The 48,212-nt window shown below is 62.7% G+C and carries 41 protein-coding genes and 4 pseudogenes (1 of these 45 running past the window's edge); 26 read left to right on the top strand and 19 right to left on the bottom strand.

The features are described 5' to 3' along the window. Nucleotides 1–157: 157 nt before the first annotated feature. The 10 genes and pseudogenes from ACX3OZ_RS03545 to ACX3OZ_RS03500 all read right to left on the bottom strand — a co-directional run bounded on the left by ACX3OZ_RS03545 (nt 158) and on the right by ACX3OZ_RS03500 (nt 9,411). Complete coding sequence (locus ACX3OZ_RS03545; RefSeq protein WP_459103826.1) at nt 158–397, bottom strand: phage integrase N-terminal SAM-like domain-containing protein; 240 nt, start codon at nt 395–397, stop codon at nt 158–160. A gap of 265 nt (nt 398–662) precedes the next feature. Beyond that, the gene (locus ACX3OZ_RS03540) at nt 663–815 is read right to left on the bottom strand and encodes a hypothetical protein (RefSeq protein ID WP_459097813.1); all 153 of its coding nucleotides are present in this window, start codon (nt 813–815) and stop codon (nt 663–665) included. Between the two features lie 253 nt (nt 816–1,068). After that, nucleotides 1,069–1,185, bottom strand: a pseudogene (locus ACX3OZ_RS03535) (D,D-dipeptide ABC transporter permease); the annotation flags it as partial. A 191-nt stretch (nt 1,186–1,376) separates the two neighbouring features. Beyond that, nucleotides 1,377–2,531 (bottom strand): iron-containing alcohol dehydrogenase, encoded by a 1,155-nt coding sequence (locus ACX3OZ_RS03530; protein WP_459103825.1) that lies wholly within the window; start codon nt 2,529–2,531, stop codon nt 1,377–1,379. Between the two features lie 140 nt (nt 2,532–2,671). Continuing rightward, a complete protein-coding gene (locus tag ACX3OZ_RS03525; protein ID WP_459097815.1) occupies nt 2,672–4,054 on the bottom strand; it encodes an aldehyde dehydrogenase family protein in 1,383 nt (460 codons plus the stop codon). A gap of 136 nt (nt 4,055–4,190) precedes the next feature. Then, nucleotides 4,191–5,549, bottom strand: coding sequence for a glutamine synthetase family protein (locus tag ACX3OZ_RS03520; RefSeq protein WP_459103824.1), 1,359 nt, complete (start codon nt 5,547–5,549; stop codon nt 4,191–4,193). Between the two features lie 57 nt (nt 5,550–5,606). Next, nucleotides 5,607–6,668, bottom strand: a complete 1,062-nt coding sequence (locus tag ACX3OZ_RS03515; protein WP_459097817.1) for a type 2 periplasmic-binding domain-containing protein — start codon at nt 6,666–6,668, stop codon at nt 5,607–5,609. 122 nt (nt 6,669–6,790) lie between these two features. Beyond that, nucleotides 6,791–8,116, bottom strand: a complete 1,326-nt coding sequence (locus ACX3OZ_RS03510) for a TRAP transporter large permease (RefSeq protein WP_459103823.1) — start codon at nt 8,114–8,116, stop codon at nt 6,791–6,793. Continuing rightward, complete coding sequence (locus ACX3OZ_RS03505; protein WP_459097819.1) at nt 8,113–8,625, bottom strand: TRAP transporter small permease subunit; 513 nt, start codon at nt 8,623–8,625, stop codon at nt 8,113–8,115. The genes ACX3OZ_RS03510 and ACX3OZ_RS03505 overlap by 4 nt, the downstream gene beginning before the upstream one ends. A 39-nt stretch (nt 8,626–8,664) precedes the next feature. Next, on the bottom strand, nt 8,665–9,411 hold the full coding sequence (locus tag ACX3OZ_RS03500; RefSeq protein ID WP_459097820.1) for an N-formylglutamate amidohydrolase: 747 nt from the start codon (nt 9,409–9,411) through the stop codon (nt 8,665–8,667). A gap of 116 nt (nt 9,412–9,527) precedes the next feature. On the opposite strand from ACX3OZ_RS03500, the gene ACX3OZ_RS03495 reads away from it, so the two are divergent. Then, nucleotides 9,528–10,358 (top strand): MurR/RpiR family transcriptional regulator, encoded by an 831-nt coding sequence (locus tag ACX3OZ_RS03495; protein WP_459097821.1) that lies wholly within the window; start codon nt 9,528–9,530, stop codon nt 10,356–10,358. A gap of 142 nt (nt 10,359–10,500) precedes the next feature. After that, a pseudogene (locus ACX3OZ_RS03490) lies at nt 10,501–11,659 on the top strand (IS3 family transposase). A gap of 235 nt (nt 11,660–11,894) precedes the next feature. Here ACX3OZ_RS03490 and ACX3OZ_RS03485 read toward each other — a convergent pair. After that, nucleotides 11,895–12,026, bottom strand: a pseudogene (locus tag ACX3OZ_RS03485) (peptide deformylase); the annotation flags it as partial. A 10-nt stretch (nt 12,027–12,036) separates the two neighbouring features. Here ACX3OZ_RS03485 and ACX3OZ_RS03480 point away from each other — a divergent pair. The 12 genes and pseudogenes from ACX3OZ_RS03480 to ACX3OZ_RS03425 form a co-directional block, all read left to right on the top strand. Next, a pseudogene (locus ACX3OZ_RS03480) lies at nt 12,037–12,171 on the top strand (gfo/Idh/MocA family oxidoreductase); the annotation flags it as partial. Between the two features lie 62 nt (nt 12,172–12,233). Beyond that, a complete protein-coding gene (locus ACX3OZ_RS03475) occupies nt 12,234–13,001 on the top strand; it encodes a FadR/GntR family transcriptional regulator (RefSeq protein ID WP_459103822.1) in 768 nt (255 codons plus the stop codon). Then, complete coding sequence (locus ACX3OZ_RS03470; protein WP_459094826.1) at nt 13,001–13,402, top strand: VOC family protein; 402 nt, start codon at nt 13,001–13,003, stop codon at nt 13,400–13,402. The genes ACX3OZ_RS03475 and ACX3OZ_RS03470 overlap by 1 nt, the downstream gene beginning before the upstream one ends. Before the next feature lie 144 nt (nt 13,403–13,546). Further along, complete coding sequence (locus ACX3OZ_RS03465; protein ID WP_459094827.1) at nt 13,547–14,515, top strand: NAD-dependent epimerase/dehydratase family protein; 969 nt, start codon at nt 13,547–13,549, stop codon at nt 14,513–14,515. Nucleotides 14,516–14,636: 121 nt separating this feature from the next. Further along, complete coding sequence (locus ACX3OZ_RS03460) at nt 14,637–15,245, top strand: helix-turn-helix domain-containing protein (RefSeq protein WP_459094828.1); 609 nt, start codon at nt 14,637–14,639, stop codon at nt 15,243–15,245. Next, nucleotides 15,242–15,736 carry a hypothetical protein gene (locus ACX3OZ_RS03455; protein WP_459094829.1) on the top strand — a complete coding sequence of 165 codons (495 nt, stop codon included), beginning with the start codon at nt 15,242–15,244 and terminating at the stop codon, nt 15,734–15,736. Before ACX3OZ_RS03460 ends, ACX3OZ_RS03455 begins: the two co-directional genes overlap by 4 nt. 86 nt (nt 15,737–15,822) lie before the next feature. Then, nucleotides 15,823–17,388, top strand: a complete 1,566-nt coding sequence (locus tag ACX3OZ_RS03450; RefSeq protein ID WP_459103821.1) for an ABC transporter substrate-binding protein — start codon at nt 15,823–15,825, stop codon at nt 17,386–17,388. A 132-nt stretch (nt 17,389–17,520) separates the two neighbouring features. Further along, on the top strand, nt 17,521–18,555 hold the full coding sequence (locus ACX3OZ_RS03445; RefSeq protein WP_459094831.1) for an ABC transporter permease: 1,035 nt from the start codon (nt 17,521–17,523) through the stop codon (nt 18,553–18,555). 9 nt (nt 18,556–18,564) lie between these two features. Continuing rightward, nucleotides 18,565–19,467 (top strand): ABC transporter permease, encoded by a 903-nt coding sequence (locus ACX3OZ_RS03440; RefSeq protein ID WP_459094832.1) that lies wholly within the window; start codon nt 18,565–18,567, stop codon nt 19,465–19,467. Beyond that, nucleotides 19,464–20,315, top strand: a complete 852-nt coding sequence (locus ACX3OZ_RS03435) for an ABC transporter ATP-binding protein (RefSeq protein WP_459094833.1) — start codon at nt 19,464–19,466, stop codon at nt 20,313–20,315. The genes ACX3OZ_RS03440 and ACX3OZ_RS03435 overlap by 4 nt, the downstream gene beginning before the upstream one ends. After that, a complete protein-coding gene (locus ACX3OZ_RS03430; RefSeq protein ID WP_459094834.1) occupies nt 20,312–21,031 on the top strand; it encodes an ABC transporter ATP-binding protein in 720 nt (239 codons plus the stop codon). Before ACX3OZ_RS03435 ends, ACX3OZ_RS03430 begins: the two co-directional genes overlap by 4 nt. A 120-nt stretch (nt 21,032–21,151) precedes the next feature. Then, entirely contained in the window at nt 21,152–22,024 is an 873-nt protein-coding gene (locus ACX3OZ_RS03425) for an NAD(P)-dependent oxidoreductase (RefSeq protein WP_459094835.1), read from the top strand. Here the strand turns inward: ACX3OZ_RS03425 and ACX3OZ_RS03420 are convergent. The 6 genes from ACX3OZ_RS03420 to ACX3OZ_RS03395 form a co-directional block, all read right to left on the bottom strand. Next, a complete protein-coding gene (locus ACX3OZ_RS03420) occupies nt 22,021–23,751 on the bottom strand; it encodes a methyl-accepting chemotaxis protein (RefSeq protein ID WP_459094836.1) in 1,731 nt (576 codons plus the stop codon). The two genes, ACX3OZ_RS03425 and ACX3OZ_RS03420, sit on opposite strands and share 4 nt — an antisense overlap. Continuing rightward, nucleotides 23,748–24,104, bottom strand: a complete 357-nt coding sequence (locus ACX3OZ_RS03415) for a hypothetical protein (RefSeq protein WP_459094837.1) — start codon at nt 24,102–24,104, stop codon at nt 23,748–23,750. Before ACX3OZ_RS03415 ends, ACX3OZ_RS03420 begins: the two co-directional genes overlap by 4 nt. Before the next feature lie 236 nt (nt 24,105–24,340). Beyond that, nucleotides 24,341–25,510 (bottom strand): N-methyl-L-tryptophan oxidase, encoded by a 1,170-nt coding sequence (gene solA / locus ACX3OZ_RS03410; protein ID WP_459103820.1) that lies wholly within the window; start codon nt 25,508–25,510, stop codon nt 24,341–24,343. Continuing rightward, nucleotides 25,503–26,381, bottom strand: a complete 879-nt coding sequence (locus tag ACX3OZ_RS03405) for a DMT family transporter (RefSeq protein ID WP_459094839.1) — start codon at nt 26,379–26,381, stop codon at nt 25,503–25,505. The genes solA and ACX3OZ_RS03405 overlap by 8 nt, the downstream gene beginning before the upstream one ends. A gap of 1 nt (nt 26,382) precedes the next feature. Continuing rightward, on the bottom strand, nt 26,383–28,746 hold the full coding sequence (locus ACX3OZ_RS03400) for a PIG-L family deacetylase (RefSeq protein ID WP_459094840.1): 2,364 nt from the start codon (nt 28,744–28,746) through the stop codon (nt 26,383–26,385). A 28-nt stretch (nt 28,747–28,774) separates the two neighbouring features. After that, nucleotides 28,775–29,998, bottom strand: coding sequence for an ROK family protein (locus ACX3OZ_RS03395; protein ID WP_459094841.1), 1,224 nt, complete (start codon nt 29,996–29,998; stop codon nt 28,775–28,777). Nucleotides 29,999–30,196: 198 nt separating this feature from the next. Between ACX3OZ_RS03395 and ACX3OZ_RS03390 the strand changes: the two genes are divergently transcribed. The 6 genes from ACX3OZ_RS03390 (at nt 30,197) to ACX3OZ_RS03365 (ending at nt 36,756) form a co-directional block, all read left to right on the top strand. Beyond that, a complete protein-coding gene (locus tag ACX3OZ_RS03390; RefSeq protein WP_459094842.1) occupies nt 30,197–31,438 on the top strand; it encodes an extracellular solute-binding protein in 1,242 nt (413 codons plus the stop codon). Between the two features lie 71 nt (nt 31,439–31,509). Further along, nucleotides 31,510–32,439, top strand: a complete 930-nt coding sequence (locus ACX3OZ_RS03385; protein WP_459094843.1) for a carbohydrate ABC transporter permease — start codon at nt 31,510–31,512, stop codon at nt 32,437–32,439. 5 nt (nt 32,440–32,444) lie between these two features. After that, nucleotides 32,445–33,293, top strand: a complete 849-nt coding sequence (locus ACX3OZ_RS03380) for a carbohydrate ABC transporter permease (protein WP_459095458.1) — start codon at nt 32,445–32,447, stop codon at nt 33,291–33,293. A gap of 3 nt (nt 33,294–33,296) precedes the next feature. Further along, nucleotides 33,297–34,805, top strand: a complete 1,509-nt coding sequence (argH, locus tag ACX3OZ_RS03375; RefSeq protein ID WP_459094844.1) for an argininosuccinate lyase — start codon at nt 33,297–33,299, stop codon at nt 34,803–34,805. Beyond that, nucleotides 34,805–35,872 (top strand): ABC transporter ATP-binding protein, encoded by a 1,068-nt coding sequence (locus ACX3OZ_RS03370; RefSeq protein WP_459094845.1) that lies wholly within the window; start codon nt 34,805–34,807, stop codon nt 35,870–35,872. Before argH ends, ACX3OZ_RS03370 begins: the two co-directional genes overlap by 1 nt. Beyond that, complete coding sequence (locus tag ACX3OZ_RS03365) at nt 35,869–36,756, top strand: carbohydrate kinase family protein (RefSeq protein ID WP_459094846.1); 888 nt, start codon at nt 35,869–35,871, stop codon at nt 36,754–36,756. Before ACX3OZ_RS03370 ends, ACX3OZ_RS03365 begins: the two co-directional genes overlap by 4 nt. A gap of 4 nt (nt 36,757–36,760) precedes the next feature. Here ACX3OZ_RS03365 and ACX3OZ_RS03360 read toward each other — a convergent pair whose 3' ends face one another. Together ACX3OZ_RS03360 and ACX3OZ_RS03355 are read right to left on the bottom strand one after the other, a co-directional pair. After that, a complete protein-coding gene (locus ACX3OZ_RS03360; RefSeq protein ID WP_459094847.1) occupies nt 36,761–37,372 on the bottom strand; it encodes a LysE family translocator in 612 nt (203 codons plus the stop codon). Between the two features lie 113 nt (nt 37,373–37,485). Then, on the bottom strand, nt 37,486–38,427 hold the full coding sequence (locus ACX3OZ_RS03355; protein ID WP_459094848.1) for a nucleoside hydrolase: 942 nt from the start codon (nt 38,425–38,427) through the stop codon (nt 37,486–37,488). A 235-nt stretch (nt 38,428–38,662) separates the two neighbouring features. On the opposite strand from ACX3OZ_RS03355, the gene ACX3OZ_RS03350 reads away from it, so the two are divergent. The 6 genes from ACX3OZ_RS03350 to ACX3OZ_RS03325 all read left to right on the top strand — a co-directional run. Continuing rightward, on the top strand, nt 38,663–40,522 hold the full coding sequence (locus tag ACX3OZ_RS03350) for a monovalent cation:proton antiporter-2 (CPA2) family protein (protein ID WP_459094849.1): 1,860 nt from the start codon (nt 38,663–38,665) through the stop codon (nt 40,520–40,522). Between the two features lie 116 nt (nt 40,523–40,638). Then, nucleotides 40,639–43,116 (top strand): glycogen/starch/alpha-glucan phosphorylase, encoded by a 2,478-nt coding sequence (locus ACX3OZ_RS03345; RefSeq protein ID WP_459103819.1) that lies wholly within the window; start codon nt 40,639–40,641, stop codon nt 43,114–43,116. Between the two features lie 87 nt (nt 43,117–43,203). Continuing rightward, nucleotides 43,204–45,405, top strand: a complete 2,202-nt coding sequence (glgB, locus tag ACX3OZ_RS03340; RefSeq protein ID WP_459103818.1) for a 1,4-alpha-glucan branching protein GlgB — start codon at nt 43,204–43,206, stop codon at nt 45,403–45,405. Between the two features lie 54 nt (nt 45,406–45,459). Then, nucleotides 45,460–46,731, top strand: a complete 1,272-nt coding sequence (gene glgC / locus ACX3OZ_RS03335; RefSeq protein WP_459094852.1) for a glucose-1-phosphate adenylyltransferase — start codon at nt 45,460–45,462, stop codon at nt 46,729–46,731. Next, nucleotides 46,731–48,191, top strand: coding sequence for a glycogen synthase GlgA (gene glgA / locus ACX3OZ_RS03330; RefSeq protein WP_459095459.1), 1,461 nt, complete (start codon nt 46,731–46,733; stop codon nt 48,189–48,191). The genes glgC and glgA overlap by 1 nt, the downstream gene beginning before the upstream one ends. Continuing rightward, a protein-coding gene (locus ACX3OZ_RS03325) for an alpha-D-glucose phosphate-specific phosphoglucomutase (protein ID WP_459094853.1) crosses the window boundary here: on the top strand, nt 48,172–48,212 show its beginning. 1,594 nt of this gene lie beyond the right edge of the window; 41 of the gene's 1,635 nt are visible here — the first part of the coding sequence; the start codon lies at nt 48,172–48,174; its stop codon lies beyond the right edge, outside the window. Before glgA ends, ACX3OZ_RS03325 begins: the two co-directional genes overlap by 20 nt.

Below are 48,212 nucleotides of genomic sequence, written 5' to 3'. Positions count from 1 at the left end.
CGAGATGAATGGCGACAGCTATCGTCTCGCTCAAAGCCGCGCCCGAAAGGCCGGCTGAGACACCTCAAAAATCGCACGCGCACATGAGACCCCCGCTCGGGCTATGCCCTCCCGGCGGTCTCATGCGCGCGCCAAAGGTGGCCTGGTCTTGCTCCGCCTAATGGCCGGATTTTACTCCGCCGTTGACACCAACGCCGCTCTCATGCTGATAGAGCTGGAAACGCCGGATATCTTCGGTTGTGGCATTATCGGGAGCGCGCCCGAGGAAGGCGGCGAAGCGCCGGACATGACGGATGTAGTCCTGCTGGGTATGCCAGCCCAGGCCGCGCATCAGCATATCCTGCTGCATGCGTTGGCGGAGCGGTGAAATCGGAGCGTTGATCGACACTATAGCCATGGCGAGTTCCTCTCGTTGAAAGAAACTCCATGCTCAGATCGCAACCGACCTCCGCTCAAAGGCCCAAAATATCACGCTCCACCATCCCCATGCACCCTCCCGCGTAGCGGGTTCGTGCATGGGGCGCCGACCGACGTCATTAGATTCGCATAATATGCGTTTGGGAACACCGACGGTTCAGCCGGGCATTCCCTTTAAGCTTGATCGAACCAAGGTCGAAACCCAGCTTTCGGCAGTCGTCCTCAGCGCGCCACGGCGGCTAGCCTTACAGGGCTTGGCGCGTCGACTCTTTCATCTTTTGCAGTAAGACTGACAGGGCCTTTACATCAGCAGGGCTCAGCTCGGCCGTCAGATTGCGAATCCACGCTTCGTTGGCAGCGGCCATCTCGATGAATTTGGCCCGACCCAGCGGTGCCATCTGCACGAAGTCCTCGCGCCGATCTTTGGGTTGTGGGACCGGATGATAAACCCATTATCGACCAGCCGCTTGATAACTGAAGTAATGAAGTAATGTTCGCCGGCGACGCCATTAGCCGGTGACAAGCTCCTGCAGATTTAGCCCGTCGGGCATGCGATAGATGTGCGACAGGATGTCGAAGCCGGGGAAACGTTACGTCGAATTCATAGGTGACGCTCAGATTTTCGAACACAAGCGTGGAATGGCCCCCCGTTTATTCATGGCGTGGATCCAGCATATCGCGCAATGCATCTCCGAGCAGGTTGAACGACAGACTGCTGATCAAAATGGCAGCGCCGGGCATCACGGCGCCCCGCCAGCTCTCCAGCATGCGGATTCCGATTCAAACCGGCCGGATATTCCGATTTGAAGTCGGCCATCGTTCCAGAGTGAACCCGGCCAGGACACGTCACGACCGCCGAAGCCTTCTTCCCGTTACACTTCAAATGTGAATCCACACCCGGCTCAGGGCCGAGATGACACCGAGTTTTTGATGCGCGAGCGACGTACGGGTGGGGCCCGCTAAACCCACCCTTCCATCGCCCGATCAAAAATCTCCAGCGCCAGCACTTTGGTCAGTTCGCGGGGATTGCCGCCCGCGGTGGGATCGACAACCGCCATATCGGCAATCAGCTCGCGCTGGCGCCCATCCACCTTGAAATCGGCCAGGGTATGGGGCACCTCGAGCCGCTGGCGCAGGCCAAGAATGGCGTGCAAAAACGCCTCAAAACTCGGTGCCAGACCCAGATAGGCGGCCAGCCGGGCAATGCGGGCTTCGATGGCGGGTTGGTTGACTGCCAGCACATAGGGCATGAACACCGCATTGGTCATACCGTGATGGGTGTCATACAGCGCGCCGACTGGATGGCTGAGCGCGTGGATGGCGCCGAGCCCCTTCTGGAAGGCGGTGGCGCCCATGGCGGCAGCACTCATCATGTGGCCGCGCGCTTCGATATCATTGGGGTCGGCATACACTTTTGGCAGGTTCTCCATGGCGAGGCGGATGCCCTCCACGGCAATGCCATCGGCCATCGGGTGATAGCCCGGCGCGCAATAGGCCTCGAGGCAATGGGCCAGCGCGTCCATGCCGGTGCCGACGGTGATGAAGCGGGGCATGCCCACCGTTAGTTCGGGATCGGCGATGACGATCTTGGGCATCATCAAGGGATGGAAAATCACCTTTTTGGTGTGGGTGTTCTCGTCGGTGATGACGCCGGCGCGGCCCACTTCCGAACCGGTTCCGGCGGTGGTGGGCACGGCGATGATCGGCAAAATGCCATTTGGATCGGCGCGGGTCCACCAATCGCCAATGTCTTCAAAGTCCCACATCGGGCGGGTCTGCCCGGCCATGAAGGCGATGACCTTGCCGACATCGAGCCCGGAGCCGCCGCTAAAGGCGATGACGCCATCATGGCCGCCGTGGCGCAGTACCTTGATGCCGGCTTCGACATTGGCGGAAATCGGGTTGGGTTTAACCTCGGCGAAAACCCCGACCGGCAGGCCAGCGGCCCTGAGCATGGCGAGGGTGTTTTGCGTGACCGGGAGATTGATCAGCCCGGCATCGGTGACCAGCAGCGGGCGCGTAATGCCGGCGGCTTTGAGCGCCTCAGGCAGTTCGGCGATGCGGCCCGGACCGAATTTGATGGTGGTGGGGTAGTTCCAGTTGGCTTTGGTCATAGGGCGGTCTCCAATTGCCCGGACCTCGTGGTTCGAGGGGCGCGGCGCGCCCACCTCACCATGAGGACCTCATTGCGTTCAGTAGCCCTCATGGTGAGGTGCACGCTCTTCGCGAGCCTCGAACCACGAGGGCGTGGCACTCAGGCCTGTTTCAAATGATAGCTCTTCGGCTGGGTCAAATTGGCGTAGCCGATTTCGCTGAGGCCGCCACCTTTGCCGGTGTCCTTCACTCCGGTCCACACCAATGCCGGATCGAGATAATCGCAGCGATTGGCGAACACGGTGCCGGTCTCAATCTGCGCGCCTAGTTTAGCGGCGGTGTCCAGGTCGGCGGTCCACAGCGAGGCGGTGAGGCCATAGGGGCTGTCATTCATCAGCGTGATGGCTTCGGCGTCGTCGGCGACTTTCATGATGCCGACCACCGGGCCAAAACTTTCTTCCCGCATCACGCTCATCTGGTGATTGACGTTGGTCAGCACTTCGGGCGCCAGATAGGGCGAGCCGGGCTGGTCCAGCCCGTGCTTTGTGTTGAGGTGGCGGGTGGCGCCGCCACGCAGGGCTTCATCGGTTTGCTGGCGCACGTGATCGGCAAAGCTGCCGCGCGCCATCGGGCCGACAATAGTGGCGGGGTCGAGCGGATTGCCTAATGTCCAGCCCTTGGCCTGAGCGATGAAGCGCTCGACAAAGCCGTCATAGGCGGAGGCCGCCACATAGATGCGCTCGACACCGCAACAGGATTGGCCGGAGTTGAAAAACGCCCCATCGGCCAGGTTTTCGGCGGCGTAATCGAGATCGGCATCGGCGCGGACATAGGCCGGGTCCTTGCCGCCCAGTTCGAGGCCCAGCGTAGCAAAAGTACCGGCGGCGGCCTGTTCGATGCGACGGCCACCCGCCACCGAGCCGGTGAAATTGATGTGGTCGATCTGCCCCGAGGCGATCAGCTGTTCGGTATCGGAATGGCCGAGCACCAGATTTTGAAACAGCCCGCTCGGCAGGCCGGCCTGTTCGGCGGCGGCGGCGAAGCGTTCGCCGGCCAGCAGGGTCTGGCTGGCGTGCTTGAGGATAATGGCATTGCCCGCCATCAACCCCGGCACGATGGAATTGACCGCGGTGAGGAACGGATAATTCCACGGCGCGATCACCATGACGGTGCCCAGCGGCTCGCGGGTGATATAGCGGGTGAAACCGTCTTTGCCAGGCTTGTCGACGGGGGCCAGCGCGGTGGTGGCCAGCTCGATCATGTAGCGGCTGCGTTCCTCGACGCCCTTTTTCTCGCCGCCAAAGCGGATCGGGCGGCCCATCTGCCAGGCCAGTTCGGGCACGATCTCATCATTCATCAGCAGCAGCGCATCGAGGAAATGGCTGAGGATTTTTTGCCGCTCGGGCAGGGTGGTCTCGTCCCAATTATGGCGCGCGGCCTTGGCGTGGGTAACGGCGCTGTAGATCTCGGTTGCGGTCGCCAGCGACCGCTCGGCATAGACGCTGCCGTCGATGGGGGAGATGATTTTGACCGTCTCGGTCATTTGTTTGGCCTCTTGTTCTTCCGCAATGTCATCCCGGCCTTGAGCCGGGATCCGGCTTGAGATCCCAGGGTGGGCCCCGGCTCAAGGCCGGGGTGACACCGAGTATGTGACGCGTTCTGTGGCAGCAGGGAGACCGTCAGCTCCGCTCAAACCCGCGTTTCAGCTCCCAATCGGTGACCCGGCGATCATATTCGAACTGTTCCCACTCGGCGGTGTGGACATAGTGGTCGACCACCGAAGCGCCGAAAGCATCCTTGAGCATGGTGGACTGGCGCAGCGTATCGATGGCTTCGCGCAGCGTCTTGGGGATTTCGCGGAGTTTTTTGCCGCTATAGGCGTCGCCGACAAAGGCCGGCTCCAGCGGTAGCTGGTCCTCGATGCCTTTGATGCCGGCGGCGAGCAGGGCGGCGATGGCCAGATAGGGATTGATATCGGCGCCGCCAATGCGGCATTCGGTGCGGATGGCCTTGGTGCCTTCGCCGCAGAGGCGGAAGCCGGCGGTGCGGTTATCCGGCGACCAGATCGCCTTGGTGGGAGCAAAAGTGCCAGCCTGGAAGCGCTTGTAGCTATTGATATAGGGTGCCAGGAAATAGGTGATGTCGCGGGCATAGGCGAGCTGGCCGGCCATGAAATGCTGCATCAGCGGGCTCATGCCGCGCTCATGCTTGGCATCGACAAACAGCGGCTTGCCGGATTTGTCGGCCAGCGACATGTGGATGTGGCTGGAGGAACCGGCCAGCGAAAAATCCCATTTGGCCATGAAGGTCACGGCCTTGCCTTGCGCCCAGGCGATTTCCTTGGTGGCGTTTTTCAGCACCACATGGCGGTCGGCCATGGTCAGGGCGTCGGAATATTTGACGTTGATTTCTTCCTGCCCCGGGCCCCATTCGCCCTTGGAGGATTCGACCGGAATGCCGGAAGCCTGCAGCTGCTTGCGCAAAGCGCGCATCACGCCTTCTTCCTTGGTGGTCTGGAAGATGTGGTAATCCTGAATGTAATCGCCCGAGGTCTGCAGGTTGCGAAAACCCTTCTGGCTGATGCTGCGATAGTCCTCGTCGAACAGGTAGAATTCTAGTTCGGTGGCGGCATTGGCGGTGTAGCCGAGCTGGGCCAGGCGCTCGATCTGGGTCTTGAGGATGGCGCGCGGGCTGTGCGGGATCGGGGCGTGGTGGTGATCGCTGAGATCGCACAGCACGATGGCGGTGCCCTCGAGCCAGGCGGCTTTCATCAGCGTCGACAGGTCGGGCTGCATGGCGAAATCGCCATAGCCCTTGCCCCAATTGGCCGCCGTGTAGCCGGGCACCGGCTCCATATCGATATCGTCGGCCAGCAGATAGTCGCAGCCATGGGTTGGGTCAGTGGCGGTTTCGAGGAAATACTCGGCCTGCAAGCGCTTGCCGATCAGCCGTCCCTGCATGTCGGGAAAGGCGACCAGCACGGTGTCGATGCTGCCGGCAGCGACATCTGTGCGCAGGGCGTCGAGAGAGTATGCCATTCAAGTCTCCGGGGCATGGTTGGGTGCCGGCCGCGCAAGCGCGACCGGCAAGATGGGTCAGCTGTAGCGGTAGGGCGCCCCGGCCAGCTTCATGTCGGCATTGTACTTCTTGATGATCTCGACCACCCGGCCACTGCGCTCCGACTGCTTGCCGATCTCGTCCCAGAAGGCGATGGCGTCGGTTTCCACCTGCTTCCATTCCGCGTCGGGAATGGTGGTCAGCTCGAGCTTGCCATTGATGCGGTAATTGGCTTCGCCGGCCCAGTACCAGTGCTGGCGGTAGTAGTGCGAGGTGTCGATCATCATGCGGTAAAGCTGCTGCAGATGCGGCGGCAGCTCGTTCCACTTGGCGGTGTTGACGAAATAAGACCCGGCCCAAGCGCCCGAAAGCGGATTGGTGAGGTAGTATTTCAGCGAATTGGCCCAGCCCACGGTGTGCAGCTCGGTGGTGCCGCACCAGCAGATGCCGTCGAGTTCGCCGGTCTGCAGCGCCGGCTCGACGTCTTCATAGGGCAGCGTGACCGGGATGACGCCGTATTTGGCAAGGAACTGGCCCGCGGTGGGGAAGGTATAGACGCGCAGGCCATTGAGATCGGCCAGCGAGTTGATTGGCTTGGTGGTGCCGAAGTTGCAGGGGTCCCAGGCGCCGGTGGACAGCCAGGTCACGGCCGGGATTTCGGCATAGGCTTCTTCCCAGATTTCCTTGAGGCCACGCCAGTGCCACAGCGCCGGCACGTCGAGCGAATAGCGCGAGGCCAGCGGGAAATAGGCGCCGAACACTTTGACGTCCACCGGCGCGGCGGCGGAGTCGTCATCGCTCTGGGCGGCGTCGATGGTGCCGGTCTGGACGGCGCGGAACAGCTCGCCATGCGGCACCAGTTGGTCGGCGGTATAGAGCTCGATGACCATTTCGCCATTGGCGGCGATGTTGAACCAGTCGATGGCGTTCTTGACCACATGTTCGGCCAGTGCCGGGCCGGCATAGGTCTGCAGGCGCCAGCGGATCGGCGCCGCCTGCGCCTTGACATAGGGCGTTGCCAGCGCCGTGGCGCCCACGGCGCCGGCGGTGGCCAGGCCCGCTCGCTTCAGAAAGTTACGCTTGTTGAGAATATCAGTCATGTCGGCTTCCTCCCTCATGATGCTGGCGCCCGAGCAACCTGCCGGCACGCCTGTTTGAACGCGACGTCGACTAGGCGGTCTGTGCTCCCCTCATTGGCTTTCCTCTCCCAAAATTCTTCTCCTCATCGCCCGGCATAAAGCCCCGGCAGCCACAGCGCGATCTGCGGAAAGATCATCAGCAGGATCACCGTCAGCGTCATGAGCAGCACGAAGGGCAGGATGGAGCGGTAGATATCGGCCAGCGTGATCTCTGGTGGCGCCATGGCGCGCATCAGGAACAGATTGTAGCCGAAGGGCGGGGTGATGTAGGCGATCTGGCAGGTGATGGTGTAAATAATGCCAAACCAGATCAGATCAAATCCAAGCAGCCGCACCAACGGAATATACAGCGGCGCGACGATCACCAGCATGGCGGTGTCATCAAGGAACATGCCCATGATGACGAAGCTGAGCAGCATCATGATCAGGATGCCCCAGGGGTCGAGCCCGAAGGTGTTGAGCAGCAGGTTTTCGATGGCCCGCACCGCGCCCAGCCCGTCATAGACCGACGAGAAGCACAGCGCCCCAAGGATAATCCACAGGAACATGCAGCTGATCATCAGCGTGTGCCGCGTGGTGGATTCCAGCACCTTCCAGTCGAGCTTGCCCGACAGCGCCGCCGCGATGGTGGCCAGCACCGCCCCCATGACCGAGCTTTCGGTGAGGCTGGTGGTGCCGGTGAGGAACAGCGTCATCATGATGGCGAACACCGCCACCGGCATGATGCCCTCGCGCAGCAGCACCAGCTTGTCGCGCAGGGTGATCCCCTCCAGTTCCTCGGGTGAAATCGGCGGTCCCAACTCCGGCTGAATACGGCAGCGGATATAGACATAGACCCCGAAAATGGTGGCCATCATCAGCCCGGGCACGATGCCCGCCAGCCATAATTCGGTGATCGGCGCCCGTGCGATCATGGCGAACAGCACCAGCACCACGCTGGGCGGGATCAGGATGCCCAGGGTCGAACCGCCCTGGATCACCCCGGTGACCATGATCTTGTCATAGCCGCGCTTGAGCAGTTCGGGCAGGGCAATGGTGGCGCCGATGGCCATGCCGGCCACCGACAGCCCGTTGATGCAGGAAATCAGCACCATCAGCCCCATCGTGCCCAGCGCCAGCCCGCCCCGGATCGGGCCGAACCACACATGGAACATGCGATAGAGATTGGAGGCGATGCCACTCTCGCTCATCATGTAGCCCATGAAGACGAAGAACGGCACGGTGATCAGCGGATACCAGTTGAGCACCTGAAACGCCTGGTTGAATGGCATTTCGACCGCGCCATTACCCCAGAGCCACAGGCCGGCGGCCGAGCCGACAAAGCCGATGACGCCGAAGACGCGCTGCCCGGTAAACAGCAGCACCATCATCGTGGCAAACATGAAGAGTGTAATGAGTTCGGGGGTCATGAAATGGGCCTACCCATGGCCTGGGCAATGTCCCTGAACAATTGCGCAATGACCTGAAGGAGCATGAGGAAAATGCCGAGGCTCATGGCGACCTTGACGGGCCAGAGCAGGGGCGACCAGGCGGAATAATTTTTCTGGCCATACTGGATGGCGTATTGCGTGCTCGAAATGCCGCCCCACAGCAGCACCACCAGAAAGAAGATGACGGCCAGCAGCGTGATCGCATCCAGAATGGACCGTCCCCGGAGCGGAAGCCGGTCGTAGAACAGGTCCATGCGGACATGCGCGCCCTGCTGGAAGGCATAGGCGCCACCCAGCAGATAATAGGCCGAGAGCAGGAACTGGGTCATTTCCAGCGCCCAGTTGACCGGGGCGCCGAACACGGTACGCGATATCGTCGACCACAGCATGACCGCAGCCATGACAAAAAATATCACCATGGCGAAACGCCCGGCCAGGCGATTGATGCGATCAACCCATTTGACAAAGAGAACTATCGGCTTGGGCACGATGCGGTTTCCTGTCTCTTGGTCATCGGATTCCTTCAGCTATCCGTGTTGCGCTGGCCACAAGGTCTGTCGCGCGGCCACCAGGCTTCGCTCCAGCCGCGCCACCCAATCGGCGACCCCGGCAGGATCGAGAATTTCGTCATTGCGGATTTCGATCATGGTGGACGGCAGCCCGCGCCCGTCGCCGTGCTTTTCCAGCGTCAGCGTCACCCCGTTAAGGGCGGCATAGGGCTCGTTCCAGCCCACATTGAGGGCCGGGTCATCGGCCTTGAGCGCGTCGGACAGCGCCTTGGTAAAGCCGGTATCGACGCCATGGATCAGCCCGATCGGCCAGGGGCGGGCAACGCCGAGATAGACCGGCGTAAACGAGTGCATGCAGACCAGAATGGTTTCCTGCTCCGCCTGCCGGCGCGCCTCTAGCACCGTTTCGACGGCGTCATGATAGGGGCGGTGAAAATGCTCGATCCGGTATTGCCGCTCGGCAGCGTCGAGTTGCTCATTGGCGGCGATACGGGTGCTTTCGGACAGGGTCCAGATCAAATCGGGCGCATCGAGCTCGCGATTGCAGTCGATGACGATGCGCGACACGGTGGATTGCACCAGCGGTGCATCGAGCCGATCCGCCAGACGCTGGCTGACGGCCAGGGCGCCGGGGTCCCAGGCGATATGGCTCAGCCGCTCGGTCGGGGTAAGACCCAGATCGCCATATTTGGCCGGGATGCGATTGCTGGCGTGATCGCAGACAATGACGAAGGGCGACGCCCCGCGCGCATTGGAAACCAGCACCGTTTTTTCACCGCTGACGTCCACAGAGCCCCTACGCAGGATCAGTTAACTTCTGTATCAGTAGTTCCATACGGAGTGAAACTGTCAATACTGAAATCATAAATTCAGAGGGGCGCATGGAAGGAAAGTCAGTTTCGGGCCGGGTCCACGACGCCATCTACCGCCTGACGGCGGCCGAGAAGCGGGCGGCGCGGGGGCTATTGGGGTCGTATCCGACGCTGGGGCTGGCACCGGTCGCCGAATTTGCCCAACAGGTGGGGGCCAGCGCGGCCACGGTGCTGCGCTTCGTCTCCGAGCTGGGCTACAAATCCTATCCCGATTTCCAGCGCGCGCTGCGTGAGGAGATGGAGGAGCGCTCCAAATCGCCGCTGCAACGCAGTCCCGGTCCTGCGGCGGGCGGGGAGGCGCAGTTTTTCGACCGCTTCATCAGCCAGACCGTGGCCAATCTGCAAGACACGGCGGCGCTGATCCCGGCCTCGGAGTTTGAGGCGGTGTGTGCCCGGCTGGCCGAGAACAAGGGCAATTGCCATGTGGCCGGCGGGCGCTTCACCGATTTTCTGGCGGGCTATCTGGAAGCGCATCTGCGGCTGATCCGGCCCGGCGTGCGCCGGCTCGATGGCCGGCCGGCCAGCCGGGCCGATCAGCTCATCGACATCAAGCCGGGCGACACCGCCATTATTTTCGACGTGCGGCGCTACGATCCGAGCCTGCTGGTGCTGGCCGCCGATCTGGTGGCGCGACGAGCGCAAATTGTGCTGATCACCGATGAATGGATGAGCCCTGTCAGCCGCTTCGCCAAACTGGTTCTGCCCTGCCGCACCGAAATGGGCCGCACCTGGGACGCCAATGGCGCGCTGTTCACGCTGGTGGAAGCGATTGTGGCGCGGACCACGGAGCTGAACTGGACGGTGGCGAGCAAGCGGATGGGCTCGATTGAGCCGAAGTAGGTCCGAGTGGTGGGTGCGGATACCGGCGCGCCGTGGTGCTGTCGCCCCCGGCAAGATGGATATGGCACAGCAACTTGGTCTGCCCCCACAGAAGTGGTCCTTTTTGAAGTATGGGATATTCCCCTTTTGAAAGGATACGCAGATGGCTAGGAAACGTCCGACGGCTGAAGAGATCGTCACCAAACGTCGGCAGGTCGATGTACTGACCTCGCAGGGAAAAACGGTCGCGGAGGCTGTGCGCGCGATAGCCGTGACGGAAGTAACCTATTACCGCTGGCGCAAGGAATATGGTGGGCTCAAGGGCGACCAGGTGAAGCGACTGAAGGAGCTTGAGGCGGAGAACGCCCGGCTGCGCAGGGCCGTATCCGACCTGACGCTGGACAAGATGGTCCTGGCGGAGGCCGCCCGGGGAAACTACTGAGCCCTGCTCGCCGTCGCGCTTGCGTGGATCATGTGGTTGAGCAATTCGGCATCTCGCAACGTCGAGCTTGCCGCGTTCTCGGTCAGTACCGATCCACCCAGCGCAAGGCTCCCAAAACCCGCGACGATGAAGCGGCTCTGACCGCTGACATCATCGAACTAGCTACCCAATATGGCCGCTATGGCTATCGTCGGATCACGGCGATGCTGCATCGCACTGGTTGGATGGTGAACCACAAGCGGGTGGAACGGATCTGGCGACGAGAAGGGCTCAAGGTTCCACAAAAGCAGCCCAAACGCGGGCGGCTCTGGCTCAACGACGGATCCTGCATCCGGCTGCGGCCCGAGTATCCCAATCACGTCTGGTTCTGTGACTTCGTCGAGGGTCGCACCCACAATGGCAGAAAGTTCCGCATGCTCAACATCATCGACGAATACACCAGGGAGTGCCTGGCCATCAGGATCAGCCGCAGGCTCAAGGCGGTCGACGTCATCGACGTGCTCACCGACCTGTTCATCCTGCGGGGAACCCCGGGCCATATTCGCTCAGATAACGGCCCTGAGTTCGTTGCCAAGGCCGTGCGAGACTGGATTGCTGCTGTTGGCGCCAAGACCGCGTAGATCATGCCGGGTAGCCCTGGGAGAATGGCTATTGCGAGAGCTTCAACTCCAAACTCCGCGATGAACTGCTCGATGGAGAAATCTTCTACACCCTCAAGGAGGCCCAGATCGTCATCGAAGGCTGGCGGCATCACTACAACACGGAGCGCTCGCACTCGTCGTTGGGCTATAATCCACCGGCGCCAGAGGCCATCTCATGGCCGCCAACTCCAAGCGGATCAGTGACGCCCCAAGTGGCGCCAAATCCGACTATGCACTAACAATACAACCGGACCGCTCACGTGGGGCAGAGCACGCACCGATGGACACTAACGACCAAGGAAGCGTTTAGTGAGGCTTCAAGACGAGGTCGATGTTCGCCAACATCAAAAATATCCCCAGCCTTGAACGTGTGATCAGCAAGGGTTGCCGCATCAAGCTCGACCATCTCTGAGAGAAGAGCACCCGACATGCCAAAACCTTCCTGGACACAGGTCTGGACTAGCGTCTTCGCTATTAGCCTTGCTTTTGCCTCGCTTCGGATTGTCGACGAATGTTTCGGAAGTAATCCTTTGCGCGTCGCCGCCGCATTTTAGAAACACGATCAAAGAACAAGACGCCGTTGGTATGATCTACTTCGTGCTGGACACAAACGGTAACGCTCGAACTGGTGACCGCTGCCTATCACTCGCAGCGCACCGGGCAGGCGACGCCAATGCCGATCATGCCGGATCATCCGCTGTATCATTCCTGGCTGCCGGAAGCCGATCAGCGGGTCGCCGCCAGCGGCTGAGAGCGGCAACACACGACAGGCGCGCCGCCGCCGATTGGCGGCGGGCGCAAGGGGAGACTGAGATGGACACTGCGGGACACGGATTTCAACTGGCGGGCGAGCAGCGGCTGTACCAGATCGTGGCGCGCCGGATTGCCCGCATGATCGAAGCCAATGCCAAGGACCCGAATTGGCGCATGCCATCGGAGCGCGAATTGGCCGAGCAGCTGGAAGTCAGCCGGCCGGTGGTGCGCGAGGCGGTGATCGCGCTGGAAATGCGCGGCATTGTCGAGGTGCGTGGCCGGACCGGGATGGTGGTGTTGCCCGGCCGGGTCAAGCAGGTCAATTTCGACGGTATCGGCGATGACGCCGGGCCGGGGCCGTTCGAACTGCTTGAAGCCCGCATGGCGGTGGAGGCGAGCGCTGCGGCAATGGCCGCCGAGCGCGCCACTATCTACGACATCATGGTGCTCGAAGAATGCATCGCCCAGATGCAGCAGGAAACCGACGTGATGCTGCTCAATGAAAAGGGCGATCGCGATTTCCACATAACCATCGCCAAGATGACCGGCAATGCGATCATCGTCTCGATCATCGAGGCGTTGTGGGCGCAGCGGGACGAGTCGGTGATGTGGAAAAAACTGCACGAGCATATCCATGCCCCCAGCGTGCGGCCGCTGTGGATCGGGGACCATCAAGCGGTGGTCGCGGCGCTCCGCATGCGCAATCCGGACGCGGCCTATAAGGCCATGTCCCGTCATATCCGCAATGTCAGCAAGGAACTGCTGGAAGCCGACGAACGCGGACGGCTGACGCCCGATCCGGCGCTGGCCGACAAGGGAAAACTGTAATGCTCAAATCTTTCGAACATGTCGGCATGACGGTCAGTAATATGGACCGGACCATCGCGTTTTACTGCGACCTGCTCGGCCTCAAGCTGCATCTGCGCAAGCTCACTGGCGGCGGCTCGACGCTGGCGTTTCTCGATGCCGGCGGCGGCATGCTGGAGATCATCGCGCCGGTGAACGGCGCCGCGCCGGCAGAGGATGTGCCCGACGGAAGGGCAGGGCTGCGCCATCTGACATTCCTGTTTGAAAGCGTCGATACCATTTTCGCCAAGCTGGAAGCGGCAGGCGTTGAACTGGTGGAGCGTCCACGCAAGGCGTTCAACACCGAAGTGCTCCACAAGGTCGCCTTCCTGCGTGATCCCGACGGCATCATGATCGAACTGGCCGAACGGAACCCGGGCTAGATTCTGATGCCTGGCGAGCGGTTGGGGGTGCCAAGCGACGCCATGGGCTGGCTCCGGGCCGCGCGCTAGACTAAAAGCTGGGCTGGAATCGGCCCGGCCAAATGGCTCGGGTCCGGTCAGGATTGGCGTGGAACGGAGCCCGGGATGACGATCGCAATCATTGGCGGTACTGGATTTTTGGGCAAGGCCGTGGCGCGGCGGCTGCTGGCGCATGGGCAGGACGTGTTGGCTATCGCCCGCGGAATCGAGCCGGTGGCCTTGCCGCACGGTGTCCGCTTCGAGGTCGCCGACCGCATGGACACGCCGGCACTGATCCGCCTGCTCAAGGCGCATCAGGTCAGCGCCGTCATCGATATTTTTACCCTCAGCCTGCGCAACACCCAGTCGGTGCTCGATGCCATGGCTGCGATTGGCGGGCGTTACGTGCTGGTCAGCTCCACCGACGTCTATGCCAATTATGGTGGCTTGCTGAAAAAAGACAGCCCGCCGATCCGGCTGGAACCGGCCACTGAGGATTCGCCGCTGCGCACGCTGCGCTATCCCTATCGCGGCAATTCGCGCCGACCCAAGGGGGTCGAAGACGATCTGTTCGAGGATTACGACAAGCTCCCGATCGAGGAAGCGGCGCGGGCGGATAGGCGTTTCGAAAGCGCCATCATGCGCCTGCCGATGATTTTTGGGCCGGAAGACAAGCAGCACCGCTTTGCCTGGGCGATCCGCAATGCGGCGGCGGGCAAGCCCTTCGCCATTGATGAGCGGGCGGCGGGTTGGCTGAATTCCTATGGCTATATCGATGATATGGCCGAGGCGCTGGCGCTGGCCGCTACCCATCCCGCCGCCGCCGGGCGCACCTATAATGCGGCGCAGCCGCAGGATCGTACGGTGACGCAGTGGGCGCACACCATTCTCGATGTGATGGGGATCGCGACCGAGGTGATTGCCGTGCCGCCCGCCGAAAATGGCATCATGGCCGACCGGGCCGAGGCGTCCAATCTGGCCTATCCGCTGACACTGGATAGCAGTCGCATCCGCGCCGAGCTGGGTTTTGTCGAAACCATTTCCGAGCGTGAGGCGCTGGAACAGACCATCGCCTGGGAGTTGGCGCAGAACTGACGCGGCGCGGGCCTGCGGCGGAAAACCGCTGCACAGCAGGTCCGATCCGGCGCCGGACAGTTGACAACGGCAGGCCGTAATTTAGTGTGGCTAAAATTATGCGGCCGCGCTGGGGTGCGTTTTGTCAGAGCTGATTGCCAAAGATGATCGTCGCGACACGGCGGGGGTAGCTGTCGTCGACACGACGCTGGGCCAGCGGCTGCGCACGCGCCGCAAGGCTATTGGCAAGACGCTGCAGCAGGTGGCGACCGAGTCGTCGCTGACGGTGGGCTTCATCTCCCAGATCGAGCGCGGCATCTCGACGCCGTCACTGGCGTCGCTGTATAATGTGGCCAAGGCGCTGGAAACCTCGGTCGATCACTTCGTCTCCCGCAAGCCGGCGCGGACCCATAGCGTGGTCAGCCATTCCGGCCAGCGCCAGACCTATCAGGTTGGCGGTACCGCCCGGTTCTACGAGTTTCTGGAACGTGGCTTTCCCGACGCCAAGCTCAATGCGTGCCTTGCCCATGTGCCGCCCGGTCACGTCTCCGAAGTCATGAGCCATGAGGGCGAGGAGTTCGTCTATCTGGTCAGCGGCACGATGCGCTACGAGGTCGATGGCACCGCCTATCTGCTCGGGCCCGGCGACACCCTGCATTTCGACTCCCGCAAGCCGCACCGCGGCGACAATATCGGCACCGACACCGCCATCGAATTATGGGTTGGCACCATGCGAGTATTTCCCGAATGATCGGACTGAATTCCACTCTGGCCGCAAGGCTGAATCAGGCGCTGGCGGCCGGGCCGCAGCCGACGATTGCGCTGCTCTGCGAGCTGTTCAAAGCCATTCCCGGCGTGCGCACCGTCACCTGGCTGGCGACGGCGCCCGACCGCTCGGTCACCCATCGCATCGGCACCTCCGATCCGGTCGGCTTTCCGATTGGCGGCTTCGATCCGATTGATGACAGCGCCTGGAACCTGCGCATTTTCGGCGAAAAGCTGCCGGTGGTGGGCGATAATCCGGCGCAGATGGCGCAGTTCATTCCCGAGACCGACCAACTGGTCGCCATGGGTTATGGCGCAACGCTGTGCCAGCCCATCATCATCGCCGATGACGTGCGTGGCCTCGTCTGTCTGCTCGGCGATGCCGGGATTTTGACGCCTGATGCACTCGCCGAAGTCGACGCCCTTCTACCCATCGCCGCGCTGGTCTTCAGCTTTGAGGGGATCAGCCAGCGATGATGTTTCACCAGACAATCAAGCAATCAACCAGGGAGACTGCAATGCGCCTGTTTAAGACGCTCGCAGCCGTAGCCCTTGGAGCGGTCATGACCGCTTCGGGAGCCATGGCGGCGACGCCCACCAATACACTCGTCATCGCGGACGCGATTGACGACATCATCACCCTCGATCCGGGTGAAGTCAGTGAAGTCGGCGGCGTGCTCGCCAGCCAGCAGATCTACCAGCCGCTGGTGACCTTCGATCCCGCTGATCCGACCAATATCTCCGGCGTGCTGGCTGAAAGCTGGTCGGTTTCCGAAGATGGCAAGACTTTCACCTTCAAGATGAACCCGGCCGCCAAGTTTGCCTCGGGCAATCCGGTGACCGCCTATGACGCCGAATATTCGCTGCGTCGCGTCATTCTGATCGACAGCCGTATCTCGTTCATCCTGACCCAGTTCGGCATCGACAAGGACAACGTTGTCGACAAGATCAAGGCGACCGACGCCGGCACCCTGGTGCTTGAAGTCAACGAAAAATACGCCCCGAGCTTCGTGCTCTATGTGCTGTCGTCCTTCACCGGCGGCATCGTCGACTCCGAGATCGTCAAGCAGCATGAGGCCACTCTGGCCGATGGCAGCAACGACTATGGCAATGCCTGGCTCAAGAGCGAAAATTCGGCCGGTTCGGGCCCCTATGTGCTGACCAAGTGGGACCCGAAAGTGTCGATCCTGCTGTCGCGCAACGACAATTACTGGGGCACTGCTCCCGGCGTCGAGCGCATCTTCCTCCAGCATATGCCGGAAAGCGCGACGCAGCGCCTGGCGCTGGAAAAGGGCGATATCGACATTGCCAACAAGCTCGGCCCCGATGATGTCGGCGCCGTGTCGGGCAATGCTGACATCCAGATTATGGAAGGCAATTCCTCGACCATCTATTACTTCGGTCTCAACGTGCGGAACGAAGCGCTGAGCCATCCCGAAGTGGTTGAGGCGATGAAGTATCTGGTGGATTACCAGGGCATTGCCGACAATATCGGCCGTGGCACCGTCAAGGTGCACCAGACCATGATCCCGGACGGGTTCCTGGGCGGCAATATCGACTACAACCCCTATTCGCTCGACGTCGAAAAGGCCAAGGCGCTGATCGCTGCAAGTGGCGTCGCCACCCCGATCAAGCTGGATACCGTGGTGTGGAACGTGCCGCCCTATACCGAATATGCCCAGGCCGTGCAGGCGACCATGGCGCAGGCCGGTATCGAGCTCAATCTGCTGGTCGTCGATGGTGGCCAGTGGCTCGATCGCTATCGCAGCCATGATCTGGACGTCTGGTTTGGCCTGTGGGGTCCGGACTATCCAGATCCGCATTCCAACGCCAAGGCCTTCACCGTCAACGACAAGACCGATCCCGATGGCGCCAACGGTAATCTCGCCGACCGCTTCGGCTGGGATTCGGGCCCGCTGTCGGACCAGGTTCTGGCCGCCGTGCAGGAGCAGGACACCGAAAAGCGCAAAGCCATGTATGACGCCATCCAGCGCGCCCATACCGACAGCTCGCCTTTCGTTTACATGTTCCAGGACAGCCGCAAGGTTGCCATGCGCGCCGACGTCAAGGGTGTCGTACTCGGCATCACCTTCTCGGACGACCGCTATGGCGGCGTGACCAAGCAGTAAGCGTCTAACTGCCCCCTCTCCATGCGGGAGGGGGCAAATCGCCATTCGGGTGTGCGGTCGACCATCGCGCACCCCTCATCCGGCGCTACGCGCCACCTTCGCCCACAAGGGGAGAAGGAAAGAGTATTCCGTTTGACCACATCTGTTCCCCGCGCGCTGCGCCCCATCATCGGCATTGCCTCCTGGCTGCTCACCGTCGCCATCACTTTGCTTGGCCTGTCGGCACTGACCTTTTTCATCGGCCGCGTGCTGCCGATCGATCCGGTGATTTCCATTGTCGGCGAAAAGGCCAGCCAGGCGACCTATGACCGGGTGTTTCTGGAACTGGGGCTGGACAAGCCGCTGTGGCAGCAATTTTTTGAATATATCGGCAAGATCCTGCGCGGCGACTTCGGCACTTCCTTTGCCACGGCGCGGCCGGTGCTGACCGATCTGCTGAATTTCTTCCCGGCCACGCTGGAGCTGGCGACCCTGGGTCTGCTGCTGGGCGTGGTGCTGGGTGTGCCGATGGGCGTTGCCTCGGCCTATTGGCACGAGAAATGGCCCGACCATGTGATCCGTATTGTCGGGCTGATCGGCTATTCGGTGCCGATCTTCTGGCTCGGGCTCGTGGGACTGTTCGTGTTTTACTACAAGCTCGGCTGGGTCGCCGGACCCGGGCAGCTCGACGTGTTCTTCGTCGGCATTGTCGACCGCTGGACGGGTTCGATCCTGCTCGACAGCGCCATGCAGGGCGAGTGGGAGATTTTCCAGAACGCCATCAGCCACATGCTGCTGCCAACCGTGCTGCTCGGCTATTTCAGCCTGGCCTATATTTCGCGCATGACCCGCTCGGTGATGCTCGACCAGCTCAACAGCGAATATGTTCTCACTGCCCGGCTCAAGGGCGCCAGCGAATTTCGCGTCGTGGCCGGACATGCACTGCGCAACGCGGCCATTCCCTTGGTCACGGTGATCGCGCTCAGCTATGGCGGGCTGCTGGAAGGCTCGGTGCTGATCGAGACCATCTTCTCCTGGCCCGGCATCGGCAACTACATTTATTCCTCGCTGTTCGCCGCCGACATGAATGCAGTCCTGGGCGGCACGCTGCTGGTCGGCGCGGTCTTTGTGTTCCTCAACATGCTGTCGGACGTGCTCTACCGCACGCTCGATCCGCGCTCGCGCTAGGAGGCACCCATGAACCTCACCACCACCACCATTGTCGACTCCAAGCGCGCTCTCCGCGCTGCCCGGCTAGCCGAATTCAAGAGCTTTGCCCGCCGCTTCGTGCGCAATCCGCTCGGCATGGTCGGGCTGATCATCGTCATCGCGCTGCTGCTTTGCGCTGCGCTGGCGCCGATCCTGGCCACGCATGATCCCTATCTGCCGGTATTGGCCGACCGGCTGGCGGCGCCGGGCGCGCAATACTGGTTCGGCGCCGACGAGCTGGGCCGCGATATCTATTCGCGCATCGTCTATGGCTCGCGCCTGACCCTGCTGATTGTCGGGCTGGTGATCGTCACCTCGGCCCCGGTCGGGCTGGTGATCGGCGCCGTTGCCGGCAATTACGGCGGCTGGATCGACCGCATTTTCATGCGCATCACCGACGTATTCCTGGCCATTCCCAAGCTGCTGCTGGCGCTGGCCTTCGTCGCCGCGCTCGGGCCCGGCATCGTCAATGCGGCGCTGGCCATCACCCTGACCGCTTGGCCGCCTTATGCGCGGCTGGCGCGCGCCGAAGCGATGGTGGTGCGCAACTCCGATTATGTGAACGCCATCCGCCTCGCCGGCGCGTCGGATTTCCACATCATCGTCTATCACATCATGCCGATGTGCATGTCTTCGGTGATCGTGCGCATGACCTTCGATATGGCTGGCATCATCCTGACCGCCGCCGGGCTGGGCTTTATCGGCCTCGGCGCCCAGCCGCCGCTGCCGGAATGGGGCGCCATGATCTCCACCGGTCGCAAATTCATCTTCGACCAATGGTGGGTGGCAACGGTCCCCGGCATCGCGATCTTCGTGGTCAGCCTTGGCTTTAATCTCTTGGGCGACGCCTTGCGCGATCTGCTCGACCCGCATTTGAGGCAGCGCCAATGAGCGGCCCCCTGGTAGAAATCGAAAACCTCCGCATCGCCTTTCCCGGCGAAGGCGGCGCCATGACCAACGCGGTGCGCGGCGTCTCGCTGACGCTGGGCCGCGAAAAACTGGGCATTGTCGGGGAAAGCGGCTCGGGCAAGAGCCTGACTGGCCGGGCACTGCTTGGCGTCTTGCCGTCTTATGCCCAGGTCAGTGTCGACAAGATGGAATTTGACGGCATCGACCTGACCAAAATCTCGCCCCGGCAGCGCCGTGGCTTGCGGGGTGGGCGGATGGGGATGATCCTGCAGGACCCCAAATTCTCGCTCAACCCGGTGATGCGCGTCGGCCTGCAAATCGTCGAGGCGATCCGCATTGGCGACCGGAAGCTGCCCAAGCGCGAAGCGATCCGTCAGGCGCTGGCGATTCTGGAAGCGGTGCATATCCGCAATCCCGAGCGGGTGTTTTCGCTGTATCCGCATGAATTGTCGGGCGGCATGGGTCAGCGCGTCATGATCGCCATGATGGTGGTGCGCGAGCCCGATCTGCTGATCGCCGACGAGCCCACTTCGGCGCTCGACGTGACGGTGCAGACCCAGGTGCTGTCGATTCTCGACGAGCTGGTCAGCCGGCGCGGCATGGGGCTGATTTTCATCAGCCACGATCTGCGGCTGGTGGCGCGGTTCTGTGACCGGGTCATCGTCATGTATGCCGGCCAGATCATCGAGACCCTGCAGGCCGACCGTCTGCACGAGGCCACCCATCCCTATACGCAGGGGCTGCTGGCCTGCCTGCCCACCATTGATGGCCCGCTCGAGCCGCTGCCGATCCTGCAGCGCCAGGCCAGCTGGCTGGAGGCACGCCCATGATCGATGTCGACCATCTCAGCGTCCGCTTCGGCCCGTCGACCGCCGTCCGCGATGTCAGCTTTCACGTTGCCGAGGGCGAAAGCTTTGGCCTGGTGGGGGAATCCGGTTCCGGCAAATCCACCATTCTGCGCACCATGATGGGGCTCAATCCCGATTGGTCCGGCTCGATCAAGATCGATGGGCAGGATACAAAATCCACCAGCCGCACCGATCTGGCGCGGCGGGTGCAGATGGTGTTTCAGGACCCCTATGCGTCGCTGCATCCGCGTTATGTCATCGGCCAGGCCATTGCCGAGCCGATGCGGATCAACAACATGCCGGACCCCGAAGGGCGCACCCGCGAATTGCTCGACCTGATCGGGCTGGGCGAGAAGTTCCGTTTCCGCTTTCCGCATGAATTGTCGGGCGGTCAGCGGCAGCGTGTCGCCATTGCCCGGGCATTGGCGCTCAATCCCAAAATCCTGCTGCTCGATGAGCCGACTTCGGCGCTGGATGTGTCGATCCAGGCCGAAATCCTCAACCTGCTCAATCAGCTGCGAAGGGATCTGGGGCTGACCTTCGTCATTGTCAGCCATGATCTGGCGGTGATTTCCTATATGTGCGAGCGGCTGATGGTGATGCGCAATGCCGAGGCGGTGGAGACCCTGACCCGCAGCCAATTGCGTGCTCGCGACATCCAGCAGAGCTATACGCGCGACCTGATCGCGGCCAGCTGAGCAGGTCACTTCCGCTCGGCTGGCTGGCGCACTCGACATCGGCGATTTGAGCACGCATGAAAGAGTTTGCGCTGAACTGATCCGCCCCGCGGGCGGTGCTATCGAAATGGAGTGTATTGCATGGCAAAAGTAGCTTTCCTCGGCCTGGGCGTCATGGGCTATCCCATGGCCCGGCACCTGGCTGCCAAGGGGCATGCGGTCACCGTTTACAACCGCAGCGCGGCCAAGGCTGAAAAATGGGTGTCCGAGCATGGCGGCAGCATGGCCCCGACGCCGGCCGCCGCCGCTGCCGGCCAGGATTTCGTGTTCTGCTGCGTCGGCAATGACGACGATCTCCGCCAGGTGACAATGGGGCCGGATGGCGCCTTTTCGAGCATGGGCAAGGGGACGGTGTTTGTTGACAACACCACCGCATCGGCCGCCGTCGCGCGCGAGCTTTCCGAGGTGGCTACGGCTGCCGGGTTCAGCTTTATCGACGCACCGGTTTCGGGTGGACAGGCGGGCGCGGAGAATGGCGCACTGACGGTGATGTGCGGGGGCGACGCCGACGCCTATGCGCGGGCCGAGCCGGTGATCATGGCCTATGCGCGGGCCAGCCGCCTGCTCGGGGACTCGGGCGCCGGCCAGCTCGCCAAGATGATGAACCAGATCTGCATTGCGGGCGCGGTGCAGGGCTTGGCCGAGGCCATCCATTTCGGCCAGAATGCCGGGCTCGACGTCGAAGCGGTGATCGAGGTGATTTCCAAGGGCGCGGCGCAGTCCTGGCAGATGGAAAACCGCTACAAGACCATGGTAGCGGGGCAGTTCGAGTTCGGTTTCGCGGTCGACTGGATGCGCAAGGATCTGGCCATCGTGCTGGACGAGGCGCGCCGCAACAAGTCGCGGGTGCCGGTGACCGCGCTGGTGGACCAGTTCTACTCGGAAGTGCAGGCGATGGGCGGCAATCGCTGGGATACGTCCAGTCTGATCGCCCGCCTGAACCGCAGTAACTAGCCCCCGGCCGCGAGGCGGACGAGGCGGGTTGGTCTGGGGCGCGTCTCTATGGTGGGCGCGCTCTGGGGGCTTTCGGTGGTGAAAATATCCACGATCCGGTCTAGTTCGCTGGCCTGAGCTTCGGACTGCTCGATGGCGGCGTTGATTTCTTCGACCAGGGCCGCATTGTGCTGGGTCATCACGTCCATGGTGCGCACGGCGCCGCCGACCTCTTCGATGGCGGTTGCCTGATCGCTGCTGTCGCGACCAATGCCGCTCATCAAATCGTTGGATGAGCGGGCGGCCACCAGCATGGCTTCCAGCCGGGCGGCGGCGTCGAGCACCAGGCGTGAGCCGCCCTGAACCTCGACATTCGATTGCTCGATCAGCTGCTTGATGTCGGCTGACGCCTGGGCCGTCGACTGGGCCAGGCGGCGCACTTCGACCGCGACCACGGCAAAGCCCTTGCCGGCCTCGCCCGCGCGGGCGGCTTCCACCGAGGCATTGAGCGCCAGCAGATTGGTCTGGAAGGCGACGTGATCGATCATGCCGATGATGTCGGAGATTTTGGACGAGGATTGGGTGATGCGCTCCATGGCCTGCGTGGCGTTGCGCATCACGTCGCCGCCGGATTCGGCGGCCTGGGTCACCGAGGCGGCGACCAGACTGGCCTCATGCGCCCGCTCGGCATTCTTTCGCACGGTGGTGGCCAATTGCACCATGGCGACGGCGGTGTGTTCGATGGTGGTCGCCTGCTTGGTGGTCCGCTGCGACAGATCATTGGCGCCGGACAGAATTTCGCCGGTGGCGACCTTGAGGGAGGCCGAGGCATTCTTGAGCTGGCCGACCACTTCGGCGAGCTTTTCGGCCACGCCGTTGGTGTGATGCTGCAGGTCGGAAAAGACGCCCTTGAACTCGCCTTCGACGCGGCAGGTGACATCGGCCTGCGCCATGGCCCGGAGCACGGCCTGGGTGGCGTTGACGCCTTCGCTGACCTGCTCGACCAGCTGATTGGTCTTGTCGACCAGATCATTGAGGCTTTGATCATCGTAGTGGGAGCGCATGCGCTGGTTGAAATCACCGGCCAGTCCGGCCTCGACCACGGCGGCGAATTCGCCCTGTAGCTGGTTCATCTGCGCCGCATGGTGGCGGGTCATCTCGGCATTATGCGCCAGTTCGCGGGCATTGGCCTGCTCGGCTTCGGCGCTGGTGGCCAGTTCGGCGGTCCGCTCTTCCGACAATGACAGGACCACATTGGTATTGATGGTCATCCAGATCAGCGCCGCCGCTTCGGCAACCAGAATGACCGCATGGAGGGTAACGCGCCCGAGGCCGCCCGAACCGTAAAACACCAGGTCGCTCCACAGCAGACCCAGGCCGAGATGGTGGACGGCCACCAGAACCGTGCCCAGCAGAATGGAGCGGATATCGTAGAGCAGCGCGCACATGGCCAGGGCGGCGAAAAACGCCATGTGGATGTCGATCTGCATGGGGTGGCCGCGCATGGCGATCAGCATCGCGGCGACCTGGCCCATCAGCACGGCGACGGTGACATGGCGCCCCGGGGCGCTCACCCGGAACAGCAGGAAGCTGACGCCCATGATGACGCTCAGCCCGATGGCCAGCATGGCGGCGATGCCGATGGAGCCAAACCGGGCCAGTTCGATGGCCAGCGTTGCGGCGGCGAGGATGACTGTCAGCCCGACCAGAACCAGCGCCCCACGCTGACGGAAAATTTCCAGCGTCATGTCTGCAACTCCTCAATCGGGCCGCATAGGCCTCTTGCTGCGGCGACGAACAGCGCGCCCCGCTCGGTGACGCGTTGGGCAAATTTGCCGTCCAGGGCGACGGCCACGACAATGTTGGAGAATCGGCCGGTGCCGGCGATCTGGCCGCCGGCGTCGATCACGGCGCTCAGGGCATCAATCTGGGAGGTCCAGGGTGGGAATACGACACCGATCTCGCCGCGTTCTGGCGGTAGATGGTAGCCGATGATCAAGGTGGTAAAGGTCAGTAAGGTCGAGGCGCCTATCAAGACGAGCGCAGCACCGTTCGGTTTGCCGATAGTAAAACCTGAGCCCAGACCGCGCGCCCTTGCCAATGCTGCAATCCTTTCAGAATTGCGACTGCAGACCCTTACCGCATGAATATGCGTGGGTTTAGTAGAGCACAGAGGGGTTAATTAAAATTTCCCTGTTTTGGATTGAATTTTATCGATCAGTCGATGCGAAGAAGTGCGTAAGTCAATTTACGGCTATACTTCAATAAACTTGTGTCAATTGAGCAATTGTTTTGATTTCATATGAAGTGGCGAGGGCCTTGGTCAGTTGCCGCATGTTATTCGAAGCGAGACAGGGCAAACGCCGAGAGGTCGATGACCGGCTGACCGTCAATGGCCCATTGGGCCAGGCTTTCGCCAATGGCAGCCGAGTGTTTGAAGCCGTGGCCGGAGCAGGGGGAGGCGACGAGGATCGCCGCGTGTTCGGGGTGACGGTCGATGAGGAAGGCGCTGTCGGGGGTGACGGTGTAGATGCAGGTGGCGGTTTTGAGGGCGCGCGGGGTGACGCCGGCGAGGCGCCCGGCGACATGGGCGGTGTGCATGCGCAGGCTGTCGGAGTCTGGGACTACGCGGTCGATGTGGTCGGGGTCGCTGGCAGGGCCGTAATATTCATCGGCGGTTTTCATCGACAGGCCATCGCGGCTAGGAAAGCCGTAGAAAAACCCATCCTCGGTTTCGCCATGTGGCCACATGAAGACCGGGACGTCGCGCCAGTTGGGCGGGGCATCGGGGGCCAGAGCGAACCAGTGCATCACCTGCCGGACTGGCCGGAGCAGGGAGGTGAAGGGTTCGCCCAACAGGCCCGGAGCCCATGAGCCAGCGGAGACGATGGCCTGGCCGGCATGCAATGTGCTGCCATCGCTGAAGGCGATAATGACGCCGCTGCCGGATGGGGTGATTGCGGTGACGGTCGCGCCCAGCTTGAGGGTGGCGCCGTGACGTTGGGCTAGCTCCAACTGGGCCGCGACGCAGCGCTCGGGCCAGAGATAGCCGCCGCCGGGCTCGAAATAGCCGATCTCGCTATCCTGCGGGGTGAAGGCGGGAAAGCGGTGGCGAATCTCGTCGGCGGAGAGGACTTCGTGCGGGATGCCGTAGTGCTGGGCTGCGCCGATGGAGCGTTGGATAAAGGCGGTGCGACCCGGGCGGACAATGGTGTCGTCATGCTCGGAGATGATGATGCTGCCCACTTCGAACAGCATGTCCTGGCCGGTCTCGGCTTCGATCTCGCGCCAGAGTTCGTGCGAGCGCATGGCCAGCGGCACATAGGCTTCACCCTCGCCAATGCCACGCCTGGTGATGCGGGTTTCGCCGTGGGTGGAGCCTTCGGCGTGGGGCGGGGCGAAGCGGTCGGTGCCGATCACTTTGGCGCCGCGCTTGGCCAGTTGATAGGCGGTGGCGCTACCCATAGCGCCCAGGCCGATGACGGCAATGTCGCAAATCTCAGTCATTGAGGGACGCTTCCTCTCGATGGGGTCGGTCGAGGCGGGCGGTGAGCGCCAGCGCCGCGATGATGATGGCAATGCCGGCAATGGTGGTCCAGGCCGGGACTTCGCCAAAGGCGAGATAGCCGGCCAGAGTGGCCAGCACGATGGAGAGATAGCCCAGCGGGGCGAGCATGCTGGCCGGAGCCGATTGATAGGCGCGCAGGAAGCAATATTGCCCGATCTGCGCCAGAATGCCGATGGCGAGCAGCAGCGGCCAGTCGCCCAATGCCACCGGCTGCCAGACCAGACTGGCGGGGATGATGGTGAAGACCGAGAGGCCGACGGTGTAGAACACCATCAGTACGGTGGTGTTCTCGTTGGCCAAAGCGCGGGTTTGCACTACGGCGAGCGAGCCGAACAGCACCGAGCCCAGCGCCGCCAGAATGCCCGGATTGAGCGCGACCTCGCCGGGGGCGACCATGATCAGCACGCCGAGAAAACCGATGACGGCGCCAAACCAGCGCCAGCCGCCGGAGCGCTCATGCAGCAGCCAGGTGGCCAGTGCCATGACCACCAATGGGCGCATGAAACCGATGGCGTTGGCCATGGCGAGCGGCAGGGCGGTCAGCGCGGCGAAATTGGTGTTGAGCGCCAGCGTATTGCACAGCACCCGGAAGATGTGGCGGCCCCATTGCGTGGTGCCGGCGATGGCGGCGCGATGTCGCCACGCCAATGGCAACACGCTGACCAGCCCGATCAGCGAGCGGATGAACACCATCTGCACGGCCGGGAAGCTGGCGCCACCCAGCTTCACCAGCACCGTCATCACGGTGACCAGCAGCATATCGGATAAGAGCCAGACCATGCCGGCGGAACGCTGCCGAGGCACGGTCATGTCAGGCGGGCTGCACCAGATTGGCCAGTAGGCGGAACGCGCCCGGCACCAGCTTGTCGAGCTGATGATGCAGCACGAGGCTGGTATGGGTGTGACGGCCCTTGCCGACTTCGGCAGAGAGCAGCGAACCGGTCAGCGGGGCTTCGCCGGGGTCGCTCATGGCCAGCAGCGGCACATAGGCCGGGTCCCAGGAGGAGGCGAAATAGAGACCGCGTTCCTTGTCCCAGCCGGCGAAATCAGCGGCGCTGATGGCGTTGGGGCCGGTCAGTAGTTTGTGCTCGGGCGCGAGGATGGTGACCTCGGCCGATGGATTGGTGGTGCGCCAGCGCAATGAGGGCGAGCCGATGGTCAGCATGCGCGGCGGCGTGGCGTCGGGATTCCAGCCATCGGTGGGGCGGTGGTAGAGCGTCAGCAGATGGCCGCCGGCCTCGGTCCAGCGATGCAGGCGCTCGGTGGCGGCGGCCAGATCGGGGCGGGTGCCGAAGGCGAGGATGCCGATGACGATGGAGTCGTATTGGCTGAGGTCGCCGGCTAGCGCGGCGGCGTCGAGTTCGGTGACGTTGGCGCCCATGCGCTTGAGCCAGAGGCCGACGCGGTCACTGCCGCCGCTGATATAGCCGATGCGGCTCTTGGGCAGGTTCAGGTCGAGGGCCAGCACATCAAGGGCGAGCGGGCGCACGAAATGGGTGCGGCCGATATGGGGGTAGGCGATTTCGGTGAGGGCATAGGCCGGGGTGCCATCGACGCGAACGTGCAGAGTGTAGCGGCCGGGTTCGAGATCGGCGGCCGGCGTCAGGGTGAAGTCGGAGCCCTTGGTGGCAACGGCGAGGCCGGGCGCGATGTCGAAGCTGACCCGCTCGGCGGCGATATCGCTCTTGATGGCGACAATGCGCGTATCGCGGGTTGGCAAGGCCAGAATCATGGCGTCGGGGGTGAGCGCCAGCTGATAGGGCGGTACGATCTGCACCGGCTCTTCAGTGTCTAGGGTGATCGATAGCGGTTCGCCGGCGACAACGGCATCGATGCGCAGGCTCACCGCACCATTCCCGCCGAGGCTGAGCCAGTCGGGGGCAAAGGCGTTGGTGATTGCCGCGTCGGGCTTGGCGGTGAGCGGCAGGGTGATGCGGGTATCGGCGGTGGTGACGGCGGCAAGCGGCTCGAAATTAGCGTCCAGCACCGGGGTGATGGTGAGGTGGTCGGCGGTGCCTGCGTCGATTTCAACGGTGAGCGACGCTGTGCCGCCCGGCGCTAGGCGCGGCGAGACGGCAAGGCTGAAATCGAGGCCGGCGGCGAGGGCCAAGGCGGCGTCGAGTTCCTGGCGCTTGCGCTGCAGGCGGTGGCCATGGCGGGCGGCTTCGTCGGCGGTCTGCGCAGCTAGTGCAGCAGCGACGGCGCGCTTGGCGCTGACCAAAGCCGTGGTGAGGGCGGCGGCGTTGGGGAAGGCGGCGATGGCCTGGGCAATGGCAGCGTCGGCCTCGCCTAGCGCAGGGTGGTCGCCGAGATCGGCGAGGCGGGCGGGGAGGCCGGCGCCGATGGCGTTTTCGGCGGCGCCGTTGACCAGATGCAGCGGCCAGCTCAGCTGCGCCGGGAAGGTCCAATAGCCCATATTCTGGCTGCCGTGATAGGCGCGGGAGACTTCGCCGAGGCGATCATAGCTCATGCCGGTCACCGGGTCCGGCCCGGTGGCGGTGACCAGGGTGGTGGCGGGCGGCGGCGGCACTTCGTCGTCGTAATAGCCATTGCTGCCGCCGGTCCAGGCGGGGAGATAATATTTGGCGACGCGCCACGGCGTCAGCCCCTCGGCGGCATGTTCGGGATAGGCGGCCGGTTCTGCAGCAAGCGCCAGCGCGGTCTCGGCGGCTTCGGTCATGGCGCGGTGGTGACCATGCTGGCCGGGCACGTCGAGAAAGGTAGGGATGACGATATCGGGGCGGAACTGGCGATAGGCGCGGACCAGCCGCTCGATGGTGCGCTCACGGCCCCAGCGCGACAGGGTGTCAGGGCCGGATTTGGAGAAGCCGAAATCATGCACCGGATCGTCGGGGCCATGGCCGAGCCAGGCGATATCGGCGTCAAGCACGCGGGCGGCTTCTTCCATTTCGCGCGACCGCATCACGCCCAATGCGCCGGTGCGCTCGGGGCCGCTGGTGTTCTGGCCGCCTTCGCCGCGGGTGGAACAGGCGATGACGATGCGCATGCCCTGCTCGAAACGCATGGTGGCCAGCATGCCGCTCTGTTCGTCGTCCGGGTGGGCGCCGGTGTTCATCACGGTCACGGTCGAGGTCAAACGACTGAGGGCCCGCTGCAGGGCAACGGAACGGGGCGCGGCGGCGCGGCGGTACAGGCGGTCTCGAGCGGTCAGCATGGGGTCGTCCAGTTTAGCAAGTGTTCGGTCAGCCAGTGGCGCTGGCGACGCTGAGGTGAGGTGAAACGGTATCGAGCAGCGGCAGGGCGGCCGCGCCCAATGCGGCGGTCAATTGGCCGGTCTGGCCACGCAAGACGCGCGGCAGGCTGCGCTGCTGGCGGGTGGCGACGGAGACGGGCAGGGGATCGAGCGCGGCAATCATCGCGTCGAGCACGGAATCGGGCAGGCCACCGCCGAAGATCACCGTGGCCGGATCGAAGATGTTTTCCAGCATGCCGACGGTCGGCACCAGATAGTCGGCGGCCAGCTCGATCCATTCATTGAGCGGGGCGCAGTTTTCGTCATGCAGCTTCTGGATGTCTTCGACGGTCGCCGCATAGATGCCGGCCATGGCCAGGTGTTCACGCAGGGCGAAGACCGAGGCGAAGCGTTCCAATGCGCCGGCCGGACCATGGGCGATTCGGCCCTTGCGCGGCACCAGTCCGACATGGCCGAGCTCGCCGGCATTGCCGAAAGCGCCGCGCAGCGGGCGGCCGTCCTGAATGACGCCGAGCCCCAGGCCGACACCGAAATAGAGATAGCAGAAGGTGCCGATCTGCTGGCCGGCGCCATAGAGCCGCTCGCCGACAGCGGCGGCGGTGGCGTCGTTGTCGATGACGAGATGGCTGCCGGTGGCCTTGGAAAACAGGGCGACGGGATCAACGCCGGTCCAGCCGGGCAGGGTGGCCGGGCCAACCGAACTCATGCCTTCGACTTCAAACGGGCCGGGCATCACCACGCCGACGCCGAGCAAAGGCGGCGCGTCGGCGCCCAGGCTGGCCTGCAATGCTGCGATCTGGGCAGCGGCCTGGTCGGGAATCACCTCGGGGCCGGTTTGGGTCAGCGGGATGATGGATTGGCCGCGAATGCCGCCGGAAAGATCGACCAGTACGGTGACCATGCGGTCGGCGGCGATTTCGACGCCGGCGGTCATCGGGCCATTGGGATTGACGGCAAACTGGATCGGCGGCTGGCCGCGACCGGAGCGCAAGCGCCCCAGTTCGATCAGTAGGCCCTCTTCGAGCAGTTCCTCGACAATATTGGCGACGGCCTGAGCGGTGAGCTGGGCGCGGCGGGCAATTTCGGTGCGGCCCATATGGCCTTGCATGCGGATGACTTCGAGCACGACGCGGCGGTTATGCGCGCGGTTGCGCTCGGGATTGGAGCCGATGGCCACGCGCTGGCGCGAACTGCGTTTGCTGCGGCTAATCACGCTGAGACCCCTCCCTGTGCCCGCCGCTGGTGCGCCGAGACAGGTGGCAGATTATCGGCCGATCATAATAACTCAAGTAGATTATTTTATTGACAGGTTCAGTCAGTTCGGAGACGCTTGGGACTGGATAGGCGGGTTTCCGCCGGGTTTCCGTATGCAGATGGCCGCCGGAGGGTCCGCGGCCAAAAGGAGGACTTAATGCTTACCAAGGCAAAAATCGCCGGCTTGGCCGCTGGCATCAGCTTTCTGGCGCTGGGTTCGGCGCAGGCCGTTGAGATCGAATACTGGCAGTATGTGTTCGATAGCCGCGTACAGGCCATGGACAAGCTGATCGCCAATTTTGAAGCGGCTAACCCCGACATCACGGTCAAGCAGACCACCTTCCCCTATGCCGACTACCAGACCCGCGTCGTCGCGGCCAAGGTCGCCGGGCAGGGCCCGGATGTCGTGCAGCTGTTCTACGGCTGGCTCGACAATTTCGTCTCGGGTGGCCTGATCCAGCCGCTGGATCCCGCCGTGTTCCCGCATGACGTCATCGAATCCGAATTCTTCCCGATCGTCTCGGCGATGAAGGTTGGCGAGGACTATTATGGTCTGCCGACCGCCGTGCGTTCGCTGGCGCTGTTCTACAACAAGGCGCTGTTTGCCGAAGCCGGCATTGCCAACCCGCCGTCAAACCTCGAGGAATTCCTCGCGGCAGCCGAAGCCACCACCAAACGCGATGGTTCGGGCAACATCACGTCCGAGGGCGTCACCCTCGACATGGCCGGCCAGGATCACCATTGGTGGCGCGAAGTTCTGATCCGTCAGAACGGTGGCGTTCCCTATGATGCCGAAGGCAACGTTGCCTATAACGACGCCGCCGGCGTTGCTGCGCTGAAGTACTACACCGACCTGCAGACCGACAGCAAAGTGGGCCAGATCGGCTTCATGGACGAAGGTCAGGCCGCGTTCCGCGCTGGTCTTGCCGCCATGACCATCGACGGCACGTTCCGTCTCGGCGCCTTCGCCGGCAACCCGTTCGAATGGGGTGTGGTTGAGTTGCCGGCCGACGCCAATGGCCTGCGCTCGAACTATTCGAGCTACTTCGCCAACGCCATCGGCGCCACTGCCGAAGGCGAGCGCAAGGCTGCCGCCGAGAAGTTCCTGACCTACATCACCTCGGCCGAGGCGATGGAAATCTGGCAGGATACGGTTGGCGAACTGCCGGCCCGCCGCGAAGCCGCGCTGAGCGAAGCCAATGTGGCCGATCCGATCCTCGGGCCGTTCCTCAAGGGCCTCGATTACGCCTACACGACCAAGTTCTATGACGAAGCCGGCCAGCGCCAGGTTGCCGTCGACATGGTCAACCGCGTGCTGCTCGAAGGTCAGTCGGTCGAAGATGCCATTGCTCAGGCGGCCGCCGCCGAGCAGGAAATCATCGACGCAGCGACCGAGTAAGAACGAACGCATAAGTTACGTCCGGCGGCGGTTTGGTCCGCCGCCGGGCGAATTATTTGGCAGGAGCGAAAATGGCGGCGACCGCAAACCACACAGCAGGCTCAGCACGCTTCTGGGACCGGCTGAACATCAGCACCAAACGGGTGATCTGGGCCTGGGTGTTTCTGGCCGTGCCGCTGCTGTTTTATGCCGGCATAAGATTTTACCCGACATTTCAGGCGTTCTGGCTGTCGATGACCAACTGGGACCTGTTGCGCCCAGCCAAGTTCATCGGCTTCGCCAATTATGTCAAAATGTTCAAGGATCCGATTTTCTGGAAAGTGTTCCAGAACACCTTCCTTTATCTGATCATCGGCACGCCACTCAGCCTGCTGATCTCCTTCGTGATCGCCTATTATCTGGATCGCGTGCGCTTCATGCACGGCTTTATCCGGGCGCTGTATTTCCTGCCCTTCCTGACCACTGCTGCGGCCATGGGCTGGGTGTGGCGCTGGTTCTATCAGCCGGTGCCGATTGGCATCATCAACGGTTTCCTCAGCTCGGCCGGTCTGGAGCAGCAGCCTTTCCTGCGCTCGACCACGCAAGCGCTGCCGTCGATCCTGATCCCCGCCATCTGGGCCGGACTGGGCTTTCAGATCATCATCTTCATGGCCGGTATCCGCGCCATTCCCTCGACCTTCTACGAAGCCGCGAAAATCGACGGGCTGGGCGACTGGGCGATCCTGCGCAAGATCACCGTGCCCTTGCTGAAGCCGACCACCGTGTTCCTCGTGGTGTTCTCCTCGATCGGCTTCCTGCGGATTTTCGACCAGGTCTATAACATGACCACCAATGATCCGGGTGGGCCGCTCAATGCCACCAAGCCGTTGGTGCTGATGATCTATCAGACCGCCTTCTCGTCCTACCAGATGGGCTATGCCGCGGCGCAGACCGTGGTGTTGTTCACCATCCTGCTCATCGTCTCCCTGATGCAGCTCTATGTGCTGAGGGAAAAGAAATGACCGCCATGACCGCATCCTCCGAGTTGGCCGCCAACCGCCGCGACATCCGCCCCGGCCGTATCATCATCTGGACCGTGCTGTTGATCGGTGGCCTGATCATGGTCACGCCGCTGCTCTATATGTTCTCGACCTCGCTCAAGACCTCGGGGCAGGTCTATGATCTGCGGCTGATCCCGCTGGCGCCGACCTTCGACAACTATATCAAGGTGCTGGGTGACGGACGCTTCATGAAGTGGTTCTTCAACTCCACCTTCATCGCCCTGACAGTGACGATTTCCAACGTGTTCTTCGACTCGCTGGTTGGCTACACGCTGGCCAAGTTCGAGTTCAAGGGCCGCTATTTCGTGTTCCTGGCGATCCTGTCGACGCTGATGATCCCCACCGAAATGCTGGTGATCCCATGGTACCTGATGAGCAGCCAGCTCGGCTGGATCGATAGCTATTGGGGCATCATGTTCCCGGGCATGATGACGGCTTTCGGCACCTTCCTGATGAAGCAGTTCTTTGAGGGCGTGCCCAACGACTTCCTCGAAGCAGCGCGCGTCGACGGGCTGAACGAGTTCACCATCTGGTGGAAGATCGCCATGCCCATGGTGGTGCCGGCGATCTCGGCCCTGGCCATCTTCAGCTTCCTCGGCAACTGGACGGCGTTCTTCTGGCCGCTGATCGTCACCACGTCGAAGGAGCTTTATACGCTGCCCGTCGGCATTTCGAGCTTCTCCGCCGAAGCCTCGATCCAGTGGGAACTGATCATGACCGGCGCCGCCATCGGCACCATTCCGACCCTGCTCGTATTCCTCGCCCTGCAGCGCTACATCGTGCGTGGCGTGATGCTGGCCGGTCTCAAGGGTTAAGACATGACTGATCCACGCCTCGCCGATAACTCGGTTTTCCCCGATCCCGTTTACAAGGAAACAGTGCTGCGGCCGCTGTTTGACGGGGCCAAGAACCACCACGTCACCGGCTTTCGCGCCATTGATCGCGCGCATCTGGTGATGCTGGCCGAAACCGGCATTGTCGACGCCGACCAGGCCCGCGACATTGCCAAGGCGCTCGACAGCATCGACGCCGAAATCGATCCGGCGACGCTGGTCTATACCGGTGAGGTGGAAGACTTCTTCTTCCTCATCGAGAAGGAACTGAAAAAGCGCGTCGGCCCCGATCTGGGCGGGCGACTGCATACGGCCCGTTCGCGCAACGACATCGACCACACTTTGTTCAAGCTGGGCCTCAAGGAACGGCTGGACGTGCTGATCGGCAAGGCGCTGGCCCTGCACACGGCGTTGGTCGACGCCGCCGAGCGGGAGAAGGCAACGCTGATCGTGGCCTATACCCATGGCCAGCCGGCACAGCCGACGACCTTCGGCCACTATCTCGCTGCCATCATCGAAATGGTGGGTCGCGATATTGGTCGGTTGTTCGAGGCCTATCGGATTGTCGACCTGTCGCCGATGGGCGCGGCGGCGATCACCACTTCGGGCTTTCCCATCGACCGGGCCCGAGTGGCCGAGCTGCTAGGCTTTGCCGCGCCGCTGCAGAATTCCTATTCCTGCATTGCGGGGGTCGACTACATTACCAGCACCTATGCGGCGCTGGAACTGATGTTCCTCCATCTGGGCCGTCCGATCCAGGACTTCCAGGTGTGGACCAGCTTTGAGGTCGGCCAGATCTATGTGCCGAATGCCCTGGTGCAGATTTCCTCGATCATGCCGCAGAAGCGCAATCCGGTGCCGATCGAGCACCTGCGCCACCTCTCCAGCCAGACCTTTGGCCGGGCGCGGGCGATGCTCGACGTGATGCACAACACGCCATTCACCGACATGAATGACAGTGAGGGCGAAACCCAGGCCATGGGCTATCAGGCCTTCGACAGTGCCTATCGGGTGCTCGACCTGCTGGCAGCGCTGGTGGCGCAGATCCGCATCGATCCGGCGCGGGTGGCCAATAATATCCGCCGCTCCTGCATCACCATCACCGAGCTGGCTGACAGCTTGGTGCGGCGCGAAGGGCTCTCCTTCCGCGAGGGCCACGAGATTGCGGCGGCTGTCGCCAAGGCCGTGGTGGCTGAGGGTGGTGATCTGATGAGCGATGGTTATGCTCCGTTCAAGGCCGCTTTCGCGGCGGCGACCGGACGGGACAGTACGCTCGACGAAGCCACCTTCGCCGAACTGGTGTCGCCCGAATATTTCGTGGCCGTGCGCACCCGCTATGGCGGGCCGGCGCCCGAGCCGCTATCGGCGGCGATTGCCGGTTACCGGCAACAGGCGACCGAACTGGCCGCTACTCACACTATTTTGCTGCGCCGCCAGGCTGAGGCCGCGCAATTGCTCAAAGAGCGTTTCGACGCATTGAAGGGATCCGCCTGATGGCAAAAATCGAACTGCAGGGGCTGGTCAAGGAATACGGCAAAACCCGCGCCGTGCACGGCATTGACCTGACCATCGAGGATGGCGAGTTCGTGGTGTTTGTCGGCCCGTCGGGTTGCGGCAAGTCGACTACGCTGCGCATGATTGCCGGGCTGGAGGATATCTCCGGCGGCAAGCTGCTGATCGGCGATGAGGTGGTAAACCAGCGCGAGCCCAAGCAGCGCAATATCGCCATGGTGTTCCAGAACTACGCCATCTATCCGCATATGACGGTGGGCCAGAATATCGGCTTCGGGCTCTATACGTCGAAGCTCTCCAAGGCCGAAAAGCAGCAGCGGATCGAGGAAGCCGGCAAGACCCTGGGTCTGGAAAAGCTGCTGGATCGGCGCCCGGCGGCCCTGTCGGGCGGTCAGCGCCAGCGCGTCGCTATTGGCCGCGCCATGGTGCGCGACCCAGTGGCGTTCCTGTTCGACGAGCCGCTGTCCAATCTCGATGCGCAGCTGCGCGCCCAGATGCGCATGGAAATCAAGAGCCTGCATCGCCGGCTCGGCACCACCATCGTCTATGTGACGCATGACCAGATCGAAGCCATGACCATGGCCGACAGGATCGTGGTGATGAAGGATGGCCGGATTTTGCAGGTCGGTACGCCGACCGACCTTTATGAGCATCCCGCTGACGTGTTCACCGCCCGCTTCATCGGCAGCCCGTCGATGAATCTGGTGGCCGGGACCATGAGCGGTGGCGCGCTGGCAATTGACGGCGTGGCACTGTCGGGGCTGACCCTGCCGAGCCATGATGGCAAGGTGCTGGTGGGCGTGCGTCCGCATGATCTGACCGTTGGGTCGGAGACCGGCGCCGGGCTGTCGGCAACCGGCACGGTCGAGGCCGTCGAGCCGCTGGGGGCAGAGACCCTGGTCCACGTGCTGGTCGGCCAGACCCAGCTGATCGCCACGGCGCCGGGACGCGTCGTGCCGGAGATTGGCAGCAGCCTGACGGTGCATGCCGATCCGGGCTCGCTCTATCTGTTCGACGCCGAGAGCGAGAAGGCTCTGGGCCGCGCATGACGTCTTCCCGCATTGGGGCCAAGGCCGTACTCAGCCTTGGCCGGATTTACTGCGACCTGGTGTTTCGCGGTCTCGATGGCATGCCCCAATTGGGGCGCGAGCAGTTTGCCCAGGATTTTACCCTGACGCCGGGCGGCGGGGCGTTGATTTCGGCCGCGCATCTGGCAGCCATCGGGCGGCCGGCGGCGCTGTTGGCGCGGTTCGGTACCGATGACATGTCAACGCTGCTGGGCAAGCAGTTCGACGAGCTCAATATCGATCTGCAGTTTCTGGATCGGCACGAAACGGCCGGCCCACAGCTGACCGTGGTGATGGTCAATGGCGAGGACCGGGCGTTCCTGTCGCGCCGGGCCGGCCATGCACGACCGGCGACGTTTGAGGCGGCGCTGGCCTGGCCCGAAGCGGCGCATCTGCACATTGCCGAATATGCCACTTTGCATGAAATGCGTGATGCCATCAGCGCCGCCAAGGCGCAGGGGCTGACGGTTTCGCTCGACCCGAGCTGGGATGATGAGCTGATCGCCGACCCGCAGTTTTTCGAGCATGCGGCGGGGGCGGATCTGTTCCTGCCCAATCTGGAAGAAGCCCGGGCGCTGACCGGCTGCGAGGATTCGCATGCGGCGCTGGAGCAGTTGCGGCAGCATTTCCCGGTGGTGGCGCTCAAGCGGGGTGGCGACGGTGCGCTGCTGGCCATGGATGGCGCGGTGCTGGAACTGGCGACACCGGTCGTCGAGGTGGTGGACACCACCGGCGCGGGCGATGCGTTCAATGCCGGCTTTATCGACGCCTGGCTCGATGGCCGTAGCCCGACCGATTGCCTGGCGGCGGCGATTGCCCGCGGTTCGCGCTCGGTGCAGGCCGCCGGGGGAACCGGCAGCCTTTAGTCTGTCAGTGCTGCCAGATAACGAGGCCGGCGGCGGATGCCATCATCACGCCGGCGGTCTTGTTAAGACGGCCAAGGGCTTTCGGGCTCTTGAACATTTCGCGCGCCGCCGAGGCGAGCCAAGCATAGCCGCAGCCGATGATCAGCAGCACGACAATCACGATGGCGGTCAGCTCGGTAAAGGCCAGCAGGTTCATCTGGTCGAGTGGCACCACGGTGGGCAGGATCGCCAGATAGAAGACGATGGTCTTGGGATTGCCCATGGTCAGCGAGAAGCCGGCGAAAAAGGTCTTCCAGCCATCCTCATTCTTGGGCTTCATCTGCTCGGCGCCGGGGCGCGAGGTCCAGAATTTATAGGCGATATAGAGCAGGTAAGCGGCGCCGGCCCAGCGCACGATGACGAAGACCGGCCCGAACCAGGTGGCGATGGCCGCCAGCCCGAACACGGCAAAAACGAAATAGGCCAAATCGCCGACCAGAATGCCCAGCACCATCGGAAAAGCGCCCTTGAAGCCGCCGCCCAAAGCGCGAGCAACAACGGCTGCGACGCCGGGGCCGGGGACCAGCACCGCAATGGCGTAAGCGACGGTGAAGGTGAGGAGGGTGAACAGGTCCATGATCGGGTCTCGGGTTGGGTGGCGGACATTACGCTTGGGTGGGGCGGTTGCCAATGGCTCCTGTGGCCCGCCACCGTGGGTGGGGACCTATTTCAGCATGCTCCCAGGGTGGATCAGGGCAGGCGTGCTAGCCTTTCGATCAGCAGGTCATAAAACCCATCGGCATTGCCGTTGCGGAGGTAGTTGACGTTCCGGGCCTTGTCGGTGACGTGCCAATAGTCGGTGACGGTCATGCCGACCGTGAGGTCGCTGCCGGTTTCGATGGTGACATTGCACTGGCGGCCCTCGAACAGCTCGGGGCGGAGCAGCCAGGCGATGACGGTGGGGTCATGCAGCGGCGCGCCGGACCAGCCGTATTTCTTGAGGTCGAAGGTTTCGGAGAAAGTCAGCATGGCGTGAACGGCCGCGCCGGACGCGTTGCCGAGGCCGAGAATGGCGGCGAGGCGGTCGGGGGTCGACTGGATCTGGTGGGTCACATCGAGCGGCAGCATGGTGATCGGCGCGCCGCAGCGGAGCACGATATCGGCGGCTTCGGGATCGACATAGATGTTGAATTCGGCGGCGGGGGTGATGTTCCCCACCTCAAAATAGGCGCCGCCCATCATGACGATTTCGGCGATGCGCTCGGCGATGGCCGGCTGCTTGATCAGCGCCATGGCGATATTGGTCAGCGGCCCCAGCGTGCACAGGGTGATCGTGCCGGGTTCGGCCGCCATCAGCGTGTCGATGATGTAGTCGACGCCGTGCTGGGCCTGCAGCGGGATGGTGGGCTCGGGCAGGTTGGGACCATCGAGGCCGGTTTCGCCATGCACATGCTCGGCGGTCACCAACTGGCGGCGGATCGGGCGGGCACAGCCGGCATAGACCGGGATGTCGCGACGGCCGGACAGTTCGACTACCTTGCGGGCGTTATTGGCATTGTGGTGCAGGCCCACATTGCCCGCGACGGCGACAATGCCAAGCACCTCCAGCTCTTCTGGCGAGGCCAGGGCCAGCAGGATGGCAACGGCATCGTCCTGGCCGGGGTCGGTATCGATAATGATCTTGCGGGGCATGCAGCAACCTTGCCGAGAAGTGTAATCCGGCCAGCACCCTAGCGAGTGCCGGGTTGCTGGTCGACACCTTCAGGCCGGATTTCTCCAAGGAACATTTGTAGTCAGACGACGTTACCGATTGGCGACGGACCTGGCTGCGAAGCCGTGTGCCTTTCCCGTCAAGCCGATGTTTTCTGGCTTGACGGGGAGCGCCAAGGGGCAAAAAAATTGCGCAGACCAAGGTGCGGAGACGATCGTGGCAGGTGAAGTGATCGGACATGCGGCTGAGGCTGCGGCGCATGGGGTCGATCTGGTTCCGATTGTCGCCCTGTTGGGCGCGGCGGTGATTGCGGTACCGCTGTTCAAACGGCTGGGGCTTGGCTCGGTGCTGGGCTATCTGGCGGCCGGGGTAGTGCTGGGGCCTTCGGGCATCGCGCTGATCCATGAGCCCGAAGCGGTGCTGACCACGGCCGAACTCGGCGTGGTCATGTTCCTGTTCATTATCGGGCTGGAAATGGAGCCAGCCAAGCTGTGGGCGCTGCGCAAGCAGATTTTCGGCCTGGGCGCGATCCAGGTGGCGGTCTGTGGCGCGCTGCTGACCGGAGTGGGGATGCTGCTGGGGTTCGCGCCGGTGGTGGCCTTCATTTTTGGCATGGGCTTTGTGCTCACCTCCACCGCTATTGTCATGCAAATCCTGGGCGAGCGCGGCGAATTGGCGACGCCGCATGGGCAGAAGATGGTGTCCATCCTGCTGCTGGAAGATCTGGCGATCGTGCCGCTGCTGGCCATTGTCGCGATTTTGGCGCCGTCGGGTGAGGATGAAAGCCTGGTGGCCAGGCTTGCCGGTTTTGGCGTCGCCATTGGCGCCGTGCTGCTGCTGATCTTCCTGGGCCGGCGCATCATGAACCCGTTCTTTGCCGCCTTGGCCTCGACCAAGTTGCGTGAGGTGATGACGGCGGCGGCATTGCTGGTGGTGCTGGGGGCGGCGCTGCTGTTTCAGGTCAGCGGGCTGTCGATGGCGATGGGGGCGTTTCTGGCCGGAGTGCTGCTCTCGACCTCAACCTTTCGCCATCAGCTTGAGGCTGATGTCGAACCGTTTCGCGGCATCCTGCTCGGGCTGTTCTTCCTGGCCGTGGGCATGTCGTTGGACCTGGCGGTAGCGGGGCAGCACTGGCAGATCATCGCCATCAGCGTCGTCTGCTACATGCTGGTCAAGGCGGGTGCCATTTATGGCATCGCCCGCTTGCTCAAATCGAGCCATGGGGAGGCGCTGGAGCGCGCCGTGCTGATGGGGCAGGGCGGCGAATTCGCCTTCGTGCTGTATACCACGGCGGTCGCGGCGGGCATTATCGACGGGCCGACCAATGCCATCTTCACCGCCACGGTGATCGTCTCGATGGTGCTGACGCCGTTCTTCGTCGCGGGACTGCGTTTCGTCATGCCCAAGCAAGCTGAACCATCGATGGATGGGGTGGAAACGGCGGATGGTCTTTCGGCGAAAATCCTGCTGATCGGCTTTGGACGTTTCGGCCAGATCGCCAGCCAGCCCTTGCTGGCGATGCGGCATTCGGTGTCGATCATCGACAACGACACCGAGATGATCCGCGCCGCGGCCCAGATCGGCTTCAAGGTGTATTATGGCGATGGCACCCGCCTCGATATTCTGCGGGCGGCCGGTGCGGCACGGGCCGACATCATCCTGATCTGCACCGACAAGAAGGAACAGACGACGCGGATCGCCGAATTGCTGCGCGACGAGTTCCCGCTAGCCAAGGTGATGGCGCGGGCCTTCGATCGTGGCCACGCCTTTGAGCTGATCAAGGCCGGGGTGGACTACCAGCTGCGCGAACTCTTCGAGACGGCGCTGGTGTTTGGCGGCGAAGTCATCCAGCGGCTCGGTGCGACGGAGACGGAAGCCGCCGAGGTCATCGAGGGGGTGCGCGAGCGCGACCGGCAACGCTTCGAACTGCAAATGTCCGGCGAGGACTGGATGGTGGGGCGGCGGCTATTGCTCAGCAATGCCGAGGAACAGGCGCGCGAGGGCGGCGTTGCCGTGGATGCAGAGGCCGTCGAAGACGAGGTCAACAAGATCATTCAGCCCGCACCGCCGGCCTAGCAGGTCGTCGCGGCAATACCACGCCGTCGCGCATAGGGGGCTTTCGCCTGCACAAATTAAGTGCAAGACTAAAGTCTCTAGAGGGGAATACATCGTTATGAAATCTGGATTGCGATATGCCGCAACAGCCGATCGTTTACGACGCCCCTACGCCGGAACCCCGCGCGACTAATGTTGAGGCCATTCAGGCCGAGATTCTCGAAAGACTGATCTATTCGGTCGGCAAGGACCCGATTGTTGCGCGGCCACATGACTGGCTGGCGGCGACAATTCTGGCCGTGCGCGACCGGGTGATGGATCGCTGGATGGAGTCATCCCGCGAAACCTGGCGCACCTCGCACAAGCGCGTCTATTATCTCAGCCTAGAATTCCTCATTGGCCGGCTGATGCGGGATGCGATGAGCAATGTGGGGCTGCTCGAGCCGGTGCGTGACGCGCTCAAAAATCTCAATGTCGATCTGGGCGATTTGATCAACCTTGAGCCCGATGCGGCGCTGGGCAATGGCGGCCTGGGCCGGCTGGCGGCGTGTTTCCTTGAATCCATGTCGACGGTGAAAATCCCGGCCTATGGCTATGGCATTCGCTATGTGCACGGCTTGTTCCGCCAGGAAATGAGCGAGGGCTGGCAGGTCGAACTGCCCGAGGAATGGCTGGCGCACGGCAATCCATGGGAATTCGAGCGGCGCGAAAGCGCCTATGAGGTCGGCTTTGGCGGGCATGTCGAGCCGGTGACCGATCCCGACGGGACCATTCGGCAGGAATGGCAACCCAATGACCACGTGCTGGCGGTTGCCTATGACACGCCGATCGTCGGCTGGCGCGGGGCGCGGGTGAACACCTTGCGGCTGTGGAGCGCGCAGCCGATCGACCCCATTCTGCTCGACAAATTCAACTCCGGCGACCATATCGGCGCGCTGGAAGAAAGCTCGCGGGCTGAAGCCATCACCCGCGTGCTCTATCCGGCGGATTCGACGGCGGCGGGCCAGGAATTGCGGCTGCGGCAGGAGTTCTTCTTCTCGTCGGCGTCGCTGCAGGACATCGTGCGGCGACACCTCCAGCAATATGGCGTGCTGACCTCGCTGCCCGACAAGGTGGCCATCCAGCTCAACGATACCCATCCGGCTATTTCCATCGCCGAGCTGATGCGCATTCTGGTCGATGATAACGGGATCAAATGGGCCGATGCTTGGGTGCTGACCCGGGGCACGTTCGGCTACACCAATCACACGCTGCTGCCCGAAGCGCTGGAAAGCTGGCCGGTGGCGCTGCTGGAGCGGATGCTGCCGCGCCACATGCAGATCATCTACCAGATCAATGCCGATGTGCTGGCCGATGCGCGCAACCGGGCCAAGTTCACCGATGCGCAAATAGCCAATGTGTCGCTGATCGATGAGAATGGCGGCCGGCGCGTGCGCATGGGGCAGCTGGCCTTTGTCGGCTCGCACTCGATCAATGGCGTGTCGGCGCTGCATACCGAACTGATGAAGCAGACGGTGTTTTCCGACCTGCACCGGCTTTATCCGGACCGCATCAACAACAAGACCAATGGCATCACGCCACGCCGTTGGCTGATGCAGTGCAATCCCGCGCTGACCAAATTGATCAGCGAGCGCATCGGACCTGGCTTTCTCGACAATATCGAGCTGCTGCACGGGCTGGACGCGCATGCCGACGATCCAAGCTTCCAGGGGCAGTTTGCCGCGGTAAAGCTGGCCAACAAGCAGAGACTGGCGCGGCTGATCAAGGACCGGCTGGGGATCACGGTGTCGGCTGACGCCATGTTCGACGTGCAGATCAAGCGCATCCACGAATATAAGCGCCAATTGCTCAATATCATCCAAGCCGTTGCGCTATATGATGAAATTCGCACGCATCCGGAACGGGACTGGGCGCCGCGCGTTAAGATCTTTGCGGGCAAGGCGGCTCCGGGCTACTGGAACGCCAAGCTCATCATCAAACTGATCAATGACGTCGCCAAGGTCATCAACAATGACCCGGCGGTGCGCGGCCTGCTCAAGGTGGTGTTCCTGCCCAATTACAATGTGAGCCTGGCCGAAGTCATCGTGCCGGCCGCCGATCTCAGCGAGCAGATTTCGACGGCGGGCATGGAAGCGTCGGGCACCGGCAACATGAAGTTCATGGCCAATGGCGCCCTCACCATCGGCACGATGGATGGTGCCAATGTGGAAATGCACAAGGAAGTGGGGGCGGACAATATCGTGATTTTCGGCCTGACCACCGAGGAGGTGAACGAGAAGCGCGCCAGTGGCGAGTTGCCGCGTGCCGCCATTGATGGTTCGTCCCGGCTCAAGGAAGTGCTGGAGTCTATTGCCTCGGGTGTGTTCTCGCCAGACGATCCAAACCGGTATCGTGACCTGATCGGCGGGCTTTATGAGCATGACTGGTTTATGGTGGCCCGGGACTTCGATGCCTATGCTGCGGCCCAAGCCCAGGTCGATGCGATCTGGGCCGACAAGCGGCGCTGGAACGCCATGGCGATCCGCAATACGGCGCGGGTCGGCTTCTTTTCGTCCGACCGGACGATCAGGCAATATGCGCAGGACATCTGGAATGTCCCAGTGCCGCCGGCATGATGATGAGCCAGGGAGGCAAACAGCGAACAAGTCTGGGCGTGGCGTGGATTGAGGGTTCAGGCGAGTCAAATTCGCCGTTGGGGGAGCGTGTGTGTGACTAAGGAAGACTGGCAAGCCGATTCACGGGAAGTCGAAGCGATCGTCGGCGGTCGTCATTCCAACCCGTTCGCGTTTCTGGGCCTGCACGAGGTCGGCGGGCAGTGGGTGCTGAGGGCCTTCGTGCCGCATGCCGAACTGCTGACCGCCTATGGTCTGGACGATACCGAACTCGGTACGTTGATCCCGCGTCATGCCGCCGGCTTTTTCGAGGGCAAGATCAGCATCGATAAGCGCCAGCCAATCCGCTATCGCGCCAAAAATGCAGGCGGGGAATGGGACGTCTATGATCCCTATTCCTTCGGGCCGGTGCTGGGGCCGATGGACGATTATTACATTGGCGAAGGCAGCCATTTGCGGCTGTTCGACAAGCTCGGCGCGCACGAAATGGAATTCGAGGGCATCCATGGCACGCATTTTGCGGTCTGGGCGCCCAATGCGCAGCGCGTCAGTGTGGTCGGGTTGTTCAATGAATGGGATGGGCGACGCCATCCGATGCGCAAGCGCACCGAGACCGGCATCTGGGAGGTGTTCATCCCGGTGCTGGGTACGGGAACGCTGTATAAATACGAGATCGTTGGACCGGACGGGGTGATACTGCCGCTCAAGGCCGATCCGTTTGGCCGGCAGGCCGAGCTGCGGCCGCGCACTGCCTCGATTGTGCCCGATCCGACGCCATTTCCGTGGACCGACGACAAATATCTCGAAGAGCGCGCCAAGCGCGATTGGCGCCGCACGCCGATGTCGGTTTATGAGGTGCATCTGGGCAGCTGGCGGCGGCGGCCGGATGGTGGCTTCCTGACGTATGACCAGTTGGCCGAGCAGTTGGTGCCCTATGCGGCCGACATGGGCTACACCCATATCGAGTTGCTGCCGATCACCGAGCATCCTTTTGATCCGAGCTGGGGCTATCAGCCGGTCGGGCTCTATGCACCGACCTCGCGGCATGGCGATCCGGCGGGTTTTGCGCGCTTCGTCAATGCGGCGCATGAGGCGGGGCTCGGGATCATTCTCGATTGGGTGCCGGCGCATTTCCCGACCGACGCGCATGGGCTGGCCAATTTCGACGGCACGGCACTGTATGAGCATGCCGATCCGCGTCAGGGTTACCACCCCGACTGGAACACGGCGATCTACAATTTCGGCCGCAAGGAAGTGGTCGGCTTCCTGGTCAATAATGCGCTGTATTGGCTGGAGAAATTCCATATCGACGGGCTACGCGTCGATGCCGTGGCGTCGATGCTCTATCTCGACTACTCGCGCCAGCCGGGCGAGTGGGTGCCCAACAAATTCGGCGGCAACCACAATCTGGAAGCGGTGGAGTTTCTGCGCCGGGTGAATTCGGAAGCCTATCGGCTGCATCCGGGCACTTTCATGATTGCCGAGGAATCCACCTCCTGGCCCGGCGTCAGCCACCCCGCTTATACCGGCGGGCTGGGCTTTGGGTTCAAGTGGAACATGGGCTTCATGAACGACACTTTGCGCTACATGAGCCGCGAGGCGGTGCATCGCAAGTTCCACCATAACGACATGACCTTTGGCACGGTCTATGCCTTCAGCGAGAATTTCCTGCTGCCGCTGAGCCACGACGAAGTGGTGCATGGCAAGGGCTCGCTGCTGGAGAAGATGCCAGGCGATGACTGGCAGAAATTCGCCAATCTACGGGCCTATCTCGCCTATATGTGGGGCCATCCGGGCAAGAAGCTGTTGTTCATGGGCCAGGAATTCGCCCAGCGCGACGAATGGGATGAGAACAAGGCGCTCGATTGGTATCTGCTCGAATCCGGCACCCATGAGGGCATGCGGCGGCTGATCGCCGATCTCAATCTCGCCTATCGGCAATTGCCGGCGCTGCATGAGCGCGATTGCGAGCCGGATGGGTTTGAATGGGTGATCGGCAATGACCACACCAATTCGGTATTTGCCTGGCTGCGCAAGGCGCCGGGGCATGATCCGGTGCTGGTGATCTCCAACTTCACCCCGGTGCCGCGGACCGGCTACAAAATTCCCATGCCGCAGGCCGGCAAATGGGTGGAGCGCATCAATACCGATGCGGGCTGGTATGCCGGGTCCAACAGCGGCAACCAGGGGGCGGTTGATGCCTATGCAGTGGAGGGCAGGCACTGGCCGGCGGAGGCAGAGCTTTATCTGCCGCCATTATCGACATTATTCCTGAAATTTGAGCCGGCCTGAGCCGGGTAGAAAGCGATACGTCCCGGCAAACGGGCAGTAGTGGAGGGTTAGAAAATGGCAGACTACAGAGTACCATCGCCGCTGGCCCGCGAGGCCATGGCCTATGTGCTGGCCGGTGGGCGCGGCACGCGTCTGATGGAATTGACCGACCGGCGCGCCAAGCCGGCGGTGTATTTCGGCGGCAAGTCCCGCATCATCGACTTTGCGCTCTCCAACGCCATCAATTCAGGCATCCGCCGCATTTCGGTGGCGACGCAATATCAGGCGCATAGCCTGATCCGCCATCTGTCGCGCGGCTGGAATTTCCTGCGCACCGAGCGTAACGAGAGCTTCGACGTGCTGCCGGCCAGCCAGCGAGTGCGCGAGGACATGTGGTATGCCGGCACCGCCGACGCCGTGTACCAGAACATGGACATTATCGAGGATTCGGGCGCGCGCTATATCGTCATCCTGGCGGGCGACCACATCTACAAGATGGACTATGAAATCATGCTGCGCCAGCATGTGGACACCGGGGCCGACGTGACCATCGGGTGTCTCGAAGTGCCGCGCATGGAGGCCGCCGGCTTTGGCGTGATGCATGTCGACGGGCGCGACCGGGTGGTCGATTTCGTCGAAAAGCCTGCCGACCCGCCGGGGATTCCCGATAAGCCGGACATGGCGCTGGCCAGCATGGGCATCTATGTGTTTGAGACGCGCTTCCTGATGGAGCAGTTGCGCCGCGACGCCGCCACCGAAGGCTCCAGCCGCGATTTCGGCAAGGATGTGATCCCCTATATCGTCAAGAACGGCACCGCCTGGGCGCATCGCTTCCCGCGCTCCTGCGTCCGCTCCAGCAATGAAGAGGTGAGCTATTGGCGCGATGTGGGCACCATCGATGCCTATTGGAAGGCGTCGATCGACCTGACCGATATCAAGCCACAGCTCGACCTCTATGACCGTGACTGGCCGATCTGGACCTATGCCGAGATCACCCCGCCGGCCAAATTCGTGCATGACTTTGACGGTCGGCGCGGCTCGGCGGTCAACTCGCTGGTGTCAGGCGATTGCATCATTTCGGGCGGCCATTTGCAGCGCACACTGCTGTCGACCGGCTCGCGCGTGCACTCCTATTCGGTGCTCGACGAAGCGGTGGTGCTGCCCTATTGCGACGTCGGGCGAAATGCGCGGCTGAAAAAGGTGGTGATTGACCGTGGCGTCAACATCCCCGAAGGGCTGGTGGTGGGCGAAGATCCCGAATTCGACGCCAAGTGGTTCCGCCGCAGCGATGAAGGGGTGACGCTGATCACCCAGGCAATGATCAATAAATATCTGGCTGGGCGATGATTGAAGTTCTCTCGGTAGCGTCCGAGGTCTATCCGCTGATCAAAACCGGGGGGCTCGCCGATGTGGCGGGCGCCCTTCCGGGCGCATTGGCCGGGCATGGCGTCGCCATGCGGACGCTGGTGCCCGGTTATCCGTCGGTGATGGCCAAGCTCAGTGGCGGCCGGGTGGTCAAGGACCTACCCGATGTGTTCGGTGTACCGGCCAAGCTGATCGCGGCGCGGGTGGAGGGGCTGGACGTCATCGTTATCGATGCGCCGATCCTCTATGACCGGCCGGGTAATCCCTATGTCAGCCCTGACGGCTGGGACTGGCCGGACAACTGGAAGCGCTTCGCGGCGCTGAGCTGGGTGGCGGCCGAATTGGGCATGGGGCTGGTCGAGGGCTACAATCCTCATGTGATCCACTGCCACGACTGGCAGGCGGGGCTGGCGCCGGCCTATATCAAGTTCGGGCCGAACAGCACCGTCAAGACGGTGATGACCATCCACAATATCGCCTTCAAGGGCTCGTTTGGCCGGGAGATTTTCGGCCAGCTGCGCCTGCCGCCGCATGCTTTCGATGTGGGTGGCGTCGAATATTATGGCGGCGTGTCCTACCTCAAGGGCGGCATGGAATGTGCCGATTACGTCACCACGGTCAGCCCCAATTATGCCGACGAAGTCCGTACGCCGGAATTCGGCATGGGGTTGGAAGGGCTGCTCAATGGGCGGGCCGATACCGTGGTGGGCATTCTCAACGGCATCGACACCGAGGCGTGGAATCCGAGCAAGGACCCGGCGCTGGTGCAGACCTATTCGGCCAACACCACCCAGCATCGCCGCGCCAACAAGCTGGCCGTGGCGGAGCGTTTTGGGCTCGATGGAGTGGACGGGCCACTGTTCTGCGTGGTCAGCCGGCTGACCGACCAGAAGGGTATGGATCTACTGCTGCACACGGTGGATGGTCTGGTGGGACTCGGCGCCCGGCTCGCCGTGCTGGGCTCGGGCGACGCGTCGCTTGAAGAAGGCTTCCGCCATATGTGGCAGCGCCATCCGGGCAAGGTGGGCCTGGTCACCGGCTATGACGAAAATCTGAGCCATCTGATGCAGGGCGGCTGTGACGCTATCCTCATTCCGTCGCGCTTTGAGCCCTGTGGGCTGACCCAGCTTTATGGGCTGCGCTATGGTTGCGTGCCGGTGGTGAGCCGCATTGGCGGGTTGGCCGATACAGTGATCGATGCCAATCCGGCGGCGATTGCGGCCGAGGTGGCGACGGGCGTCAAATTTGACGCCGGCAGCGCCCATGCGCTCTATGAGGCGCTGCGCCGTACCGTGCGCCTCTATAATGACGACAAACTTTGGAAGAAAATCCAGCGGCGGGGAATGAAGACGGATGTCTCCTGGGCGACAAGCGCCGCGCGCTACGCCGATCTCTACGCCACTATTACCGGGTTGAGCACCAATGACGATCCTGACCATTAAAACCACGCCCTTTGCCGACCA

It is taken from the genome of Devosia sp. A369, from assembly GCF_054489345.1.
The sequence above is the reverse complement of the archived record's forward strand: the minus strand, read 5'-3'. Positions and strand labels throughout refer to the sequence as shown.

Coding starts and splice junctions, on each gene's coding strand:
- ACX3OZ_RS03420 (WP_459094836.1), bottom strand. CDS start 23,751: ATGACGCTGGAAATTTTCCGTCAGCGTGGGGCGCTGGTTCTGGTCGGG.
- ACX3OZ_RS03405 (WP_459094839.1), bottom strand. CDS start 26,381: ATGACCGTGCCTCGGCAGCGTTCCGCCGGCATGGTCTGGCTCTTATCC.
- ACX3OZ_RS03540 (WP_459097813.1), bottom strand. CDS start 815: ATGGCACCGCTGGGTCGGGCCAAATTCATCGAGATGGCCGCTGCCAAC.
- ACX3OZ_RS03495 (WP_459097821.1), top strand. CDS start 9,528: ATGGAAGGAAAGTCAGTTTCGGGCCGGGTCCACGACGCCATCTACCGC.
- ACX3OZ_RS03475 (WP_459103822.1), top strand. CDS start 12,234: ATGGACACTGCGGGACACGGATTTCAACTGGCGGGCGAGCAGCGGCTG.
- ACX3OZ_RS03365 (WP_459094846.1), top strand. CDS start 35,869: ATGACGTCTTCCCGCATTGGGGCCAAGGCCGTACTCAGCCTTGGCCGG.
- ACX3OZ_RS03470 (WP_459094826.1), top strand. CDS start 13,001: ATGCTCAAATCTTTCGAACATGTCGGCATGACGGTCAGTAATATGGAC.
- ACX3OZ_RS03430 (WP_459094834.1), top strand. CDS start 20,312: ATGATCGATGTCGACCATCTCAGCGTCCGCTTCGGCCCGTCGACCGCC.
- ACX3OZ_RS03545 (WP_459103826.1), bottom strand. CDS start 397: ATGGCTATAGTGTCGATCAACGCTCCGATTTCACCGCTCCGCCAACGC.
- solA (WP_459103820.1), bottom strand. CDS start 25,510: ATGACTGAGATTTGCGACATTGCCGTCATCGGCCTGGGCGCTATGGGT.
- ACX3OZ_RS03390 (WP_459094842.1), top strand. CDS start 30,197: ATGCTTACCAAGGCAAAAATCGCCGGCTTGGCCGCTGGCATCAGCTTT.
- ACX3OZ_RS03450 (WP_459103821.1), top strand. CDS start 15,823: ATGACCGCTTCGGGAGCCATGGCGGCGACGCCCACCAATACACTCGTC.
- ACX3OZ_RS03425 (WP_459094835.1), top strand. CDS start 21,152: ATGGCAAAAGTAGCTTTCCTCGGCCTGGGCGTCATGGGCTATCCCATG.
- ACX3OZ_RS03525 (WP_459097815.1), bottom strand. CDS start 4,054: ATGACCGAGACGGTCAAAATCATCTCCCCCATCGACGGCAGCGTCTAT.
- glgC (WP_459094852.1), top strand. CDS start 45,460: ATGGCAGACTACAGAGTACCATCGCCGCTGGCCCGCGAGGCCATGGCC.
- ACX3OZ_RS03520 (WP_459103824.1), bottom strand. CDS start 5,549: ATGGCATACTCTCTCGACGCCCTGCGCACAGATGTCGCTGCCGGCAGC.
- ACX3OZ_RS03355 (WP_459094848.1), bottom strand. CDS start 38,427: ATGCCCCGCAAGATCATTATCGATACCGACCCCGGCCAGGACGATGCC.
- ACX3OZ_RS03370 (WP_459094845.1), top strand. CDS start 34,805: ATGGCAAAAATCGAACTGCAGGGGCTGGTCAAGGAATACGGCAAAACC.
- ACX3OZ_RS03465 (WP_459094827.1), top strand. CDS start 13,547: ATGACGATCGCAATCATTGGCGGTACTGGATTTTTGGGCAAGGCCGTG.
- ACX3OZ_RS03380 (WP_459095458.1), top strand. CDS start 32,445: ATGACCGCATCCTCCGAGTTGGCCGCCAACCGCCGCGACATCCGCCCC.
- ACX3OZ_RS03530 (WP_459103825.1), bottom strand. CDS start 2,531: ATGACCAAAGCCAACTGGAACTACCCCACCACCATCAAATTCGGTCCG.
- ACX3OZ_RS03510 (WP_459103823.1), bottom strand. CDS start 8,116: ATGACCCCCGAACTCATTACACTCTTCATGTTTGCCACGATGATGGTG.
- ACX3OZ_RS03345 (WP_459103819.1), top strand. CDS start 40,639: ATGCCGCAACAGCCGATCGTTTACGACGCCCCTACGCCGGAACCCCGC.
- ACX3OZ_RS03440 (WP_459094832.1), top strand. CDS start 18,565: ATGAACCTCACCACCACCACCATTGTCGACTCCAAGCGCGCTCTCCGC.
- ACX3OZ_RS03435 (WP_459094833.1), top strand. CDS start 19,464: ATGAGCGGCCCCCTGGTAGAAATCGAAAACCTCCGCATCGCCTTTCCC.
- ACX3OZ_RS03400 (WP_459094840.1), bottom strand. CDS start 28,746: ATGCTGACCGCTCGAGACCGCCTGTACCGCCGCGCCGCCGCGCCCCGT.
- ACX3OZ_RS03515 (WP_459097817.1), bottom strand. CDS start 6,668: ATGACTGATATTCTCAACAAGCGTAACTTTCTGAAGCGAGCGGGCCTG.
- ACX3OZ_RS03385 (WP_459094843.1), top strand. CDS start 31,510: ATGGCGGCGACCGCAAACCACACAGCAGGCTCAGCACGCTTCTGGGAC.
- argH (WP_459094844.1), top strand. CDS start 33,297: ATGACTGATCCACGCCTCGCCGATAACTCGGTTTTCCCCGATCCCGTT.
- ACX3OZ_RS03455 (WP_459094829.1), top strand. CDS start 15,242: ATGATCGGACTGAATTCCACTCTGGCCGCAAGGCTGAATCAGGCGCTG.
- ACX3OZ_RS03360 (WP_459094847.1), bottom strand. CDS start 37,372: ATGGACCTGTTCACCCTCCTCACCTTCACCGTCGCTTACGCCATTGCG.